The organism is Blautia sp. AM47-4, from assembly GCF_003479865.1.
Lineage (GTDB): Bacteria > Bacillota > Clostridia > Lachnospirales > Lachnospiraceae > Fusicatenibacter > Fusicatenibacter saccharivorans.
Window position 1 is genome coordinate 1 of sequence record NZ_QUHY01000020.1, and the last position, 57,671, is coordinate 57,671.

Consider the following 57,671-nt stretch of genomic DNA (forward strand, 5'->3'; position numbering starts at 1 on the left):
GCTTCGCTCGACTTGCATGTGTTAAGCACGCCGCCAGCGTTCATCCTGAGCCAGGATCAAACTCTCTGATAAAATGTTTGTTCCAAGTTCAAAATCAACATACTAGCTAATTTATCCCTTTTACTGTTTTAAAGGATCTTTCGATCGTTTTGAATTACTTATTCAGAACTTTCGAGGATGTGTTTCATTGTTTAATTATCAAGGATCTTTGCTGTTCCGACTCGGATCAGCTCGTTTATTTTACCACAGAGCTTTTCGTTTGTCAAGAACTTTTTTGATTTATTTTTTGAAGTTTTTTTAACTTCTTCGCTGTTCTTTCGATCAGCAACTCGTTTATTTTATCAAACTCATTCGCTTTTGTCAAGAACTTTTTTGATTTATTTTTTGGATTAGTTTTTTCAAACCTATCACCAACTCTGCTATCTTATCAGATGTGAAACTGTCTGTCAAGAACTTTTTCCACAAAAATATCATTTTGTTTTTGGCTTTTAAACGGAGAAGGAGGGATTTGAACCCTCGCGCCGGTTACCCGACCTACACCCTTAGCAGGGGCGCCTCTTCAGCCACTTGAGTACTTCTCCAAATGCCTAAATATAAAATGATATGTGCAGTCACTCATTCGTGACGCATGGTTTATTATACAAAAACCTTACGTTCTTGTCAACCCGTTTTTTCGAATTTTTTGTTTTTTTCTTACTATTATAGAAAATATGCCTTACAGAACCCAAATCAGCCCCCAGAATAGCAGAAAAGAGCGCATATCACGCTCTTTTCTGAAACCGCTACGCGGTTACGACGGCTTCAATTCTCTTCTTTACCATCTCGGCAATCTCTGTTGTCTTCATTCCCTGGTATTCCTCGTATGGGATCGGGTCGAGAAAATGGACTTCTACCGTTACGGGACGGACGGTATTGGAGTCAAACGGAACAAAACAGTTTTTTAACGCAACCGGCACGATCGGGCATTTTGCTTTTACTGCGATCTTGAAGCTGCCGCTTTTAAACTCCAGCAGCTGGTTTCCCTTTCTGCTCCTCGTTCCTTCCGGAAACAGAATGACGTTTTTGCCTTCTTTTACGACATCGGCCGCCTCATTGATAACCTGCATTGACTGCCGCAGATTTTCCCGGTCCATAAACAGCGCGTGGATGCACGCAAAGACCTGTTTTAAAAACGGAATATGCTCTACCTCTTTTTTGGCAACAACTGTAAAGGTACGCGAGCACGCTCCTGCGATCGCCAGCACATCGTACAGTCCCTGGTGATTCGGATACATCACAAAACCGTCCTGCTCCGGAAGATTTTCTGCTCCATAGGATTCCACAATGACGTTTCCGCCTTTGTTCGCCCGCTGTACAATAAAGCGCAGCATTTTAAAGTGCTCTTCCAGACTGTACTTGTCCGGATGCGCTGCATGGTAACAGAGCCGGCACCACATCCACGGAACCAGAAGCAGATTCCGCAGCACCATCAGTAAAATTCGTTTCATATTTTTCTCCCCTTCCCCAAACGAGAAAAACGTGCCTGAGCTTTTTTCTCTCAGACACGTTTTGCGACGCTGTATTATTCCTTCGTTTCCTCAGAAGCACTTTCGGTCTCTTCCACCGAAACCGGAGTCTCCTCGGATGCCTCTTTGTCTCTTACCTTTGCAATGCTGGCAACCTTGATTTCACCGTCCACATCCATCAGCTTGACACCGGACGTGATCCGTCCCATAACAGAAATGCCGGAGCATGGTGTACGGATAATGATTCCCTCTGTGGTAATCATCATAATCTCATTATCCTCATTGACTGCCTTGGAACCGATCAGGTTTCCGGTCTTTTCGGTAATCTTATAGCATTTGACACCCTTGCCGCCGCGGAGCTGTACGGTAAACTCTGCCATCGGCGTCCGTTTGCCCATGCCGTTTTCGGATACGACAAGGAGATAGTCTCCCTGCGTGCAGATCTGCATGCCGACTACTTCATCGCCGTCCAGAAGGTTGATGCCGCGTACACCCATGGAAACACGGCCTGTCGTACGCACATCGTTTTCCTTGAAGCGGATACACTGGCCGAATTTCGTTACCAGAATAATCTCTTTCTCGTTATCAGTTGTCTTAACTTCAATCAGTTCATCATCATCGCGGAGCGCAATGGCAGCAAGACCCGTTTTTCTGACGTTCTCGTACTCTTCGAGCGGCGTCTTCTTCACCAGTCCCTTTTTCGTTGCCATAAACAGATAATGGCCCTTCTCATATTTGCGCATTGGAATAACAGCGGTAATCTTCTCTCCCGGCTGCAGCTGGAGAAGGTTGACAATCGCCGTTCCTCTTGCGGTTCTGGACGCCTCCGGAATCTCGTATGCTTTCAGACGGTAGACTCTTCCCGTATTCGTAAAGAACATGAGGTAATGATGGGTCGTCGTCATCAGAAGCTCCTCGATGTAGTCGTCCTCGATGGTCTGCATGCCCTTGATTCCCTTGCCGCCACGGTTCTGGCTGCGGAAGTTGTCAACGGTCATACGTTTGATATAGCCCAGTTTCGTCATGGTGATGACGGTATTCTCGCGCGGAATCAGATCCTCCATGGAGAGATCGTACTCATCAAAGCCGATGGAAGTTCTTCTGTCATCGCCGTATTTTTCGGATACGGTCAGAATCTCCCTGCGGATAACGCCAAGAAGCACCTTGCGGTCTGCGAGGATGGCTTTTAACTGCTCGATGCGCGCCATCAGCTCTTTGTACTCGTTCTCGAGCTTCTCCCGTTCCAGACCGGTCAGAGCGCGCAGACGCATATCTACGATTGCCTGGGCCTGGGCATCACTCAGATCGAAGCGTTCCATCAGGTTCTTCTTCGCCTCTGCCGCATTCGCGGATGCACGGATGATATGGATCACTTCGTCAATATGGTCAAGCGCTTTTAAGAGTCCTTCCAGAATATGGCTTCTCTCCTGCGCTTTGTTCAGGTCGTATTTCGTTCTTCTCGTCACAACCTCTTCCTGGTGCTGCAGATAATACGTCAGCATCTCCAGAAGGTTCATGACTTTCGGCTGATTGTTTACCAGTGCAAGCATGATCACACCAAAGGTATCCTGCATCTGGGTATGTTTGTACAGCTGGTTTAAGATGACGTTTGCATTGGCGTCGCGGCGCAGTTCGATACAGATGCGCATACCCTCACGGTTGGAGTGGTCCGCAATGCCGGTGATGCCGTCGATCTTTTTATCTCTTACCAGCGCGGCGATGTTCTCGATCAGGCGCGCCTTGTTTACCATGTACGGGATCTCGGTTACGATGATCTCGCTCTTTCCGTTCGGCAGTGTCTCGATGTTTGATACCGCACGAACACGGATTTTACCGCGGCCGGTACGGTAAGCCTCGTCGATGCCGCGGGTGCCGAGGATTTCTGCTCCGGTCGGGAAGTCAGGGCCTTTTACAATGCCGAGAATCTCCTCGAGATCTGTCGTACGGTCCTCCTCGATGATATTATCAATAATTTTTACAATGGCACTTACCACCTCGCGCAGATTGTGCGGCGGGATGTTCGTTGCCATACCGACTGCGATACCGGAAGTACCGTTTACCAGAAGGTTCGGGTAGCGGGCCGGCATAACAACAGGCTCTTTTTCGGTTTCATCAAAGTTCGGGGCGAAGTCTACGGTGTCTTTGTTGATATCCGCCAGCATCTCCATCGAGATTTTGCTTAAACGTGCCTCGGTGTATCGCATAGCCGCAGCGCCGTCGCCGTCGACGGAACCGAAGTTCCATGGCCGTCCACCATCGGATAACGGGTTGCCCAGTCTTGTGCCATGTTGACGAGTGCTCCGTAGATAGAGCTGTCGCCGTGCGGGTGATATTTACCCATCGTATCACCGACGATACGCGCGCACTTACGGTGCGGCTTATCCGGCGTATTGTTCAGTTCACTCATGGAGTACAGAATACGTCTCTGTACCGGCTTTAAGCCATCGCGGACGTCTGGAAGTGCACGGGATGCAATTACGCTCATCGCATAGTTGATGTAGGATTCCTCCATCGTGTCTTTCAGATCGACCTCGTGAATTTTATCAAAAACATTATCTTCCATCTTTTCCTCCACTTCAGTTCACAGGACTTTTTAGATATCCAGGTTGTTTGCGTATTTTGCTCTCTCTTCGATAAAGTCACGGCGCGGTTCTACCTTGTCGCCCATGAGCGTATTGAAGGTAAGATCAATTTCAGAAGAATACTCTTCATCGAACACAACGCGGCGCAGAACACGGCGTTCTGGGTCCATGGTGGTCTCCCAGAGCTGCTCCGCATCCATCTCTCCCAGTCCTTTGTAACGCTGGATCTTATTATCTCCGCGTCCGATCTCATTGAGGATCTGATTCATCTGATCGTCGTCGTATGCGTACCATACTTTTTTGTTTTTCTCAATCTTGAACAGCGGCGGCTGTGCCAGGTAAACGTGGCCCTGTTTGATCAGCTCCGGCATGAAGCGGTACAGGAACGTCAGCATCAGTGTGTCGATGTGCGCGCCGTCGACATCGGCATCGGTCATGATGATGATCTTGTCGTAGCGCAGTTTGGTGATATCGAAATCGTCGTGGATTCCGGTTCCGAATGCCGTAATCATCGCTTTGATCTCGGCATTGGCATAAATTTTATCGAGACGTGCTTTCTCTACATTCAGGATTTTTCCACGCAGAGGCAGGATCGCCTGCGTTGCACGGCTTCTCGCGGATTTTGCGGAACCGCCCGCGGAATCTCCCTCGACCAGGAAGATCTCACAGTTTTTCGGATCCTTGTCGGTACAGTCTGCCAGTTTTCCAGGCAGGGACATACCGTCCAGTGCGGATTTTCTTCTCGTCAGGTCACGCGCTTTTCTTGCAGCCTCTCTCGCACGCTGGGAAAGCAGGGACTTTTCAACGATCGTTTTTGCGACAGCCGGGTTCTGCTCCAGGAACAGCTCGAGCTGAGTGCTCACGATATTGTCGACTGCTCCTCTCGCCTCGCTGTTTCCAAGTTTCTGCTTTGTCTGGCCCTCGAACTGCGGCTCCTCGATTTTGATGCTGACAATCGCCGTCATACCCTCGCGGATATCCTCTCCGGTCAGGTTCGGTTCGCTGTCTTTTAACAGTTTATTTGCTCTTGCATATTCATTAAAGGTTTTCGTCAGCGCATTCCGGAAGCCCACGATATGGGTACCGCCCTCCGGCGTCGTAATGTTGTTGACGAAACCGTACGTATTTTCCTGATAGGAATCGTTGTGCTGCATCGCAACCTCAACGAGAACGCCGTCTCTTTCTCCCTCGCAGTAGATGATGTCCGGGTAGAGCGCCGTTTTGCTCTTGTTCAGGTAGCTGACAAACTCTTTGATACCGCCCTCGTAGTGGAATGCTTTTTCCACTACCGGATCCGTGCGCAGATCGCGCAGAACAATGCGCAGTCCCTTGGTCAGAAATGCGGTCTCGCGGAGTCTTGTTTTTAAAACGTCGTAATCATAAACCGTCTCCTCGAACATCGTGTCATCCGGCAGGAAACGGACCTCGGTACCTGTTTTTTCGATCGGACAGGTATCGATGACCTCCAGCTTATTCATGGTTTTTCCGCGCTCATACCGCTGGAAGTAAACCTTTCCATCGTGATAAACGCGCACCTCAAGCCAGTTGGACAGCGCATTTACAACGGATGCACCAACGCCGTGCAGACCGCCGGATACCTTGTACCCTCCGCCGCCGAACTTTCCGCCTGCGTGCAGCACCGTAAAGACAACCTCAACGGCCGGAAGGCCCGACTTATGATTGATGCCGACCGGAATACCACGGCCGTCGTCGATGACGGTGATGGAGTTGTCCGGGTTAATCGTAACGTCAATATTTTTGCAGTATCCTGCCAGTGCCTCGTCTACCGAGTTGTCGACAATCTCATAGACCAGATGGTGAAGTCCCCGTGCGGAGGTACTGCCGATATACATACCTGGGCGCTTCCGTACGGCTTCCAGACCCTCCAGAATCTGAATCTGGTCTGCACCATACTCTGTCTTTTCCATGTTCTCTGTACTCATTTAGATTCCTCCTGTTTCTTTGTGAAACACAGATCCCTCGACCACCTGGAATACGCTGTTTGCCTCAAAATGATTTTCGACAAACTCGTCCAGTCCGGTACAGGTAATCAGTGTCTGTATGCTGTGAATGCTCTGCAGAAGATAATTCTGCCGGCTGCCGTCCAGCTCCGACAAAACATCATCCAGCAGTAAAACCGGTGTATCGTGAATTTCCTCCTCGACCAGACGGATCTCCGCCAGTTTCAGCGAAAGCGCCGCCGTCCTCTGCTGCCCCTGGGAACCGTATTTACGGATATCAATGTCGTTGACCCGCACACAGAAATCGTCCCGGTGCGGCCCGGTGTAGGACTGTCCGAAACGCAGATCACGCTCTCTTCCGGCTTTTAACTCTTCGGAAAACGCTTCCTCGGACACATTCGGTTCATAGGTAATCAGAATCTGCTCCTTTCCTCCGGTCAGATTCTGATGGATCTCGGATAAAATATCATTCAGGCGGCTGATAAACTTTTTCCGCTCGGAAATAATGCTTTTTCCATAGCGGACCATCTGCTCATCCCAGATCTCGAGCGTATCCGCCATTCTGCCGGAAAACGAAATCTCTTTGAGCAGCTTGTTTCTCTGTGCCACCACTTTATTATAATTGGCAAGCTCGATCATGTATAGTCTTGACAATTGACAAATTTCGCTATCGAGGAAACGCCGGCGCTCCGCAGGACCGTTTTTGATGATATTCAGGTCCTCCGGAGAGAAAAACACAATATTTACAATGCCAAAAAGTTCCGACGCTTTGCGGATCGGAACTCCATCGATGGCGATTCCCTTGGATTTATTTTTTTTCAGATGCATATCGATTTTATGCGTGCTGCCGTTCCGTTCCACCATCATCCGGATATGGGCTTCTTCCCGGTCAAACTGGATGATTTCGCGGTCCTTGCTGCCGCGGTGCGATTTCGTCGTACCCGCCAGATATAAAGCCTCGAGAATATTCGTCTTTCCCTGGCATTGTCGCCGTAGAGAATATTCGTTCCGGGGCTGATATTTATGCATAAGTTTTCATAATTCCGATAGTTCTTCAGTTCTAAAGATTTGATATACATGAGCACTCGTCCGTGAAAAATCAGCTTAAGTTTTTAAGCCTTATTTTTTAATTTGTATCTCATTTCCATTGTAGCAGACAATATCTCCGTCATAGAGCTTGCGGCCGCGGCGGGTATCTACTTCACCGTTTACGGTCACTTCGCCGTCCTTGATGACGAGCTTTGCTTCCACGCCGTCTTCTACCAGAGCCGCAGCTTTTAATGCCTGGCCCAGTTTGATGTAATCTTCACGCAGCGTAATAATTTCCATTTTTTCCTCCTGCACTGCCGTGCCTTTTCCTCACGTAAGTTCGCAGTTTTCAACCTGTGTGGCTGTAAAACCGCTGAAAGTTCTTTCAGAAAAGGTTCCGGCAGATTTCAAACTTATGTGACTTATCTCACGGAATTGAAGTTTACCGGCAGAATCAGATAGATATAGCTCTCTTCTTCGTTCCGGATAAAACATGGAGCCTTCGGGTTGACCAGATAAATCGAAATTTCCTCGTCGTCAATAACACGAAGTGCATCGATCAGGAATTTCGGGTTAAAACCGATCATAATATCCTTGCCTTCTTTGTTGATATCGATCTCTTCTTTCATGGAACCCATCGCGGAGTTGATCTGCAGTTCCATCGCTCCATCCTGGATGTCGATGATGATCGGTTTTTTGTCGCCTTCTTTGACAAGAAGTGTCGCACGGTCGATACAGCTTAAGAATTCTTTTTTGTTGATCGTCACTTTTGTCTCGTAATCACTCGAAAGCATCTGGTCGATGCGGAAATATTCACCGTCGATCAGTCTGGAAACGACCGTTGTATCATCGAACTTGAACATAATGTGGTTTTCCGAGAAGTAAATATCAATCTGATCATCCATCTCGCCGGACAGAATTTTGCTGATTTCGTTCAGGGTTTTTCCCGGAACAACGACTTTTCGGTCCGGATACGAATCTTTCAGCTCAATTCTGCGGATCGCAATACGGTGTCCGTCCAGAGATACGACGCGAAGTGTGTTATCTTTGATTTCAAAAAGCTCACCGGTCATCAGTTTGTTGTTCTCATTGGCTGCAATGGAGAAAATGGTCTGACGGATCAGTTCTTTTAAGGTGAATTGGGAAATGGAAACACAGTCAGAAGTTTCCAGAATCGGCAGATAGGAAAAATCTTCTCCTGACTGTCCCGGAATATTGAATTTTGCTTTTTCGCAGGTAATTGTTGTTACCAGGTTTTCATCTGTCTCTATTGTAACCTGATTATCCGGAAGTTTTCTTACAATCTCAGAAAAAATCTTTGCATCCAGAGCAACAACACCGCGTTCCAGAATCATACCTGTGACAAGGGTCTCAATTCCGAGTTCCATATCGTTGGAGGTAAACTTGATCTGGCTGGAAGATGCATCAATCAGGATACACTGCAGAATTGGCATCGTAGTTTTACCGGAAACAGCTTTCATCGCAATGGCAACGCTTTTTACAAGGTCTGCTTTGTCAAACACTAATTTCATAATTGTGGATAACTCTCCTTTCCTCACTGCTTGGTGAGTCTGCTTATAAAGAAAAAATATAGTAAAAATCCGTAGTCTTAGTCGTAGGGGCTGTGGATATGTGGAAAACCCCGTCAAGAATGCGGAAATACTGGAAAAATCGATCTGTATAACTCTGTGAATAATCGAACGTGAACCTGTGTATGAAATGTTGATAACTTCAGGCCCCAAATTTGTCCACAATTCATCCACAGGCTTTCCACATCGGTTTGTGTATAAATAAGGGCCTGTCAACCGATGAGTTTCTTCTTATATAAATGTAAATCGTTTTTAACCGTTTTGACAGAGTTACAAAGGCTCCGCCTATTTCGACGGGTTGATCTTCTTCTTTAAGATGTCTACCGTGTTGCGGACACTGTCTTTAGCACTCATTTCCTTTTCGATCTTCTCAATGCCGTGCATGACAGTGGTATGATCGCGGTCGCCCATCATTTTTCCGATTCCGGTCAGCGGGGCATCGAGCATTTCGCGGCACAGATACATTGCGATCTGGCGCGGGAATACGATTTTGCTGCTCCGCTTGCTGCCGACAATGTCGGACGGCGTAATATCGAAGTGATCTGCAACGGTGTCGATGATAAATTCCGGCGTGATGACCTTCTTCTCGTTCGGGGAGATGATGTCGCGCAGCACCTGCTCTGCAAGATCAATGTTGATTTCACGTTTTTCAAGGTTTGCGTATGCAATGATTTTGTTGAGAGCGCCTTCCAACTCACGGATGTTCGATTTAATATTGGAAGCGATGTATTCGATCACATCGTCGCTGACGGAATAGCCATCTAATTCCTGTTTCTTTCGGAGAATGGCGATTCGCGTCTCATAATCCGGGCTCTGGATATCGGCAAGGAGTCCCCATTCGAAACGGGAACGGATGCGGTCTTCCAGGATATCCATGTCTTTCGGGGGACGATCCGAAGAAAGGATGATCTGTTTGTTGGCGCCGTGCAGCGTATTGAAGGTATGGAAAAACTCTTCCTGCGTGGATTCCTTTCCTATAATAAACTGCACATCATCGATGAGAAGTACGTCGATATTGCGGTATTTCTCACGGAATTTGGTCATTGCGGTGTTGTTGCTGTTTCGGATAGCCTCGATGACTTCATTGGTAAATTCTTCACTCGTTACGTAGAGAATCCGCGAAGACGGGTTCTTCTGAAGAATAAAATGTGCGATCGAGTGCATCAGATGGGTTTTGCCCAGTCCAACACCACCGTATAAAAACAGCGGATTGTAGATTTCTCCCGGGGATTCGGCCACGGCGAGAGAAGCTGCATGGGCAAATTTGTTATTGCTGCCGACCACGAAGGTATCAAAGGTATACTTTGGATTCAGGTTCGGCACATAGAGATTTTTCTGGACGGGAGCAGGCGCTTTTTCCTGTTTCACTTCTTCCGGAAGAATAAAGCGGATCTCATAGTTGACACCTGTGATTTCCGCGATTGCCACTTTAATAGGAAGAGTATATTTTTTGCTCACGTAATCGAGACCCATTTTTTCGGATGGAACCAGGATTGTGATCAGATTGTCCTCAACCGAATGGATCGTAAGTGGTTCAATCCATGTAGTAAAGGAGATCTCAGATAATTCGTGCTCGTCCCGCACTCTCTGCAGTATTTCTTTCCATTTATCTTGTACGATTTCCATGCTTTTTCTGTCGCTCCGCTTCTATAATCATTGCTTTTTGGGGATAACTTCTGTCTGGAAAACGAAATTTTCCCCGAATAGTCGCATTTTTACTTCTATATGATATAATAAAATGCCGTTTTATTCAACCCAAAAATGTGGATAATTATTTTTTTATCCACAGAATGTGTAAAAAATTTTCCTGTTGATGAAATGGAGGATAGTTTGTGGATAACAGGGAATCTTATGTTGATAAAATTGTGGATAGAGGGCTGGAAAAACCGAAATGTGTAAAGTCTGGAAAACTTATATACACATTATACATGGCGTAAATACTGGAAAAATTGGAAATGCCCACAGGTTGTACACAGCAAAACCGAAAGTTATCCACAAGGTTATCCACAGATTGTGGATAATGTTGATTACGGTTACAAGATATCGTGTGGAAAGCACAAAAATCGAACTGATATTTGTACGCGTGCGGCGGACAGTGTGGATAAGTTGTGGATAAACCGAAAATCAGCACACGGAAGGCACGGGCAGCGGCAGACCGGAAAACCGCGTCAGAGCGGCATTTTTCCCGAAAAAACTGCGAAAATTATTGATTTTAGGGTTGACGAAATGGGGGTTTATGAATATAATTGAAATGATGTTTTCTGTCATACATGTAGTGAAATACTGCCTTGCAGGCAGTTATTGATTAGAATTTAAAGGAGGTGCCTTATCTTATGAAAATGACATTTCAGCCGAAAAAAAGATCCAGAGCTAAAGTTCACGGATTCAGAGCAAGAATGAGCACAAAAGGTGGAAGAAAAGTTTTAGCTGCAAGAAGATTAAAAGGAAGAAAAAAATTATCAGCATAAAACCAAAGGCCGCATAAAATTTATGTGGTCTTTTCTTCTATCTAAAGCTATTCAAGGAAAAGAAAATTTAGACAAATCATGAAGGAAAGAATGGATTCATGAAATATTCGGAAAGCCTGAAAAAAAACAGAGATTTTCAGCTGGTTTATAAGCAGGGAACATCGTTTGCAAACCGATTTCTGGTCATGTATGTGAAGAAAAATCAGCTGGGACGGAACCGGATTGGAATTTCAGTAAGTAAAAAGGTTGGAAACAGCGTTGTGCGCCACCATCTGGCGAGACTGATCCGGGAGAGTTATCGTCTGCATGAAGAGGAATTTCAGTGTGGAATGGATGTAGTTGTGATCGCAAGAGTTAATGCAAAAAACTGTACGTATTTCGAGATAGAGGGAGCACTTTTGCATCTGGGAAAACTGCATCATATATTAAAGGAAACAGAAAAATGAAGACGGTATTGATAAAAGGTATCCGGTTTTATCAGAAGTACCTGTCTCCTCTGAAGAGGGTGCACTGCCCTTATACGCCGACCTGCTCGCAGTACGGGCTGGAAGCGATTCAGAAATATGGTGCTTTCAAAGGAAGTCTGCTGGCATTATGGAGAATACTGAGATGTAACCCGTTTTCACACGGAGGTTACGACCCTGTGCCGTAGATAAATAAGGAGGAAAAGACGTTTTGGATATCGTACTGAGTAAATCAACGTGGCCGATTATCGGGTGGGTATGCCAGATCCTCGGCTGGCTGATCAATGGAATTTATTTTTGTCTGGAAAAAATTGGAATTCCGAATATCGGTATTGCGATTATTCTGTATACGATTATCATTTATCTCGTTCTGACGCCGCTTCAGATCAAGCAGCAGAAGATGTCGAAGATGATGAGCGTAATGCAGCCGGATCTGCAGAGAATTGAAAAGAAATATCAGAACAAAAAAGACCAGGCTTCTCAGATGAAAAAATCTGAAGAAACCATGGCAGTTTATCAGAAATACGGTGTCTCCCCGACAGGAAGCTGCAGTACACTGCTGATTCAGATGCCGATTCTGCTTGCACTGTACCAGGTTATCTATCATATTCCGGGATATATCGGAAGTGTCCGCAATGTATTCCAGGGACTGACAACACAGATGATGGGTGTATCAGGATATTCTGACATCCTGACACAGTTTATCACAGATAACCGTGTTACCATGTACAGTAAAGTAAGTGAAACATTAACCGAAAATAACCTTCTGGACATGTTTTATGTGCTGAAACCGTCCCAGTGGACGAAGCTGGCTGACATCAGCGAGTTCTCCGGTATTGCGGATACCATTACAAAAACCGCCGCGGAGTCCAAGCATATCAACATGTTCCTTGGATTTAATATCACACAGTCTCCGATGGATGTCATCCGCGAGGGTATGGCAAACGGATCTGCGCTTCTGATTGCAGGAGCAATTCTGGTGCCGATTCTGGCATGGTTTACCCAGTGGCTGAACTACAAGCTGATGCCGCAGGCACCATCTTCCAACAACGGAAATAAGACAGCAAACTCCATGGAAAATTCCATGAAGACCATGAACACGGTAATGCCTGTTTTCTCCGCATTTATGTGTTTATCATTCTCCATCGGTATTGGTATTTACTGGATCGCCGGTGCGCTCGTTCGAAGTGTACAGCAGGTTATCATCAACCGCCATATGTCCTCGATCGACATGGATGAGGTGATCCGCAAAAACCAGGAAAAAGCTGCAAAGAAGAGAGAAAAAGCCGGCCTTCCGCCGCAGAAAATCACACAGGCTGCAACGCAGAGTGTGCGTAATATTCAGGTACAGGAGAACGAAGAGCCGTCTGCTGAGGAAAAAGAGGCAGCAAGAAAGGCTTCGACTGAGTATTACAACAGCAATCAGGAATACCGCGCCGGAAGCATCGCTGCGAAAGCAAACATGGTAAAACAGTTTGATGAAAAGAACAGCAAAAAGAAAAAATAGGGGGTAAATCTTTATGGAGTTTATCGAAGTATCCGCAAAAACCGTGGACGACGCCATTACAAAAGCCTGCATCGAGCTTCAGGCTGCCAGCGATAAACTGGAGATCCAGGTCATCAGCGAAGGCAGTTCCGGATTCTTTGGAATCGGAAGTAAACCGGCTGTGATCCGTGCCGCTGTAAAAGCCGCACCGGAAAAAGAACCGGAAACACCCCAGAAACCAGAGAAAAAAGAGGCAGCTCCTGCACCGGTAAAAGAAGCGCCGAAAAAAGAAGCTGTAAAGAAAGAAACGGAAAGAAAATCTGCTCCGCGTCAGGCAGAAACTGCAAGACGCTCCGAGCCAAGAGAAGAGCGTGAAGTAGTTCAGAGAACAGACGAGGAAATCGCCCAGATCAAGGCAACGGCACTTGAGTTCTTAAGCGGCGTGTTCAAAGCCATGGAGCTCCCGGTTGAGATCCAGATGGAGTACAATGCCGAGAATGGTTCTCTTGAAGTTGATTTTGCCGGTGAGGATATGGGCATCCTGATCGGAAAAAGAGGACAGACGCTGGATTCCCTTCAGTATCTGACCAGCCTTGTAGTCAATAAAGAGCAGAAGGATTACGTTCGTGTCAAACTTGATACGGAAAATTACCGCAAGCGCAGAAAAGAAACACTGGAAAACCTGGCAAGAAACATCGCTTACAAAGTGAAAAAGACCAGAAGACCGGTTTCTTTGGAGCCGATGAATCCTTACGAGAGAAGAATCATCCACTCTGCATTGCAGGGAAATAAATTTGTGGAGACCTACAGCGAGGGCAGCGAGCCATATCGTCACGTTGTTGTAGCGCCGAAACGATAAGAAAGCGTAAAAAATATGCAAAAAGACGGTACCTGTGTAAAATACGGGGTACCGTCTTTTCTGGTTTTCTGATAAAATGGAACTATTCAGAGCCATGCGAAAGGAAAGAAAAGATGTGGATCTGAATACTGGGATCCCCAAAAAGAGAGGTTTTAGAAAGGACTGGAAACAATGGCAGGATTTCATTTGGATGATACAATTGCCGCAGTGTCCACAGCGATGGCGCCGGCGGGAATTGGTATTGTAAGAATCAGCGGAAACGATGCGTTCGAAGTGGCAGACCGCGTATTCCGTGCAAAAAAAGAAGGAAAAAAGCTTTCCGCGGTCAAATCCCATACGATTCATTATGGCTGGATTACCGAAGGGGAGGAAGTGATTGATGAGGTCCTTGTCATGGTGATGAAAGGGCCGAAAACATATACGGGCGAGAATACCGTCGAGATCGACTGTCACGGCGGGGTGCTGGCGGTGAAAAAAGTGCTCGAGGCAGTCTTAAATGCCGGTGCGCGGGCAGCAGATCCGGGCGAGTTTACGAAACGGGCGTTTCTGAACGGAAGGATGGATCTGACGCAGGCCGAGGCGGTCATGGATGTCATTTCGGCGAAAAGTGCCTATGCCTTAAAAAGCTCCGAGAGCCAGCTTCGCGGAACGGTGAAAAAGGCGATCCGGGCAATCCGCGAGAAGCTGATTTACGAGATCGCATTTATCGAGTCAGCGCTCGACGACCCGGAGCACATCAGCCTGGACGGGTATCCAAAGCGGCTGGCCCAGGTTGTTGCGGAGCAGAAAAAGCAGGTGGAAAAGCTGCTTGCATCTGCGGATGAGGGCAAGATGATCCAGGAGGGCATCAAGACGGTGATCCTTGGAAAGCCGAATGCCGGAAATCATCGCTTTTAAATCTGCTGGCAGGCGAGGAAAAAGCGATTGTGACGGATATCGCCGGAACGACACGCGATGTGCTCGAGGAAAATCTGGTTTTAAAGGGCATTTCCCTTCGGATTCTGGATACGGCGGGGATCCGAAAAACGGCGGATATGGTCGAGAAAATCGGTGTGGACCGTGCTTTGGAGCATGCAAAGGACGCGGATCTGATTCTCTACGTGGTGGATGCATCCGTGCCGCTTGATGAGAATGATGCAAAAATCATGGAAATCCTGAAAGGGCGCAAGGCGATTGTGCTGTTGAATAAGTCGGATCTGACTGCTGTGATCGAAAAAGAGGAGATGGAGCAGAAAACAGGCGCTCCGGTCATCAGCATTTCCGCGCGGGAAGAGACAGGAATGGAAGAGCTGGAGGAGCAGATGAAAAAGATGTTTTTCCAGGGCGAAATTTCGTTCAACGATGAGGTTTACATTACGAATGCGCGCCACAAGCAGGCACTCTTTGCAGCAAAAAAGAGTCTGGAACTGACGGCAGAAAGTATCGAAATGGGTATGCCGGAGGATTTCTTTTCCATTGATCTTATGAATGCGTATGAGGAGCTGGGTTCGATCATCGGTGAAGCGGTGGGAGAGGACCTTGTGAATGAGATTTTCAGCAAGTTCTGTACAGGTAAATAAAGGCAGCAAATACAGATTACGAAGATCTGCCGGAATAGAGTTACAAGGAACGACAGCCGGATTTTGACAGAGTAGAAAAAGCTTAAGACAGAATCCAAAGCTGTAGATAGAGAAAGAGGATAAAAGAAAAATGGCAGTTTTAGAAGAAACAATTGATATTGCCGTCATCGGCGCAGGCCATGCGGGATGCGAGGCAGCACTTGCGGCAGCGCGGATGGGGCTGGAAACGGTTGTATTTACGGTAAGTGTCGACAGCATCGCCATGATGCCGTGCAACCCGAACATCGGAGGCACGTCGAAGGGACACCTCGTAAAAGAGATCGATGCGCTCGGCGGCGAGATGGGTAAAAATATTGACAAAACGTTTATTCAGTCGAAAATGCTGAATCAATCGAAGGGACCGGCGGTGCATTCGCTGCGTGCGCAGGCGGATAAGCGGGCGTACAGCCAGTCGATGCGCGAGGTTCTTGAAAATACCGATCATCTGACGATCCGCCAGATGGAGATTGCGGAGCTGATCGTGGAAGACGGTGTTCTGACGGGTGTAAAGGCCGTTTCCGGCGCGGTTTACCACTGTAAGGCTGCCGTCCTCTGTACCGGCGTTTATCTGAATGCACGGTGCATTTACGGCGATGTGAGCACGTATACCGGCCCGAACGGCCTGCAGGCGGCGACGCATCTGACGGATTCCCTGAAAGCGAACGGCGTGGAGATGGTGCGTTTTAAAACAGGAACACCGGCGCGTATTGACAAGCGGAGCATTGACTTTTCGAAAATGGAAGAGCAGTTTGGCGATGAGCGCGTTGTGCCGTTCTCATTCTCGACCGATCCGGAGAGCGTACAGATCGATCAGGAATCCTGCTGGCTGACGTATACGAATGAAGAAACGCACAAAATTATCCGCGAAAACCTCGACCGGTCGCCGCTGTATTCCGGCATGATCGAGGGAACAGGCCCGCGGTACTGTCCATCCATTGAAGATAAAGTTGTAAAATTTGCCGATAAAAACCGCCATCAGGTGTTCCTGGAGCCGGAGGGACGATACACGAACGAGATGTACGTCGGCGGCATGTCAAGCTCGCTGCCGGAGGATGTGCAGATTGCGATGTATCACACCGTGCCGGGTCTGGAGCATGCAAAAATCGTGCGGAATGCGTATGCGATCGAGTACGACTGCATCAACCCGAGACAGCTTCTGCCGTCCCTCGAGTTCAAGGCGATCAAAAATCTGTTTTCCGGCGGCCAGTTTAACGGTAGTTCGGGATATGAAGAGGCTGCGGCACAGGGTCTGATCGCGGGTATCAACGCAGCGCTCCGCGTACAGGGAAAAGAGAAATTGGTGCTCGACCGTTCGGAGTCGTATATCGGCGTTCTGATCGACGACCTTGTGACGAAAGAGAACCATGAGCCGTACCGTATGATGACGAGCCGCGCGGAATACCGTCTGCTGCTCCGTCAGGACAACGCGGATCTGCGTCTGCGCAAATACGGCTACCGCGTGGGTCTGATCAGCGAGGAGCAGTATGAGGCACTGAAAGTAAAAGAACAGCGGATTCAGGAAGAGATTGAGCGCGTGGAGAATACGTATGTGGGAACGAGCTCGAACATCAATGAGCTTTTGGAAGAGTATGGATCAACGCTGCTTTCCGGCGGAAGTTCGCTCGCAGAGCTGATCCGCCGGCCGGAGCTGAATTATAAGATGCTGGCGGAAGTAGATCCGAAAAGACCCAAGCTGCCGGAGGATGTGCAGGAGCAGGTCAACATCAACATCAAGTACGACGGCTATATCAGGCGCCAGATGAAGCAGGTGGAGCAGTTTAAGAAGATGGAAGAGAAGAAGATCCCGGAGAATATCAATTACGACGAGATCCAGAGCCTGCGCATCGAGGCGAAACAGAAGCTGAACCTGTACCGTCCGATCAACATCGGCCAGGCGTCACGTATTTCGGGCGTTTCCCCGGCGGATATTTCGGTTCTGCTGGTGTATCTGGGACATAAATAAAGGACAGATATGCATGCCTGAATTACATTCTTATGCAGCGAAACAGCAAGTGTTTTGATACTGCGTGGACAGGAACAAAAAGTGCAGCGGGCACTTGGAAGAATAGAGTAGAACGGAGAACAACATGAAAGAATACAATCTTGAAGGATTTGAGCGCGGCCTTTTTGAGCTTGGAATCACACTTTCCGAGGAGCAGAAGACGCAGTTTCTGCAGTATTATGAGCTGCTTGTAGAGTGGAATTCGTTTATGAATCTGACGGCGATTACGGAGTTCGATCAGGTGATTACGAAGCATTTTCTCGACAGTCTGTCGCTGGTGAAGGTCTGTGATGTGGCACAGGCGGGACGCATTCTCGATGTGGGAACGGGAGCCGGTTTTCCGGGAATCCCGCTGAAAATCGCGTTTCCGGATGTGGAAGTTGTATTGCTGGATTCACTGAATAAGAGGGTGAAATTCCTGAATGAGGTGATCGGACAGCTTGGCCTTTCGAAAATCACGGCGGTTCACGGAAGAGCTGAGGATTTCGCACGCCAGAAGGATTACCGGGAGCAGTTTGATCTCGTGGTATCGCGGGCAGTGGCGAATTTAAGCTCGCTTTCGGAGTACTGTCTGCCGTATGTGAAGGTGGACGGACGGTTTGTTTCGTATAAATCGGGCAAATTGAATGAGGAGCTTGCCGCAGCTCAAAAAGCGATTCATGTGCTCGGCGGCGAGGCAAAAGAGCCGGTTTACTTCCAGCTTACGGGAACCGAGGATGAGAGATCGTTTGTCTGCATCGAGAAGGTGAAGGCAACGCCGAAGAAGTATCCGAGAAAAGCGGGAACACCGGCGAAGGAGCCGATTCAGTAAAGAATAGTATATTTTGAAAACTGAGAGTCGCATTCTCGTTACTTCAATGATGAGTTAGACGCGCAAAATTTTGAATAAAAAAGCAAGGCAGCATACCACAGAGAAATTTGTGGCATGCTGCCTTGCTTTTTTGTTGGGAGAATAATGGTCAGATAAGTGAACATAATAGACCATCATATAAAAAATATGTGTTCCCAGAGATGCTTTATTATAATGTGTTTGAAAAGAGAAGTTGATGAAATTTTGTGATCACAAGATTCACGTCGAGCATGTAAAATTTTCTGTGATGCAAAATTTTATAAAGAAGGGAACACGCTATGAATATTTATGGTTACATACGAGTAAGTAGCCGAGATCAAAATGAAGATCGGCAGTTATTATCGTTGAAACGAATTGGTGTTTTGGAAAAGAATATTTATCTGGATAAGCAGTCGGGCAGAGATTTTAACCGTCCGCAATATCGTAAAATGATACGAAAATTAAAGAAAGATGATTTGTTGTATATAAAAAGTATTGATCGACTGGGAAGAAATTATGAGGAAATTTTGGAACAATGGCGTGTGCTGACAAAAGAAAAAGGTGTTGATATTGTTGTCCTTGATATGCCATTGCTCGATACTCGAAGGGGAAAAGATCTGATGGGAACCTTTTTGAGCGATATTGTTTTACAGGTGTTGTCTTTTGTGGCAGAAAGTGAAAGCAAAAATATTCGTCAACGGCAGGCAGAAGGAATTGCAGCTGCAAAAGCAAAAGGAGTGAAATTTGGCAGACCGTCGCGGTCGGTACCGGATAATTTTGATGAAGTTCATAGGGAATGGAGAGAAAAAAAGATAACGTTAAAGGAAGCTGCGAAAGCATGTGACATGCCGGTTGGGACGTTTTATGGGAAGATAAGAAAAATGGAAGATGAAAAGCAAATGACAGGAGAGCAGAATTTGTAAATGTGTACTTTTGCAAATTCTGAAAATTCAAGTTACTTTGTTGTATTATACAATATTAGGAAGAAAAAAACAATGTATTTTAGTGAAAATATATAAAGAAATAGAATGTGTTTTCTGATCTGCAAAAGTACACTTTCTGAAAACGGGGGATTAGGTAGGGGGGATGAAAAAGAAAAAATCGAAATCCAAAACCAAAGATATAGAAGCAGGAGGAATGTGTTATGACACGAAAAAAACAGATGTATTTGTTTTTAATGGTCTTAAGCATGATGATGCTAATTGGATGTGGTAAGTCAACATCGGGAACCAAAGAAGTTACAGATGGCAGCATTGTGGTTCAAGTTCCAGAGGGCAGTACTGTAGAGAGTTTATTTGATTTTACATCTACAGAGAATATCAGCTTAAGTGGTGCAGCAAGTGGAATAATTCATGTGGGAAATTTGGCAAACGGCAACTCAGTAGTATGGAAATCAGATTCAGTTTTTCTGTATCTGCAAGGAAAAGCCCAAGATGTAAGTGTGATATATTACTCGAACAGGCTTGATGATGATCCGATTCCCTATAGCGAATTTAAAGAATAATTTATGGTTCATGTTTGAAAAGAAGGAGAAAAATTAAATGACATATATACGTATCGGTGGCAGCAGTTTTTCTGATAAAGATATTTTTGCGTTTGTTATAGTTGTTTTAGTGATAGGAATCGCTTCCTGGATTGGATACTTTATTTTGAAATCAAAGGACAATTCCAAGCCACTGGAAAAATCGAAAGTAAAAATTCTTGAGAAACCAGTACAAAAAGGAAACATTGAATGGTATGTGGTTGAATTTGAAAATGGAGAGCGTAAAAAGCTTAGAAGTTTTCATGCAGACACCATATTTATTGCAGTAGGAGATGAAGGCATCCTGGAATATCGGGGAATTACAATTCAATCGTTTCGGCCATTAACAGCAAAAAAATAGATAAAAAAATAAATTAAGAGAGAAGGAAGGATATGGGAACAGCTACATATGTAAAAATTTGTTGTCCACGGTGTGGAGAAAAAGACTTAAATATTATAGGAGATCGGGATATAGGAGGTGCTGTAGCAAGCGGAATGGGTGTTTCTGTATTTGCTGGTACGAAAGCTGGAGTATTAGCCGGAGCGAGTGGTTTACAACAGAAGACATATTGGATCTGTAAAAAATGTGGAAGAAAATTTAGAAATCCAGATGAACTTACGGCAGAGATAGAAGCATACCAAAAACGGGCTAAAGGATTTAAAATTGTAGGAATAATAATGTCAGTATTGATGCTGGTAGCGGCGGCAGGAATGCTCATTAATGGAATCGGAATCATGGCATTGTTTTTCTTGATTCTGGATGCACCATTTATTTTATGTATGCGGGTATCTGCATACCAAGTTCAGAGCCGAAAACAAGAGCTGAACGAAATTATGGAAGGGATGCAAAGAATGTGGCAATCTGGATCCAAATAAAATAGTGTTCGTGATAAAAATTTCAAAATGTGGAGGGAAATAAATGCTTTGCAAAAAATGCGGAACAGAAAATCCAGATGGGGCAAAATATTGCAGTAAATGTGGAAAAGCGCTAAATGAAAAGTCACCTGCAAAAAAAACAGAGAAAAGGGTATTGTATTAGCAGTGTGTGTGATTGTAGCAGTCGTACTTCTTGTTTATACACTTGGGGGAAGAAGCTACAAAAAGACAATAGATACATTTGTAACGTCGCAGTTTGCGGTAGATGCACAATCTATTGTAGAATTGCTTCCGGAAAAGGTAGTAGATAAAGCATTAGAGGAGACAGGATATAGCAAAACAGAGTTGGTAGATGAGGCGAATGATTCTCTCAAGAAACAAGTGGATTCCTTGGATCAATCGCTGGGAGATGACTGGAAACTGTCTTATAAAATGACAAATGTTGAAGATGTGACAGATGATGACCTGGATGATTTAAAAAGCAATTATGAAGATATAAACGTAAAAGTATCTGCAGCTAAAACTGTAGAGGTTGAGTTTACTTTGAAAGGAGATGAAACAGAAGTAAGCAATTCTCTGGAAATATCTGTAATAAAAGTAGATCGTTCTTGGTATTTAGATCTGTATACAATGGGAAACCTGTTTTAGAAGAAAAATCAGATGAAAAAAGGACTCTGTATGTTTTATACGGGGTCCTTTTTTGAAAGGAGCACAAATGGAAAAGAAAATGAGGAATATTTTGATCGCGTTGATAATAGGGTTTCAAGTATTTCCGATTACGGTATATGGAAAAGGGAAAGATGCTTTTCTGGCATATCAGGAAGCAATGCAGAAAACAGTCGTGTCAGGAAACTGGAAAGAAGAACTGGATATGGATGCAGATATGACAATTATCCAGGGAAAAGCAAAAACGAAAACGAAAGTTACATTGGATGCAGTTACAGAGGTATCTGGTTATGATGAGAATGACAGTTCTGCAGTTCAAATGACAGGCTCTGCCAGTATGGCTGTACTTGGACAAAAATATATATGGAATATGACGTATCGAGATGGGACGGCTCATTATGAATATAAGGAACCAGTAAGCAAAACGGTAGATGTTGAGATGAATCCAAATTATTTTCAGTTCTCTTCATTAACGCAGAATATGGTGAAAAAGAGTAAAATTTCTGGAAATGAGATTACCTTTACAATTCCGGCAGAGAAAGCGAATGAGATAGGAGTAGCCGCTGCTCAGATGGTAGAGGGAGTAGAAAATTTAAAATACAGCGATGTAGAAACAAAAATAACCATAGATAAAACAACAGGAAAGATTGATGAAATTCTTATGGACTTTCAGGCATCTATGCAGTATCAGGGATATGATGCGGATATGCAGTATACAGTAAAATATAAATTTTTAAGTCTCGATCAGGGTGGAGCAGAGGAAACGGAACAGCAGAAGAATGAGGAGGAAAGCACACCAGAAGATGGATTAGCGGTTTATTCAGATTATACCAGTCTGAGTATTTGTAAAGATAATATCATTACGTTAAGTGCTGGAATTTTCAACAATGGAGAACTGATGGATGATGTTTCAGGAATTACATTTTGGGTAGATGATTCATCAGTTCTTGAACTAAAAAAAACAGGTGTGGCAGATAAACGACGTTATACAGAATGGAAAGGAATTCAGACGGGAACGGCACATGTGTTTTTTCAAGACACAAATACAGGGTATATGAGTGAGATTCCAGTTACAGTGTATAAAGACCATGAGTATTCCTATACGGTAAATGCTGTGCCTGTACAATATATTGAAAAAGAATATGCTACCAATATTTATAATATGAATGGTTTATATATTGACAATTATGCATATGAAATAAATAAAGATAATAGGACAGCAAGTGTATCGTTTGATGTATACAACAGCAGTTACATATATGGAAGTGTAGAGACGTATGATGAAAATGGACGTTTAAAAGATGTGATTTTGATTAAAAAGATGAGTTCCAGTAATACGAGTATGAAAGGTGCATTGTGGGATAACACAAGTGGATTGATTTCTGATTTGAAAGATGGAACAATAGGAAGTTATCGACAGAAAAGTGGATTTTCAAAAAAGACGTCAGTCAAGATAGAAATACCAAAAGATGGGTATATTAAAATCAGCAATGATCCACAGGATTCGGCAGTGGTCAATATTATAAATTCAGCGGATCTCCTGATTGGCATTGGCAAACTGGCAAAGACGATCAAAAATTTTGATGTGGACAGTGAAGTATTTAGCAAAGCATTGACTAAAAAACTGCTGGAAAGTAAAACATTTGTGACTTTAATTGAAGATGGAAGCGAGCTTCCGCAAAATTTATGTAAAGGTGTTTCAGATAAAGTATTTTTTTCGACAGAATCGTTGGGTTCATTTAGCGAAACCATTATAAAAAATTTAAATGAATTTGATTTGATGGAGGTCATTGAGGATACAGCTAAAGATTTCGGTGTGAGTATTGGCGAAAAAATATTTCATTTTGTATCTGGTCCGGCAGGAAAAGCTTTAGATGCAATATTTGTTATGGGAAAAGTTGAAAATGAATTTTTGCAGCATATGAATTTTATCAGGTCGCAGGGCGTGGGTTCTGTTTATATTCAAAATCAAAAAGGATTTCGGGCATCGCAGCAGATCAGGGTGGAGAGCAAAAATGGATTTTCAGATGAAACATCGTTGAGCGTTTTTAAAGTGGAGTTGGATTCTGAAAAATTGGAGGAACTAAAGAAAACAAATTTAGCGGCTTACAATGCGATTAAAGATCGAACATCTTACACATACAATATTTCACTTATGGAAAGCGGAGAAGAAATACAGCCAGAACAAAATGTGCAGGTATATATTCCAATTCCAGAAAAAATGAAGCTTTTTGCCTATCTTGGAAAAACAAAAATTTACAGGGTGGAAGCGGATGGATCCTTAACAGAAATGGATGTGAAAATAAAAAATGGAGAATTTATATTTGAAACATCACATTTTAGCGTTTATACATTGATAGAGGAGAGTCTAAGAAAAGAGATTATGTTAGTAATATTAAGCATTTTAGTTTTTGCTGGAATATTAGTATATTTGAGGAAAAGAAAAAAATAAATTGTAGGGCATTGTGTAACAAAAAAAGAATGTATTAAATCAAGTATAAAAAAGCAAATAAAGGTCATATCCAGTTATGGTGTAGAATTACGAAAACAAAATATTCCGATCAGCCAGACACTGGAGATTTACTGTTCCACAGTTGCTGATTCGTCTTATATCGAAACTGACGATGCACAAGGAGAAACCAATATTGTCCTTGATGTTGCAGATCAGCCGGTGAAACATCAAAATAAGATGTTGGTAATTATTTTAGGAATTGGGATTCTGGCAATTGGTGTTATAGCTATTTTAGCAATTAAAAGGAAACAAAGAAAGTGAAAGGAAAGACCGGATGAAACATATCTAAAAACTAAAAGCTTGTAACGAAGAAACAGGTGCTATCTGAGAAAAAGAGATAGCACCTGTTTCTTCGTTATCCACAGCAGCCCGGAATCAGAAATCCGATGTAGCTGATGAGAAACAGTACAAGCCAGACTGCTCCCGGCAGGAGTGTCAGATGGCAGGAGGCGCGTTTCCACTCAGCGGGAAGTTTTGCAGTGAGTGAAGAATAGCCGTCATCGATCCAGACCATCAGCGGGACAAGCGCCGGCATCAGGTAGCGGCCCTGCGACTGGTAGTCGCTGAAATACGTGTTGTACATGTCCATGAACAGCGTGATCAGGCAGGCGAGGAGCAGCATCACAAAGAGGAGAAGCTGCGGCTTTTTGCGGAGCCAGTGCGGGATCATGGCAAGAAACAGAAACAGCAGGAATCCGAACGCCATCAGCGCACCGTACAGCAGGTAAAGCACCATCGGAAGATGGACGGTCATGTAGGAGAACGAGCCGATGAAGCTGCTGACGGTGGAGAACAGCCAGTTGGAGGTGCGTCCCTCCGGGGTCTGTAAATACGTCTGCTTAAAGCTCCAGCCTTCGGATGCCGGTGTCTGGCGGTTTTTCGGTTTGTACTCCTCAGTGGCATACAGCGATGCGGATTCATTTGTGGTGCGCATGCCGAGCAGGTCTCCGTCGTGGATGACGGCATTGCGGATGAAGAACCAGCCGCCGATCAGGAAGGCGATGGCAAAGACCAGAAGAGCTTTGGCGAAGATCTCCTTTGCTGGTTTCCTGAAATGTATCATCAGCGCGAAGAATAGAAGAATGCTGCAGAGCAGATACGCGTAGGCGTTGTAGTACGACAGCGCGCAGAGTCCGCAGCCTGCTCCAAGGCCGATACAGTCTTTTTTGCAGAATGCGCTTTTCATGCCGCGAATCCAGAAATAGATGATCAGTGCGACCGTGAAAACGGCGAACGAGTCGTTGTTCACATAGCAGGAGAGGAACACAAACTGCGGCAGAAAACCGACGAAAATACCGCCGAGCAGTGCGGATTCGCGGCGTTCAAAGAGCTCTTCGCCGATCAGAAACACAACGATCAGTGTGCCGGTGCCGGAAAGGACGCTGGTGAGGCGGGCGGCAGTTAAAAGAGCCGCTGCACTTTTCGTAAACAGCGATGTAATGGCCATAAACACGGAGCTGATGATCGCGGTCAGATACGGATACAGCGCATAGGAGAATCCCCACAGCGGATGGCGCACCGATTCTTCCATGCCGTTCGGCAGTGTGTGGTGTGAGACGATGTATTCCGGAATCAGCATCCGCATCGCCTCATCGGGGGCGTGTTCGGTTTTCAGGAAAATCGAGGTGCCAAAAGAGATGCAGAAAAAGCCGAAAATCAGCATATACTTGGCCCAGTAGTAGTCTTTTTTATTCATAGAGTCTCCTAAAATCTCCAGTCCCGGACGGGAAAAAGTCCGGCGTAATGTTTCGCGGAGGAACAAAAATGGAAAAGCGTCCGTCCGCGGATACGTTATAGTATACATGATTCTTATGGTAAAAGAAATTGATTTTTCGTCGAAAAACAAACAAACTGCTCCATGGCTTCACTGTTTTTTCACAAATTTTCCAGCAAATTATCACATTTTCAGAATAAGATAAAGTGTCTTTAGAAAATGAGAGCATCTCCGGCTCTTTCACCCCCAAGGGCGGGCTGGGACTGCTTTAAGAAACAAGGAGGAAGGAACATTGATAGAGGTTAAAAACCTGGTGAAACGCTATGGCGACCACGTAGCTGTCAAAAACCTGAGTTTTACCGTAGAAGAAGGCCAAATCTATGGTTTCCTTGGCCCAAACGGTGCCGGAAAATCAACGACCATGAACATCATCACCGGCTATCTGGCATCTACGGAGGGCGAAGTGCTGATCAACGGCCACAATATCCTGGAGGAGCCGGAGGAGGCAAAGAAATGCATCGGCTATCTGCCGGAGCTGCCGCCGGTCTACACGGACATGACCGTTCTGGAATATCTGAAATTCGTGGCGGAATTAAAGAAAATTCCAAAGGATCAGAGAAAGAAACAGATTCTTGAGGTCATGAATCTGGTGAAGATCACCGATATGCAGAACCGTCTGATCAAGAACCTGTCGAAAGGATACCGACAGAGGGTCGGACTGGCACAGGCAGTGCTCGGTTATCCGCCGATCATCATCCTCGATGAGCCGACGGTAGGCCTGGATCCCAAGCAGATCATTGAGATCCGCGACCTGATCAAATCACTGGGTAAAAAACATACCGTTATCTTAAGTTCCCACATCCTCTCCGAGGTCAGCGCTGTCTGCGATTACGTCATGATTATTGCAAAGGGACAGCTTGTTGCGAGCGACACCCCGGAAAACTTAAGTAAACTGATGCTTGGATCAAACACGGTTACATGTACCGTTCACGGAACGAGGAAGCAGCTGGTTCCGGCGCTTAATGCGCTCGATGCAAAAGAGATCCAATATGAAAATACGCCGAATGAGGAGCAGATTAAGGTAAAAATTACCACGGAAAAGGATAGGGATATCCGCGAGGAGCTGTTCTATGCACTGGCAAAGGCCAACTGTCCGATCCTCGAGCTGACTTCCTCCTCGATGTCTCTGGAAGACGTCTTCCTGGAGCTGACCGATGATTCCGGAAAGGCTGCAAGAAAGCTGAAAAAAGCAGAGAAAGAACAGCTGAAACAAAAAGAATGTGAAAAAGAATGTGAACCAGAAGCAGACAAAACGGCTGTCGGGGAAACGTCTGAAGAAAAAAGCACAGATGCAGCGGAATCAGCCGCTGAAACAAAACAGGAGGAGGGAGACGCACAATGACGGCGATTTATAAAAAAGAGTTAAAAAGCTATCTGACAAGCATGATCGGATATCTGTTTATGGCGTTTACTCTGGCGCTGTTCGGCCTGTATTTTACGGCCATCAACCTGCAGCAGGGTTACCCGGAGATCGGATACGCGCTGCAGAATTCCGCATTTATTCTGCTGATCGCAGTACCGGTTCTGACAATGCGTGTCCTGTCGGAGGAGCAGAAAAATAAGACGGATCAGCTGCTCCTTACCGCACCGGTAAAAATTTCCGATATTATCCTTGGAAAATATCTGGCACTTCTCACCATTTATGTGATTCCAGTGCTGATTATGTGCCTGTATCCGCTGCTTCTTGGAACCCACGGAACAGTTTCCTACGCTGTATCCTACACTTCGATCCTTGGCTATTTCCTGCTGGGAGCAGCCTATATTTCGGTCGGTGTGTTCGTTTCCTCCATCACCGAGAGCCAGGTCATCGCAGCCGTTGTCGGCTTTGTGATCCTGTTCCTGTGCTACGTGGAGAGCGGTATCGCAAACTTCTTCCCGGAAGGAGCCGGAAGCTCTTTCTTTGCTTTCTTTATCATCATTGCACTGGTATGCCTCTGGATCGGCAGTATGATTAAAAACCCGATCATTACAGGTGTGATTGCCGTGATCGGCGAAGGCGCGCTGACGGCAGTTTACTTTACAAAATCCACCCTTCTCGAGGGCAAAATCCAGGATCTGCTCGGTGTATTCAACATGGCAGGCCATATGGATAACTTTGTGAACGGTATTCTGGACATTGGCGGTGTTGTTTACTACCTGTCCGTCATTGCAATCTGCACTTTCCTTGCAATGCAGTCCCTGCAGAAGAAACGCTGGAATTAGGAGGTGGAGACGATGAGCAGCGAAAAGAAAGAAAAGAAACAGCATAAAATGAATTTTAATATTAAAGAAAAGCTGAAAAAGACGTTCTCCAAAGAACATCTGAAGGAAGTGTTTACCGGCGAGGAGCAGAAAAAGCATCTGAAACAGGGCTCTTATTCTTCGATTATGACGGTGATTGTTCTGGCTGTGATTGTGGTTATTAACCTGATTGTGGCGCAGATTCCGACCAGCAAAACACAGATTGACCTGAGTACGCAGAAAATGTACTCCATTACAGATGAGACGAAAACGGCATTAAAGGATCTCGATCAAGACGTTACCCTGTATTATATTGTGCAGAAGGGCAGTGAGGATGACACCACCGAGAAGCTGCTGGAGCACTACGATGAGCTTTCTGACCATATCAAAGTAGAGACAAAAGACCCGGATCTGTATCCGAAATTTACGAGCCAGTATACCGATCAGACGGTAGCTGCAAACAGTGTGATTGTCGTATGCGGCGATAAGAGCAAGGTGGTCAGCAACAGTGATATGTGGGAGACTTCCACAAACTATCAGACCTATCAGACACAGACGACCGGCTTTGACGGCGAGGGTCAGATTACCAGCGCCATCACGTATGTGACGAGTGAAAACAACCCGAAGGTTTACTGGGTAACCGGCCACGGCGAGGCTTCCGAGAGTGATCTCTCTACGAACTTCAGCGATGCCATTAACAAAAACAATGTGGAAATCAGTGATCTTGCCCTGATGACAGACGATATCCCGGAGGATGCCGAGGAGCTTGTAATCATGTCCCCGACCACCGATTTTTCAGAGGATGAGGCAAATAAAGTCATTACCTACCTGGAAAACGGCGGAAAGCTTCTGATGTTCACCAGCTATACCGGAACGGATATGCCGAATCTGGATTCCATACTGGAAAATTACGGTGTGAAACGCTCCAGCGGAATTGTTGTGGAGACCGATTCCCAGCATTATTATCCGCAGATGCCGTATTATCTGCTGCCGAACATTCAGAGTGATGACATTACAACCGAAGTAAAGAGTAATTACATTCTGATGCCGGTTGCACAGGCAATTCAGAAGCTCGATTCTTATCGTGATACCATTACGATCAAGAGCCTTCTGACGACCACCGAGGACGCTTATATTGAAAATGATCCGGAGAACAGCACCTGGTCGAAGAGCGCGGACAGTGAGACGGGCGCATTTGACCTTGGCGTTTCCATCACAGAGACCGTAGATGATAAAGAGACACAGATCATTTATTTCTCGAGTGCATCGATGCTGAGCAGCCAGATTGACCAGGCAATCAGCGGTGCGAACTCAAAGCTGGCAGCGACTGCACTGACCTCCATGTGTGATGTGGAGCAGACCGTTGTTATTCCAAGCAAGAGCACAAGCTATACAAACCTGGTATTTACACAGGGAGCAGTTAACACCTGGTCTATTATTACCATTGCGGGAATTCCGCTGGTACTTGTTGTGATTGGCGTGATGATCTGGATGAAGAGGAGAAAACAGTGATGAAGAAAAAAGGAAAGATGGCGGCCTGCCTGATCCTTTTGGTACTGCTTCTTGCCGTATTGGTGGTGCTGACGAAGAAAAACAGCACCGCCGATGCGGACAGCAGCAGTTCGGATTCTGGTGCAGACGCCGAAAAAGTGGTTGATTTTTCAAAAGATGATGTAACAGCGCTTTCGTTCCGGATCAACGGAGAGACGGTGTCTTTTACGAAAACAGCAGGAGACGATGATACCGATATCTGGACATACGACCAGGAGGATGGATTCCCACTGGATGAGGGCAAGATAACGAGCGTTTTAAGCTCTCTTAGCAGCATGACAGCAGAAAGAGTCATTGAAGGCGATGAAATCGATTCTATGGCCGATTTCGGGCTCGAGACGCCGTCTCAGGAGGTTATAGTGACTGCGGGAGACGAGAAAACGACGATTCATGTCGGAGATAAGAACAGCTCGAGCAGATACTATATTTATCTGAACGATGATACGAGTAAGGTTTATCTGGTAAGCACATCGCTTGGAACGATGTTCCCGTCCGATATGATGGAGTGGGCGACAACGGAATCCATGCCATCTGTGACGGCGGAAAACATTACAAAGCTGCAGGTGGAGGGTGAGAACGGATATACGCTGACAAAAGAAGTAAGCGCTGCTGATTCGGCACTTCAGACGGATGAATGGCAGGTTGTGGACGCAGATGGAGCGGCACATGGCGGTGATGCGGATTCGATCGGCACCATGACAAGTGCAGTGGCATCTCTTAGCTTTGGAGATCTTGTTACGTACAACGCATCGGATCTTTCCCAGTACGGACTGGATCAGCCAAAGACGACGATCCGCGTGCATTACACGGAAGAGCAGGAGGTTGAGGCTGACGATACAACAACGGCAGATACTTCTTCGGATTCCACAACAGATTCTGCATCAAGCGACAGCACTGCAACGAGCTCTTCTTCCGAAACGACAACCGTTACGGTGGAGAAAGATCTGGTATTGTATGTCGGCAATGCAAATGAGGACGGCGGTTCTTATTACGTGAAGCTGGACGGCTCGAATGAAGTTCATCTGATGACGGCTTCGAATGTTGAAACCTTCACCGGAAAGAAGGCATCTGATTTCTGGAACATGTATATCGGCATGGAAAATGTATCGGATCTGACGAGCCTTGATATTACGTATAACGGCGAGACGAAGACGTATGTACGCCATGTGGAAGAGAAAAAGGATGACGACAGCGATTCCACAACACAGGAAATCAGTTACATCTGCGGCGATGAAACGATTGATAAATCAACGTTTACCACGTTCTATTCTTCGCTCATTGGCCTGAAGGCGCAGACGAAGGATGAAAGCCTCGTGCAGGCCAAGGATGCCGAGTTTACCGCAGTCTTCCATATGACAGACGGCGACCTGACATTTGCTTACAGCCCGTATGATTCGAGCTTCTATTACACGGTAGATGAGGACGGAGTGCCGTCTCTTGTGAATAAAAATAACGTGAAGACCATGCTGGAAAATTACGGGAAACTGCTTGCGGCAAAGACGGAAGATGACAGTTCTTCAGACAGCACGTCAGAATCAGCGGAATAAAGAGTCATTAAAATCTGGTTAAAATTGAAAACGGAGGATTTACTGAGAGTGAAAAAATCAGTAAGTCTTCCGCTTTTTTATGGGAAAATGAAAGCGGAAGAAGTATAATGGGAGTATAACAAAGACGGTGGATGGGGGGGGTGAAAGGATGAAAAAGGTTTGTTTGACAGTATTGTGTATTCTGCTGGTGGGCTGCGGTAATGCAGAAACGGCGGAAACAGAGGAGAAAATGCGGTTTGAAAATCTGGATCCGGCAAAGGTAAATATGCAGTACGGAGGGTTGAAGGAGTGGGATCGGTTTTATAATAGCTTTTATGAGCAGAAAGAGGGAAGCGATCTCATTGTTCTAGGAACGGTAGAGGATTATAGCTGTTTTGCCGGGGGAATTGAGATTGCAACCGATATTTCACTGCGGGTGGATGACGTTTTGAAAGGTGATATGGAAGCCGGAGAACATATTACGGTTCGAAAGCCGGGCGGAGCAGTTACGGTGGAAGAGTATCTGCAGTCCATGGAGGATGCGGGAATTACGTACTGGAACGCAGAGGAGCTGAAAGCGGAGTATTCGGAGGAGGAACGGCGGGAGAACTATATACAGATCAGCTTCTGCGACCTTGATCCGGTGATCGGGCAGAAATCCTTGTATTTTCTGGAGAAAGATGCGGAAAAGGAGCTTTATTACCGGCTTTGCGACGGGTTTGGACAGTATGTAGAGACTGCGTTGGGTGAATATGTAAACGCGTATGAGATTGCAGATGAGAAAAGAAATGCGGATGAGCCAATGATGCTTGCACTGGGAGAAACGGTGGAATTTGACCCGGATGCAGCGCCGGAGGAGAGAATTAATATTTATACGATGGATGAAATAAAAGAGGGAATGGAAACGTATACAGCGCCGCCAACGGATTATCCGGGCGCAGAGGAAGATGCGTTGGAAATGGACTGTGAGCCGGGTTAAAAATGGAAAAACGGAGGATTTACTGACATGGAAATATCAGTAAATTCTCCGCTTTTTTTGTCTCATTTTTTTCGCTCGAGGCCGGGAGCAGAAGGGGTGTTATTGTACCGGGGCGAAAAAGATCTGGATCTGCTCTAAGAGGGCCTGTGGGGCCTCCATCTGCGGCATGTGCTTTGTTTTTGGCAGGATCTGGGTTTCGATGGAAGTGTTGAGTGCCGTGTACAGCGCAAAGGTTTCTGCGATGCCCGGTTCCTCCTCACCGCCGATGAGGAACATGCTGTTGTCGATGTGTTTTAAGGCGTGGCCGATGTTGAGGTTCACGTAATTGCCCACGAGGCTTGCGAGAAGGTACTTTCCGGCGCTGTTCTGGAGGTGTGCGGACTCGTAGAAGGCGTCTACGTCCTCCGGTGAGCGGTGGAATGGGTTGTGATAATAGCTCTCAGTGAATAAAAGCTCGATGTTGGAGCGGCCGGTGAGCGTGTGGTACAGCAGCGTGCCGACGAGCGGGAGCTCGATCATGCGTTTCAGGAAGCGGCTGCGTTTATCCGGGATTTTGTTGAGCTTGGCAAGGTCGGTCGGGTTGATCATCATGATTCGGCCGAAGCATTTCGGGGCTGTATTGCAGGCGGTTACGACGAAAGAGCCGGATAAACCGGATGCAATTACGTCGGTTGGACATCCGATGACCTGTTTGATGAAGGTGACGATGAGCTGTACGTATAAAAAGTTCGTGTACGTGATCGCCGGCTTGTCGGAACGGCCGCAGCCGAGGAGATCGAGTGTGTAGACGGTGTGATCCTGAGCGAGAGCATCCTCAATATACTGCCATTCGCGGCCGCTGGAGGCACAATGTAAGTCATGAAGTAAGAGCATCGGGGTTCCGGTGCCTTTTTTTGTGTAAAAAATATCGCCGAACTGCCAGGAAAAGCTCTCTTTTTCAGCCGATGCGAGCAGGTTTTTCCGTACGGCGGCGGTATCGAGCGTTTTATTCAGAAAGTAAATCGCTGCGCCGGACATCGTGGTGAGGACACTCAAGGTGACCAGTTTTTTGCTGTGTTTCATATGATAAAACTCCTTTCAGGGGTCTCCCGGAGGGGAGGAATCGGTTCGAAACGTTGTGTTGAGCTTATTATAAGCGAAAAAAGGGAAAGATACAATGCAAAAATTAAGGGAAAAATGAGAAAAAGAGACGAAAACAAGGCGCAATTTAACAAAAAGCGTAGACAATTCCAGGAGAACTACGTTATGTCAACTACTGGCGAATGGCATATTTAAATGGTTTACATAACTGCAAAAAAAACAGAGAAAAAATGATGCAATAATACACATAAAAGCATGAAAACGGCACTATGGGATAAAATCCTTCCAGATTGGTAAAAATCCATGAAAAAATGGTCCCAAAATGCGTTTAGTAAATGGTTTGGAAAATCCGAAAAAACGAATGTAAAAGTTCAATTCATACGAAAATATAAAAATATAATTAAATAATTTAATAAAAGAGAGAAAACAGAGACGAAAAACTACGTGAAACACGCGAAAATGCAGGAAAAATGTAGAAAAGACGGAGAAAATCAAAAATAGAATAGAAAATACGATTATTTTAAAAATAAGAGAGGTGAAAAATGAGAGTGATTTTCGGAAAGCCGGAAAGCAAATCGCTTCTCACTGATCGCCGAAGACCGAAAATCGTAAAAACGATGTTTCACGTGAAACATTTTGAGAGACGTGAAACGTGAAAAATGAGACAGGGAAAGTGACATAAGTAGAAACGAAAAAATGAAGGACGATCTAAAAAAATGGCAAAAAGAGGGTGTAAAACGATGGAAGAGGCGGAAAAAGCAAAAAAGATAAAAATGAGTTGAGAAAAGGCAAAAAACGACTGAAAAGGGGAAAATGTAGTATAGACATGGGCGAAAAGAATAAAAACGGAGAGAAGGAATAAAAATGTTGATAAAAGAGAAAAAGTGAGATTGTTTACAAAAAAAGAGAAAGGTAAGCCAGAAAGATGGAAAAGAGGATAAAAGACGTGGCAGCGAGAGAAAAATATTAAAACCATAAAAACAGAAAAATTATAGTGAAATCAAATAAATCGATAAAAAACAGAAAATGTGCAGCCTGGCCTGTAAAATAAAAAAATCAAAGAAAAACCGCCCGAAAAGAGAAAAACTGGAGAAAAAATGAAAAAGAGGATGTCTCACGGATTATGCCTCTTACTGATGAAAATAAAGAGAAAAATGCTGAAAATTTGAAAAAAGCGAGGAAGAACGATGAAAAAACAGAGCCCTAGTGAATAAAAATACATTTTATATACAAAAGAGACATTTACGATCACCGAACAACCATAAACAGTTTTGATTTCTGATCTATGTATCAATAATATCCTGATAAGTTGATTTTTTCTTCCTAATCACCTGAGATTTCCTTGAAAAAGAGCATCACACGATTAAAATAACGTTTCCAGTATATTTATACCTCAAAAACGTCAAAAATTAAAATGTTTCACGTGAAACATTTTATAAAAACTGTGTGAAACAGAAAAAAATGTTCTGACATTGCAGAATTACTTGGAAACCATCAAAAAATGCAAAATCATCGCTGAAAAAATTCCAAAAAGCCTTTAAACAGCGTAAAAACCGAGAAAAATTATTGTAAAACAGTGCTTTTCAAAATGTTTCACGTGAAACATCGCCAAAAATCTCCAATTTTCTTATGTTTCACACCGCCTAATCATGCAAAAATGCAGAAAATGTTTCACGTGAAACATTTCCAGTAGTAAAATCCGGCGTAGTATGATAAAATATCTTTGTCCCAAATTGGGGCAATTTTGAGATAGAATCTGAAGAATTCCTCAGATAGACTGGCATAGAAAAGGAGATTTTTCCTATCTATATGCCAAAACACCTGCCGCATGAATCAGTTTTTTGAAAGAAGTGCCGGCAGGTCATTTCCTGTAAAAAGGAAAAACTGCAAATGGAAAACAAAAAGATGAAAGGAGGCAATACATATTTTGGGAAGAACAATTGCAATTGCAAACCAGAAAGGCGGCGTAGGTAAATCTACCACCGCAATTAACCTTTCTTCCTGTTTAGGAGAAATGGGACAAAAAGTTCTGACCATTGATATGGACCCGCAGGGAAATACCACCAGCGGAATGGGAGTAGAGAAAAATGAAGTGGAAAATACCATCTATGAACTGCTTCTTGGAGAGTCAAAACTGGAGGACTGCATCATTCCTCTGAATTTTGACAATCTTTCCCTTATCCCTTCCAATGTCAATCTGGCCGGAGCGGAGATCGAGCTGATCGGGGTGGAAGACAAAGAATTCATCCTGAAAAACGCAATTGATCAGGTTCGCGATCAGTACGACTTCATTATTATTGACTGTCCGCCATCCTTAAATATGCTGACAATCAACGCGATGACCACCGCGGACACCGTTCTGGTGCCGATTCAGTGTGAATATTACGCACTGGAGGGCTTATCCCAGCTTATGCACACGATTGAGCTGGTGCAGGAGCGTCTGAATCCAGAACTGGAGATGGAAGGCGTTGTCTTTACCATGTACGATGCGAGAACGAATCTTTCTCTGCAGGTAGTAGAAAACGTAAAAGACAGCCTGGATCAGAATATCTACAAAACCATTATTCCGAGAAATGTCCGCCTTGCGGAGGCACCGAGCTACGGTATGCCGATCAACTATTACGACAAGCGGTCCACCGGTGCAGAGAGCTACCGTCTCCTGGCAGACGAAGTGATTCACAGGGGGGATGAAGAGTAATGGCAGCGAGAAGAGGAGGATTAGGCAAGGGCCTGGATTCCCTGATTTCACCGGGACATTCGGCCAAAGCAGAAGCAAAAGAGAAACCGGCAAAACCGGAGGTCAAAGTAGTCGAGAAGGTTGTTGAAAAAGTTGTCGAAAAACCAGTCGAGATGAAACTGAAAATCTCCGAAATTGAACCGAACCGCGAACAGCCGCGAAAATCCTTTGACGAGGACGGCCTGATCGAACTTTCGGAATCCATCAAACAGTTCGGAGTTCTGCAGCCGATTCTGGTGCAGAAAAAAGATGATTATTATGAGATCATCGCAGGGGAACGGAGATGGAGGCTGCAAAGCTTGCCGGAATCAAAGAAGTACCGGTCATCATTAAAGATTTTACCGAGCAGGAAGTTGTCGAGATTTCCCTGATTGAAAATATTCAGAGAGAATCTCTGAACCCGATTGAGGAGGCACACGCATACAAACGCCTGATGGAAGAGTTCCATCTCCGCCAGGATGAAATCGCAGAGCGCGTTTCCAAGAGCAGAACGGCGGTTACAAACTCGATGCGTCTCCTGAAACTGGATGACAGGGTACAGCAGATGGTTGTCGATGAAATGCTGACAACCGGTCATGTGCGTACGCTGCTGGCGCTGGAGAATAAAGAGCTCCAGTACAATACGGCAATGAAAATCTTCGATGAAAAGCTCAGTGTCCGTGAGACCGAGCGCCTGGTCAAAGAGATCCTGAATCCGAAGGTGAAGAAAGAAAAGAAAGTCAATCTGGAAGAGGAAGCCATCTACGAAGGTCTGGAAGAGAAAATCAAGAGCATCATTGGTACGAAGGTTTCCATTCACCGCGGGGCAAAGCACAAAGGAAAGATCGAGATCGAGTATTATTCCCAGGAAGAGCTCGAGAGAATCATGGATCTGTTTGAATCAATACAGTAAGAGGTAGAATAATGAGCGATTTATTTAGTAAGGTAGGAATTGACCTTGGCGTTGTTGTACTTCTTCTGATTGTACTGATTATCGTGATGATGATTATGACGGTCAGCATGTCGCTGCGTCTGAGCAGACTGAACCAGAAGTACAGAAGCTTTATGAAGGGAAAAGACGCCCAGTCACTCGAAAAGCTGTTTCATCAGCGGTTCAAGGAAATTGACAAACTGAACAAGCAGAATGAGCTGACGAAAAAAAATCTTGCGGATCTGAAAAAGATCCAGGGCATGACGCTGAACAAATACGGAATCGTAAAATATGATGCGTTTGACGATGTGGGCGGAAAGATGAGTTTTGCGCTGGCAATGCTCGACAAAGAAAACACAGGTTTTATCCTGAATGCAATCCACAGCCGTGACAACTGCTTTTTATATCTGAAAGAGATCGTAAAAGGCGAGTCCTATATCATGCTGAGCACCGAGGAAATCGACGCGCTGCGCCAGGCAATTACGATGAATTCGATCGATCTGATGTAAAAGCGGACCGCAGAAAAACAGCATGAAAGAACGCTTGAAAAAATGCATATACTGTTATATGATGGTACTGGAACGCGCCAAACCCGCATAAATGCTGGAAAAACGGCAGTGGTTCCGGGCTGGAAAGAACAAAAAGAATCCCGCCAAAATGAGGGGATAAGATCTACTAGGAGGAAATTATGTTAGACATTAAGTTTTTAAGAGAAAACCCGGAAGTTGTAAAACAGAATATCCGAAATAAATTCCAGGATCAGAAACTGGAGCTGGTTGATAAAGTCATCGAGCTGGACAAAGAAAACCGTGACATCAAACAGGAAGTAGAAGCACTTCGTGCAAAAAGAAACAAAATCTCCAAACAGATCGGCGCACTGATGGGCCAGGGCAAGAGAGAAGAGGCTGAGGAAGTAAAGAAACAGGTAGCTGTTGACGGTTCCCGCATCGAGGCTCTTTCTGCAAGAGAAAAAGAAGTAGAAGAGGAAATCAAGAAGATCATGATGGTGATCCCGAACATCATCGATCCTTCCGTACCGATCGGAAAAGATGACAGCGAGAACGTAGAAGCAGAGCGCTTCGGCGAGCCGGTTGTACCGGATTTTGAAATCCCGTATCACACCGACATTATGGAGTCCTTCGACGGAATCGATCTGGATGCAGCAAGAGAAGTTGCAGGAAACGGATTCTATTATCTGATGGGCGACATTGCACGCCTCCACTCTGCCATCCTTTCTTATGCAAGAGATTTCATGATCGACCGCGGATTTACCTACTGCGTACCGCCTTTCATGATCCACGGCAACGTCGTAAACGGTGTTATGAGCTTCGCTGAGATGGAGTCCATGATGTACAAAATCGAGGGCGAGGATCTGTACCTGATCGGAACCAGCGAGCACTCCATGATCGGTAAATTCATCGACAGCATCATCCCGGAGGAGAAACTGCCTCTGACCCTGACCAGCTACTCTCCGTGCTCCGTAAAGAAAAAGGAGCACACGGCATCGAGGAGCGTGGTGTTTATCGTATCCATCAGTTCGAGAAACAGGAGATGGTTGTTGTCTGCAAACCGGAAGACAGCATGATGTGGTATGACAAACTGTGGAAGAACACCGTAGACCTGTTCCGTTCCATGGATATCCCGGTTCGTACTCTGGAGTGCTGCTCCGGTGACCTGGCTGACCTGAAAGTAAAATCTGTCGATGTTGAGGCATGGTCTCCGCGTCAGAAGAAATACTTCGAGGTAGGAGCTGCTCCAACCTTGGTGATGCACAGGCAAGACGTCTGAAAATCCGTGTCAACGGCGAGGACGGAAAGAAATACCTGGCACATACCCTGAACAACACCGTAGTTGCTCCGCCGCGTATGCTGATCGCATTCCTGGAGAACAACCTGAATGCAGACGGAACCGTAAGCATTCCGGAAGTTCTTCGTATGTACATGGGCGGAAAAGAGAAACTGGTTCCGAAACACTAATCGCATAAGAAATACAAAGGAATGAGAGGAGGTGTTCTTATGCACGCTTACCTGAAAACCATTGGATTTTCAAAGATCAAGACGACGAAGGAACTCCAGGAGATTCTTCGTGATGTAGTAGAAAACTACGACCGTAAAAAGATTGTGGAAACAGAAGAACACCACCTTTTTGCTGAATTTTCGAAAGAATATGCATATGACTGTGGTATCACGGTCTGTGGGGAAATTGATGAGAACAACCGTTTCCAGATGGAATATTATTATCCCTATTTCGAGGGCGGGCAGATCAGCTCCTACGAGGAGGTATCGGTGGAGCGCCACGTCGATAAGGAATCGTTTGCAGGCGCCTGCGACGATATGCGGCTTGGCATCACGATGATCTTTTATCTGACGCATGCAGCGGAATATCTTGAGATGAAACAGAAAAATGCGCTGCAGCCGCTTCCGCTCCCGCTTTCTGTCTCCGGTCTTGCAGCGGAAGGAACAATTCTGCTTCCGATCCAGAAAGACCCGGAACAGGTCGAGAAGGAGCGCCGCAGCACGCAGCAGAAGAATTCACTGATCTCGGCTGCCAGAAACGGGGATGAGGATGCGATGGAAAGTCTCACCATGGATGATATTGACACATATGCCATGATTTCCCAGCGTCTGACGAAGGAAGATGTCTTTTCTATTGTAGATAGCTTTTTCATGCCGAGCGGTCTCGAATGTGACCAGTACAGCGTGATGGGTGAAATTACGGAGATGAATACAACGAAGAACGCGGTAACGGGCGAGCAGGTGTATGAGCTCGGCCTCGTCTGCAACGATGTGCCGATAGACATCTGTATCAACGAAAAGGATTTATTTGGAGTACCGGAAGTGGGAAGACGTTTCAAAGGCCAGATCTGGCTGCAGGGAATGCTGGAACATCTGTAAGGGAAAAATAAAAAGAGCGAGGACGGAAAAAGAGAAAATTCAGTCCTCGTTCTTTTTTTTGCAGATTTTTATAGCGATAAACGGATGTTTACTGGTTCTGCACCAGATTCAGATGCTTACGCACCCGCTCGATCAGCATTTCAAGCGCAACGGTGTTCTGTCCGCCTCCGGGATGATCACGTCGGCACGGCGCTTGCTCGGCTCTACGAACTGCTCGTGCATCGGTTTTACGGTCGTCAGGTACTGCGTCACAACGCTGTCCAGGGAACGGCCGCGCTCTTTTACATCGCGCAGGATCCGGCGGAGAATCCGCACGTCCGCATCGGTATCGACAAAGACTTTGATGTCCATCAGATCGCAGAGATCCTTCTCAACGAAGAGGAGAATGCCCTCGAGCACGATAACCGGGGAGGATGGACCAGAATCGTTTTATCCGAGCGGTTATGCATGGCATAATCGTAAACCGGCATCTCGATGGATTTTCCGGCTTTCAGCTCGAGAATGTGCTGGCATAACAGGTCGGTATCAAAGGCATCGGGATGATCGTAATTTAATTTGGCACGCTCCTCAAAAGGAATATCGTCATGGCGTTTGTAATAGTTGTCATGGCGCAGAATGTTCACTTCATCGCGTCCAAAACTTTCTACCAGCTTATCTGCCAGTGTCGTTTTTCCACTGCCGGTTCCTCCGGCAATTCCTATCAGTATCGTATCCATAAGAAACTCCTTTTTATCCGATGATAGCCAGTGTTGCGCTTGTTCCGAGACGGCTTGCGCCGGCATCTACCATAGCCTGTGCCTCGTCTGCGTTGTGGATTCCGCCGGAAGCTTTTACGCCCATATCCGGGCCTACGGTCTTTCTCATCAGGGCAACATCAGCCGCTTTTGCACCGCCGGTAGAAAATCCGGTGGAGGTTTTTACGAAGTCAGCGCCGGCTTCTTTTGCGAGCTCGCACGCTTTTACTTTCTCTTCATCGGTTAAAAGGCAGGTCTCGATGATGACTTTCAGAACGATGTCCTTGCCGCATACTTCTTTTAAGGTCTGGATATCGGAGCGTACGAAGTCGTATTTGCCGTCTTTGAGGGCTCCGACGTTGATGACCATATCAACCTCCTGTGCACCGTCTTCGATGGCCGCACGGGTCTCAAACGCTTTTACACGGGTATCGGACATGCCCAGAGGGAAGCCGACAACGGTGCAGACTTTGACGTCAGATCCTTTGAGCTTTTCAGCAACGAATTTGGTGTAGTACTGGTTGACGCAGACAGAAGCAAAATCATGTGCAAGTGCCTCGTCGCAGATCTTTGCAACCTGTGCTTCGGTTGCGTCTGCTTTTAAGATAGTGTGGTCAAATAATTTGGTGTTCAGCATAATTTTTTCCTTTCTTTGATGAAAAATAAATCAGAATGATAGAGAAAAGGCAGAGCCGAAAAAACACAGTTCGGATTTAACGGCTCTGCCTTTAAAAATTGTAACTATTCAGAGCCACATCTCGATTCCGCTGCGCTGCATCTCGATGTGGCTGCTCGCCATATGAAATTCCAGAAAAAACCGCTCATTCATGCAAGCATGATTCGCAATTTTTTCTTCCATTTCACATGGCTCTGAATAGTTACATATTATCTTGCGCCCTTATCGTATGGAATACCTTCGGCTTTCGGAGCCTGGGAATTCTTGGATGTGAAGGCGAGAATAATCATGGATGCGATAAACGGCATCATGTTGTAAATGTTCTTGGACAGTCCCAGATGGGAGAGGACGGTGGAGTCCGCAATGTTTGCCAGGGAACGGAATACCGCAAAGAATACGGCTGCTCCGGCAATGTGGAACGGTTTCCACTGACCGAAGATCATAACAGCGAGGGCAAGGAATCCGGCACCGGCTACGCCGACTTCGAAGTTCCAGGTGGTAACGGACGGAACGATGTAGGCAAATCCGCCGATACCGCCGAGTGCACCGGAGATGATAACACCGGTGTATCTCCACTGGTATACGTTGATACCAACAGAGTCGGCTGCCTGTGGATGCTCACCGCAGGCACGCAGGCGCAGTCCCCATTTCGTTTTGAAGAGGAACACGTAGCTGCAGATCAGAAGGATGATGCCGATGAACAGGAAGATGTTCACGGTAAATGGTCCGATCTTGTAAATGAAAGCGGCGTTGGTGTAGTTCAGCTTTGCGGAAGCTGCACCGTTTCCGGCATCCGAGCCGTTGTTGAATGCTTTTACCAGGACGATGGCAATGGCAGTAGCCAGCATGTTCAGCGCGGTTCCGCCGATCGTCTGGTCTGCTTTCAGTGTGATGGCGGAGAAGCCAAGCAGCAGAGAGTAGATCATACCGGATACGGCGCTCGCCAGAATGGAAAGTGCCACAAGTGCAGGAGCCGGGAGGTCCGGGAACAGAACCAGGACGAAGACACCGGCAAGGCCGCCGATCGCCATGATTCCTTCCAGCGCGATGTTGATGACACCGCTTCGCTCGGAGAACATACCGCCCATCGCAACGAGCATCAGAACAACGGCGTACAGTAAGGTAAATTTAATTAAAAGGAACATTATTTCTTCTCCTCCTTTCCGTTGTCTGCATTGGCATTTGCTTTCTGCTCTTTTTTGCTCTTGAACAGGTTTGCAACGATGCCCTTGAACAGGGTAACGAATGCGCAAAGGTAAATGATAACGGCAACGATCAGGTCCGCGATCTCCGGCTGATAATATTTCGTAGGCAGGTAAGCACCGCCGACCGAAATATGAGCAACGAAGAGAGCAGCGAAGATAACGCCGATCGGGTTGCTAAGTGCAAGAAGCGCAACCGGGATACCATTAAATCCGATGGCCGGGAGTGCTGTCGATACCTGCGGGTTCCACTCGGATGCACCGGAGAGGAAGTAGAGGCCTGCACCGATTCCGGCAAGCGCACCTGCGATGGTCATGGAGAGAACAACGTTTCTCTTCTCGTTGATGCCGGCGTATTTGGCAGCATCCTTATTGAATCCGCAGGCTTTCAGCTCATAGCCGAAGGTTGTTTTGTTCAGAACGATGTAGATGATGACCGCAATGGCAATCGCAATGAAAATCGCAATCGTTGTGGAACTGGTACGGAAAATGGAGTTCATGCCGCAGTCCGGAATCAGGGATTTTGGAGAAGCGGAGCTTAATTTGTAAGTACGTGTGGTCTTCTGATCATACATGCCCGGGATGGTGTTGTACATCAGATCATTGACAAGATAAAGACCAATCCAGTTGAACATGATGGAAGTAATAACTTCATTTACGTTGAAGTATGCTTTGAAGATACCAGGAACTGCTCCCCAGATGGCTCCGCAGACCATAGCAGCCAGAAGGCATACATACCATGGCATGTGGAGGATGATGGCAAAATACAGGGCGCCGAAGACACCGATGGTGTACTGTCCGGCAGCACCGATGTTGAACAGACCTGTTTTAAAAGCAAATGCAACCGAAAGTCCGGTCATAATCAGGGGAGCGGACTGAGCGATTTCACTTCCGATTCCTTTCGGCTTTAAGTAAAAGCCGCCTTTGATGATTCGTGTAAATCCATCCACTGCGTTCTCCGCGTTGATGCAGTATAAAATGATAAATCCCACAAGAAGACCGATCACAATACATACAAGAGAAGCGACAATGGATAGAAGAGCGTTTTTCATTTTTTCGTTCATGCTTTTCTTACCTCTCTTTTATACTTCTTCGGGAACCGGATCCCGTTTTGCACCTGCCATGTAGAGACCGAGTTCTTCGACAGAAACGGTTTTCGGATCCAGCTGGCCGACCAGCTCTCCTTCGTACATAACAAGAATACGGTCGGAAACATCCATAACCTCATCCAGTTCCAGAGAAACCAGAAGAACGGCTTTTCCCTTGTCGCGCTGTGCAACGAGCTGGCTGTGAATGTATTCGATGGCTCCGACATCAAGACCACGGGTAGGCTGTACCGCAACGAGAAGATCAGGATCTTTGTCGATCTCACGCGCGATGATCGCTTTCTGCTGGTTTCCGCCGGACATGCTGCGGGTGATGGTCACAGGACCCTGGCCGCTGCGGACATCGTACTGCTCGATCAGGCGCTCGGCATATTCGCGCACGGCTTTTGATTTGATAAAGCCGAAGGATTCAAATTCCGGCTGCCAGTAACGCTGCAGCACCATGTTCTGCTCGATGGAGTAATCCAGCACGAGGCCGTGTTTATGGCGGTCCTCCGGGATGTGGCTCATGCCCATCTTGGAGCGGTCGCGGATGGAAGCTTTCGTGATGTCCTGTCCGTTGAACAGAATTTTACCACCGGATACTTTTTCCAGTCCCGTGAGGCCCTGAACGAACTCGGACTGGCCGTTTCCATCGATACCTGCGATGCAGACAATCTCGCCTTTTCTTACATTAAAGGAAACATCTTTGACGGCGTTGTTTCCGTGCACCTTGCTCGGTACGGTCATGTGCTCTACTTTCAGAACGGTGTCGCCCGGTTTTGACGGCTTTTTGTTGACGGAGAAGCTGACGTTTCTTCCGACCATCATGCGGGAGAGCTCTTCTTTGGAAGTTTCGCTGATGTTGACGGTTCCGATGTATTTTCCTTTGCGGAGAATCGTACAGCGGTCGGCAACTTCCATGATCTCGTTGAGTTTATGGGTGATGAAGAGGATGGATTTTCCTTCTTTTGCGAGGTTCTTCATGATCTTCATCAGCTCGTCGATTTCCTGCGGCGTCAGAACCGCGGTCGGCTCGTCGAAGATCAGGACTTCGTTGTCACGGTAGAGCATTTTCAGAATTTCGGTACGCTGCTGCATGCCGACGGTGATATCCGAGATCAGAGCGTCCGGATCGACCATCAGACCGTATTTCTCGCTCAGTTCCATGACTTTTGCACGGGCATTCTTTTTCTCGAGGAAAAGGCCTTTGGTCGGCTCTACGCCGAGGATGATGTTGTCGAGAACCGAGAAACATTCGACCAGCTTAAAGTGCTGGTGCACCATACCGATGTTGAGATCATTGGCGTCGTTCGGCGTGTTGATATGGACTTCCTGCCCATTCTTCTTGATGATTCCGGAGGTAGGCTGATACAGACCAAAAAGAATACTCATCAGGGTTGATTTTCCTGCACCGTTTTCTCCAAGCAGAGCATGGATTTCTCCTTTTTTGAGCTGTAATGTAATGTTGTCGTTCGCCTTGATACCCGGGAATTCTTTGGTGATGTTCAACATCTCAATAATGTACTCATTTTCCATATACATATTCCCTTTCAAGCATGGTTTTGCAGGACTGCCGAAGATATGGAAAACAGGGCAGAACTGCGGGCTTTCATTATGTCTAGTATAGCATTTTGCATGGCAGAAAAAAAGGGGAAGAGAAATAATATTCTCTTCCCCAAAAGGCATATTGTTACAGAAACAGTATGCACATTAGCTGATGTAATCAACGGTTACGTGAGAACCTACTTCCGGCTGATTTTCTGTATCGCTGGAGATTTCGATGGAACCATCGCGGATACCAGCCAGTACAGTTTCATACTGATCCTGTGTGAAGGTTGTGAATCCCCAGGATTCGGAATCGGTAGGAAGGCCGATGTAATCTCCGTCTTTCAGTCCAAGCTGCTGAGCAGTTCCGCCAAGTTCAGAGAAGTTTCCGCTGAAGTAGGAATCCAGAGCGTTGTTGATGGCGCTTGGAAGACCTTTCATAGCGGAAGTCAGGCAGCGCTCGCCGATTTTGGAACGCTGGTCAACGTCTACACCAATAACTTTTCCGTCGTGTGTCTCAGCTGCATCCAGAGCAGATGTCCAGATACCGCCGCCGCAGGCGAATACAACCTGTGTTCCGTCTGCATACCAGCCCTCCATACGGGCGGTGATGGAGTCATCGCCGTAGAACTGGCCGCCATAGTAATATTTTACGTTTACATCTACGCCGTCTTCTTCAGCAGCAGCGTTGATACCCTGTACATAACCGTAACCGAAACGGATAACGGCCGGAACAGCGATACCGCCGAGGAAACCAAGGCTTGTGTAGCCGTCTTTTACTGCAGCGTATCCAGCCAGGTAGCCGGCCTGCTCTTCTTCGAAGGAGCAGATGTACACGTTCTTTCCGAGATCAACAGCTTTGCCGTTTTTTACAATATCACCTTCGGTAACATCGACTGCGATGAAGGTTACATCCGGATAGGTGTCCTGCTCTTCAGCGATGGCAGGTCCGAACAGGTAACCTGGCATTACAACAACGGTAGCACCCTCGGAAACAGCAAGATCGATGGAGTTGATACGCTCTTCATCGGTATCCTCTGCCGGTTTGTAGTACTCGTACTCTACGCCGTTTGCATCGCCGTAGGCGCATACAGTTTCCCAGGTGATCTGGTTGAAGGATTCGTCGGTGATATCTCCGGAGTCTGTGATCATGGCAATTTTCTCACCTGCGGCGTCTTTTTTTTCTCCATCTGTGGAAGCAGAAGCGGAAGTTGCGCTGGTGGAATCGGCGCCTGTGGATGCGTCGGAGGAAGAGGAGCCGTTGGAGGAACCGCATCCTGCGAGTGCAGCAGTTGTCATGGCGGCTGCAAGCAGTAAGCTAACTACTTTCTTTTTCATAATAGTATTCTCCTTTCAAGAGGTACAGCGTTTTTGCGTGTATGGCTACATTATAATATAAAAGAAAAAAGTATGTCAAGCAAAGGAAAAACTGCGTGAAATCCACTAATTATCTGCATGCGAGCCGGAAATTCTTCGGATAATGGCGTTGGATCTTGCATAAATTTCTTCCGGGTCAAAGCCGATATGGAATTCGCCGTTTTCGTAGAGGATTTGACCGTTTACCATGGTAAGCTTTACGTTCTGTTTGCTGCCGCTGTAAACGAGGTTTTTGATCAGATTATTCTCCGGCTGCATGTTCGGCTGATGGAGGTCAATCATGACGAGATCGGCCTTTTTGCCGGCAGCGAGACGGTCGCAGTCAGTAAGCTGCATGGCGTGCGCGCCGCCTGCGGTTGCCATGTAGAGAATGGCGTCGGCCGGGATTCCTGCGGCATCCATCTCGCGGACTTTGGAAAGGCCGGTGGTCAGGAACATTTCGCGGAACATATCGAGGCAGTTGTTACTGGCCGGCCCGTCGGTGCCGATGGCGAGGTTGATGCCGTTATCGTAAAAACGCTTCAGCGGGCAGATGCCGGAGGCGAGCTTCAGGTTTGAGGAGGGATTGGTAACGGCCGTCAGTTTCCGGTCACGGAAGATCTCAAAATCGCGGTCCTCCATCCAGATGCAGTGGTAGCCGCCGCCTCCGTACTGGAACATGCCTAAGCGTTCCATCAGCTGTGTCGGGGTGAGTCCCCAGCGCTCTTTACAGCCCTCGACTTCGCTTTTTGTTTCGGCGTTGTGTGTCCAGACAGGGGAATGGTATTTTTCGGCGAGTTTGGCAACGGCTTCAAGAAGCGGGCCGCCGGTCGTATATTCGGCGTGGAAACCGAGCAGATACGAGGTGCGGTCGGAGAGTTCGTTGACATAGTTATACATCTCTTCGAGAATTTCCGGGCTGTCGACGAAGTTGTTGAGACCGCTGGTAAGAACGGTGCGGAATCCGGTGTCGACCGTGGCAGCGATGCTGTTTTTCTGCTGGATGTACATGTCGAAATTGGAGGTGATGCCGCTCGTCAGATATTCCATGATGCCGAGGATATTGAGCCAGTAACGTCGTCCCCGGCGAGCTTTGCCTCGTTCGGGAAGACCTGGCGCTCGAGCCATTCGTGGAGCGGGAGATCGTCCGCGTAGGAGCGGAGGAAGGTCATCGGGGTGTGTGTGTGTGCGTTTTTAAAGCCCGGGATCAGGAGATTGCCGCGGGCGTCAATTTCGCGGTCGAAGACAGGGGTCTCTGCGGCATCTGGATCTGCTTTTCTACCAGGTCCGATATAGGTGATGGTGTCGCCGGTGACATGAAGTTCGTCTTCGGCGATGGAAAAATGGTTTTCAGCGTCGAGTACGAGAATTTTGGCGTTGTAAAAACGTGTATTCAAAAAAGATCTCTCCTTTATTTTACGTGCTGTTTACAGTGTCTTTGCGATGCCCTGAATCGTTGCGGCAACGAGTTTTTTGAACTGCGGTGCAACCATGTCAGCTGCCTCCTGAACTTCCGCATGGCACAGAGGCTGCGGGGAGATGCCGGCGGCAAGATTGGTAATGCAGGAAATACCGATGACGCGCATGCCCATATGGCGTGCAGCGATGGCTTCGCAGGCGGTGCTCATGCCGACCGCGTCTGCGCCGAGGGTGCGGCACATGGCGATTTCCTGCGGGGACTCGTACTGCGGGCCGGTGAGCTGCAGATAAACGCCTTCCATCAGGTCGATATCAAGGCTGGCTGCGGCTTTCCGTGCGATTTTCTGGAATTCAAGGTCGTAGATCTGGCTCATATCCGGGAAACGGGTGCCGAGCTCGTCGATGTTCGGCCCGATAAGCGGAGATGGAACGAAGCAGGCGATCTGGCCGTTTAACAGCATCAGAGAGCCTGGTTTTGTGCCCTGTTTGATGCCGCCGGCGGCGTTGGTTAAGAACAGTGCTTTTGCGCCCATCAGCTTCATGAGGCGGGTCGGGAGAACGACGTCGGTCATCGGATAGCCTTCATAATAATGAACGCGGCCCTGCATGCAGACAACCGGCACATCGCCGACGTAGCCGAAGATAAAACGGCCCGCGTGGCCCGGAACAGTGGAAACCGGGAAGCCTTCGATATCGTGGTAATCGAGGGTTGCGGTAACGCGGATATCATTCGCAAAATCACCGAGGCCGGAACCGAGAATCAGTGCGACTTCCGGCTGGAAATCGATCTGGGAGCGGAAGCTCTCGTAGCATTTCATCAGTTTTTCGTAAACAGGGTTTGGGGTGTTGCTCATAGGAAAAACCTCCTTAATATAAATGATTTTCTGCTTTTTGAGTCTTTTTTCGGCTATTTTTAGGGAAGAAAAGCCTGCCACAGAGATGTGAGTCCCGGAGGCAGGCTTTTCTTTTAGAAAAAAGATCATCTGGTAGTTCTATTGTAGTATAGAAAGCGCGGAAAAGCAATGATTTCAGTCATCAAAAATATTCAGATGCTGTTTCATGATATTTCCCAGCCATTCAATGACCGGACCGAGGGTAATAACCATCAGCACGGTAACAATGCCGAGTTTTCCGCCGAGCAGAACGGCGATCGCGGTGACAACGAAGTCGTAGACGATGCGGATCACACGGAACGAAACGTTCGGCAGGTGGGTGGAGATAATGAAGGATACTGCGTCGTACGGTGCAGTTCCCATATCAACATCCATATAGAAGGATGCGGCAAGGATAAACAGGACCAGCGCCGGGATCAGCACGGCGATTCGCACACCCATCGAGGTGAAGAGGTCTGCCGGAAGGACTTTCGCCCAGATCCAGGAGAAAAAGTCGATGGAATATCCCACGAGAAACATGTTTGCGAGGGTTCCGAAGCCTAAGTTTCTGCCGCCGAAAATGATAACGAAGATGAGCAGGACGGTATTGAAGAGCGCCTGCCAGTTTCCGATGCTGATGCCGAGGCGGGTGGAGATGGTCTGGTTTAACAAGGTACATGGATCGGTGCCGAGATCGACGAGAAGCAGCCATGAGAGCGCAAAGCCCATCAGGATGACGGCAGCGATGACCAGAATCAGGCGGGTCCAGAAATGTTTCTTCTGGTAGAAGCCCTGGATGATTTCTTTCATAGTATGAGTTCCTCCCTGTGATTTATGCTTGGTTTTTCACCTTTTCGGGCGGATTTTCTACGCATTTTCTTCGAAATTTTTCGATCGTCTTTCCAACACGTTTTTCGCCCTTCTTTCCAGAAAAATCTCCGCCGTTTTTTGGCGGAGATTTGACCGTTTCTGTTATTTTAGTATATTTTTTCCAAAATGTAAACTATTTTCTTTTGATGATGTCAACTTAATGTTCACAAAATGATGAATAATAAATAAACATAAATTAACACAAAACATAAAATTGAAAAAACACGTTCATTAATAAATTAACGAAATGAACATATGAGATGAATGGAATTTGTGCATTTTACAATGTGTCCACGCGAGACGGACAGAGTCTTGAAAAGAACTACAATATACGGATATACGAATTAACGCCATAAACAGAAACCAAAGTTATAGAACCAGCTCCACGTTTTTACAGAAGACTTCGCGGTATAACTGTTCGTGTTCCACGGTGATCAGCCGCCCGGCTTCCTGCTGGAGCTGTTCACTGTCGAAGAGCTGTACGAGATCCGGATTGAACATGCGGCCTGCGTTGCAGTGAAGATCCGCAAGCATATCGGCAAAGTTCTTGCAGGAGCTGTAGGCACGTCCGACGGAATCGGTTGCCGCATCGAGACAATCGGCGCAGGTGAGGATCTGGTAGAGAATGGCGTTGTCGTTGCCTTTATAGGTATACTCGCGCGGATAGCCGCCTTTTTCGTCGTACCAGAGATGGTGGTAGAGCGCCGCCTCGGCGTATGGTCTTGTGGAATCCCATTTGCTGAGGAGCTCATAGCCCATCTGTGGGTGGAGACGGATCAGATCAAAGAGAAAAAGTACATTGCATCATTGGAACCGTATATTGGAGATATTCTACTGGTTGGAATTAATTATGATAAAAAGACCAAAAAGAATGAATGCCTGATAGAAAAGGCGTAAATGAATAAAAAGGCAAGGCAGCATATCACAGGAAATCCTGAGGCATGCTGCCTTATTTTGCCAGGCATATCAATAATTGGTTCAAAAAGGATACGTTAGAATACCACTACCAGAAGCATCTTATACTGCTCTTTGCCATACACTGCATGCGGATGTTTTGCCGGCATGACGATGGATTCGCCTTCGTGGAGTTCGTATTTTACGCCGTCGATGGTGATTTCACCGGTTCCGTCGAGGCAGGTGACGAAGGCGTCGCCGCCGGACTCGTGGGTGCTGATTTCTTCGCCCTTGTCGAAGGCAAATAAGGTGATGCTGACGGATTCATTCTGTACCAGTGTTTTGCTGACGATCTGGCCTTCCTGGTAGGAAACCTGATCTTTTAAGACCATAACCTTGGCTTTATTGATATTTTTCATGATGCTCATAGTTCATAAATCTCCGTGATAGAATGAGAACGTGTCTGAAAAAATTCCCAGGCACGTTCTAAAAATGTGTGATTAAGATGAGATGACTCATCAGTGTCGGGCGTGTATAGAAATGGAATCTGAGGTCCGTTTTCTGATATGCCCAAATTCAAAGATATTTTTGTCTGAACATATACAGTATACGTGGAAAAATGAAAGAAAGCAAGGGGTTTTCTTTATTTCCCGAAAAACAATTCCATATCGTTTTCAACGGTATCGATTCCGGCGATGCCGAAGTTTTCAACGAGAAGAGCTGCAACATTCGGGCTTAAAAATGCCGGGAGTGTCGGGCCGAGGTGGATGTTCTTGACACCGAGAGACAGCAGTGCCAGAAGAACAATCACAGCTTTCTGCTCGTACCAGGAAATATTGTAGATGATCGGCAGATCGTTGATATCGTCGAGGCCGAAGACCTCCTTTAATTTCAGTGCAATCACGGCAAGAGAGTAGGAATCATTGCACTGGCCGGCATCGAGGACGCGCGGAATGCCGTTGATGTCGCCGAGGTTCAGCTTGTTGTATTTGTATTTTGCGCAGCCGGCGGTCAGAATCACGGTGTCTTTCGGCAGTGCCTGTGCAAAATCAGAGTAATAGCTGCGGCTCTTTGCACGGCCGTCACATCCAGCCATGACAACGAATTTTTTGATCGCGCCGGATTTCACGGCATCGACGATCTGGTCTGCCAGGGCGAGTACCTGTGCATGGGCGAAGCTCCGACAATGGTTCCCTGCTCGAGTTCCGTCGGCGGTGCGCAGTGCTTTGCCTGTTCGATGAGCAGAGAGAAATCTTTTGTCTCACCGATGACGCCGTCGATGTGCGGGCATCCCGGATAACGAACCGCTCCGGTTGTGTAAATACGGTTTTTGTAGCTGTCCTTCGGCGGCACGATACAGTTCGTCGTCATCAGAATCGGGCCGTTGAAGGCTTCAAATTCTTCTTTCTGCTTCCACCAGGCGTTACCATAATTTCCCTTAAAATGTTCATATTTTTTGAACGCCGGATAGTAGTGTGCAGGCAGCATTTCGGAGTGAGTGTAAATATCGATGCCGGTGTTCACGGTCTGCTCGAGCAGCATCTCGAGGTCGCGCAGATCATGACCGGAGACGAGAATACCCGGCGGGTGCCGACACTGAGATCGACGGTGGTGATCTCCGGATTGCCGTAAGCGGAAGTATTGGCCTCATCGAGCAGTGCCATTCCCTGCACGCCGTAGGAGCCGGTCTCGAGTGCGAGAGCCGTCAGTTCCTCTGCGGAGAGGGAATCGTCGAGCGTTGCGGCGAGAGCACGCTGCAGGAAGGCATCGATTTCCTCGTTTTCTTTTAAGAGAACATTGGCATGGCTGGTGTACGCGGCAAGTCCTTTCAGACCGTAGGTGATGAGCTCGCGTAAAGAGCGGATGTCCTCATTTTCCGTGGAAAGTACGCCGACGGTTACTGCTTTTGCGGCAAACTCATCGGTTGTGCCGTTCCAGAGGGCGGCCTCCGGCAGAGCGGAGCAGTCGGCAAGCTGAGCGAGAAGCGCTTTGGTCTCAAGCGTTGCCTCAATTCGTGCGCGGATCGTATCATCATCAAAGTTCACGTTTGTGATGGTCGTAAACAGGTTTTCGGTGATGAGATGATTGACGCTGGCATCGACGGTTTTTCCTTCGCGGCGGAGCTGTGTCGTCACGGCGGAAAGTCCTTTCGTCGTCCAGATCAGCAGATCCTGCAGCGCCGCTGTCTCCGGGCGCTTTCCACAGACACCGGATTTTGTACAGCCGGAGCAGCCGGCAGTTTCCTGACACTGGTAGCAAAACATATTCTGTTCCATAAAAATAGTTCCTCCTGTAGGGTATTTCCGAGGGGTTAAGCGCAGAGGGAAAAACAGATCTGCGCGGAGTTTCATAATTTACACGTACAGAATATCGGATATAACAGGAAAAGTATGTGGTTATAACCACGGAAAAATACTTTTTGTGTATATTCGTTTATGAAAAATAAGCATTTGAAACGATGAAACGGTAAAAAATTTACGCTGCGGTACCGCCTAGAGAGACGGATGACGCAGCGTAAATTTGTTTTTATGAAATTCGAGGATTCCCTCTTTCTGCATTTTTCCGAGTTCTTTGGAGAGGGCGCTCCGGTCGAGGTTCAGGTAGTCGGCGAGGCCCTGGCGGTCGAAGGGGATCGTAAAGGTGTCGGCGCTGGTTTTGGCAGACTGCGCGGCGAGGTAGACCAGCACGCGCTCGCGGATCGTCTTTGGTGTAGTGCAGAAAATGCGGTTGGAGAGGGTAAGATTTTTCTGCATGGAGATGCGGAGCATGTTACTGCGAAGCTGGGACAGCCATGCATCATCACCATCGGCGGTCTGGTCGAGGTTTCGAAGATTGAAAAAGAGAACCGTCGAGGCTTCGGCTGCCGTGACATTCACCATCATCGGCTCCCGACAGAAGGCATACGTTTCGGCAAATACCTGGCCGGGGGTGATCTTGCTTAAGATACTGCGGTTGCCCCAGAGATCCGTATTCTCCACGAAAACGCTGCCGGACAGCACAATCCCCAGTTCGGACACGCGGTCACCCATGTGATAAATGGTCTGGTTTTTCTCAAACGAACACGTCCGCAGCCACCCGCTCGAAACAAGAGCCGTCCGCCCGGTTTCCGAGATGCCATGAAAGAGCGGGAGAGAAAACACCTCGGCCGGAAAAACAGCATCAGCCAATGATTTCATACTGCAGCATCTCGTATTTCAAAATACTGCCCTCCATAATTTCCGGCGGCAGCAGTGCGCGGGCAACCAGTTTCATTTCATTGTCCTCCGGTTCGATGTCATTGCGGCGTAAATGCGCGTAATCACCATCGATGGCGACTACTTCGTAGGTGCAGGATAACATAAGAAAACAACCTCCTTTTTCTTTACATGATACCTATTATACCGTGTGCAGAAACGGATGTCGATGGAATTTTTAATGTCGGAAACAAAAGTCTATGCTATACTTACAGCAGGGTATGACAGAAAAGAAAGGATGGAAGGTAGGATCCTGGGGGAAGAACTTGGACTGGAAGTCTGCTCGGTGCTGAGAAAAATCCGGGAAGATATGTAGCTCATTATCATCAGCGGCTATGCGGAATTTTCTTATATAATAGGAAAGTTCGACATCTGCTCAGAGAAATCCCTAAACATGTGGAGGATAAAAAAACTGATTTTCTAACAGAGCTTCTGCCATGGTCCAAGTCTTTACCAGAACATATCGGGAAGCTCAGACAGCAATAAGATTTCACCAGCTAACAGAGGATTTTTCTTTATACAATAACTCCATATAATTACCGGAATCAGACAAAGCCGAAAAAAAGAAAGAAGATTAGGAACCGTAATAATTCTATTCAAATTTTCTTCCTGATTCACTTCACTCTGCATGTACGGTCACCTTACTTTCCTTTTTTTAGACATAAACCAATAAAATATAACACAAAATGCTAAAGCAAACACAACACCAAAAACATTTTGAATCACTCTAAGACTAACCGCTCCTTGTAGTCCATAAGTCTCTGCTGCAATGGCTAAAGCACCAAATGTGTTAAATACTGCCTGCCAGCCATATTGTGCTGAAAATCCTACACCGATTCCACCAAGAATTCCTATATATGCATAGATTGACGAAGGAAGCAGAAAATATAATACTGTAAAACATATAACACCTGCAATATTTCCGACAATCCTTTTACGGACTCTGTAGTGCATATCTTCCATAAACGGCAAAATCGTGGACATGGCCGCAATACCAGCCCACATTGCACGTGGCATATTACAAAGTTCTGCAATGCAAAGGACAATCGGTACGCATAAAATCTGACATATCTGCCATTTTGTTCTGGAAGAAGTGATATCAAATTCTTGTATCAGATCTTTCAGATTTCTTTTATAGGTTCTGTTTTTATGATTTCGATAAAATACGAAGCAGGTAAGTGCTGCACCTAAAGCCATTCCGACTAATCGCATCTGATAGCTTTTTCCCGTAACATCATAACCATATAGCAGTAGATACCCAAGAACCAATGTAGATTGATTAAACATGAATGGATTATGGCATCCGAACAGAATCAACACAGCCAGTGCCGCAATATTTAACAGCATTCCCAATACCGGTGAAAACTGATTTGCTAAATGCGGACATACAGTCATAATTACAAAGAACAAAGCCAAAAGCATCGTAGATTGTCCGGTGTGGATCCCCAGATCCGCATTTCTAAACACCATGAGACATAATAAGACTACTACACCTACAATGCTGTTCTCATTTCCAAATAGGATACTGAAAATGCTAACAAAGCAAAAACAAAATGCCATTGTAGCAGCTATCTTCACCAGATATACCCACATATGATATGATTTTTCTTTTAGTGTTTCACTCTTTTTCAACAGGTTTTTAGAACCTGCCTGATTTAACTGCAACTCCTGATAAAATGTCATGTAATTCCTCCTCTATCTGTTTTTCTTAAACTTATATGGCCTTATCTTTCTGTATTGGAAGCTCTACAACAAATCTGCATCCACCATATTCACGGTTTTCTGCTTTGATTGTTCCTCCGGCACTATCTACAATCCGTTTTACAAGTGCAAGACCTAGGCCATTTCCTTCTGCTTTATGAGAGCCATCTACCTGATAGAACTTGTCAAATATTCTGGATTTTACATCATCCTCTATTCCTGGTCCTTCATCTTCCAGAATGAACTTAACAGAATCCTGTTCTTGTTTCAGAAACATCGTAATTGTCCCCTTTGAAGGCTGAACTTAATCGCATTATCCAAAAGATTTATCCAGATATGCATAAAAAGTCCTTCATTCCCAGTATATTTAACTTCCTCCAATTCTACCTGAAAACCAATTTCTTTTTCTGTCCATTTTGTTTCCAATGAAAGAAATGCCTGGCGGATCTGTTCATCCAGACGATATTCTGTTTTTTTCATTGGTATATTCTGATTCTCTAACTTGGATAACAGCAAAATATTACCAACCAATCCGGAAAGTCTTTGGGTGTTAAATAAGATTTTTTCTACATATTCCTCTTGATCCGGAGACAGTTCTTCTCCCTGAAGCAGCATTGTATATCCTTCAATGGCATTAATCGGGGTCTTAAACTCATGAGAAACATCAGATACAAAATCCATCTGCAGCACCTCTGTTGCACGAAGTTCTTTTGTCATAACGTTAAAACTTTGATAAGATTCTCCAACTTCTGCTATACGGCTGTTCGTTTCCAAATGCTGTTCAAAATCTCCCTGAGAAACTTCCTTCATTGCTTTACTAAGTCTGGTAATTGGTTCCAGTAACTTTGCATTGATAAAGGAAGTGATCAGCCCTGCAATCAATGTATTGAAAATCAAAAGCCAGCCAAGCAAAGGTATGCTGCCCGGCAGATTAAAAAAATGATTCAAAAAAGCAAATAATAAAGCAGATATGACTGTTGAAAATACAAGTGCCAGCCAGATTGCACCAGTCAGACAGGATCGGATCCGCAATCCTTTTTCTTTCTTTTGTTCCATTATTTTTTCACCACCTTGTATCCAATTCCACGCATTGTTACGATTTCAAAATCAGGGTTATCTTTAAAACGCTCTCTGATTCTTCCTATATGTACCTCTATCGTATGTGGGTCTGCCTCCGTCTCGTATCCCCATACTTCATCCATCAACTGTTGTTTTGTAAATGTTCTGCCTGGCGAAGCTGCAAGCTTATATAAAAGCAGGAATTCTTTTTTAGGCAAAACAAGACTTTCCTTATCAGTTGTAACCGTCATTGCATCATAATCAAACTCTGTTGAACCGATCACAATTTTGTGTTCATTCAGTATCTGTGCACGGCGAAGCAGTGCTCCAACTCTTAAAACCATTTCATTCACATTTACCGGTTTTACCATATAATCGTCACTTCCCGAAAGAAATCCCTGGCGCATATCATCAAAGGAACCTTTCGCAGTGATCATAAGTACCGGTATCTGATATCCTGCTGAACGGAGTTCCGACACCAGTTCATAACCATCCATAACCGGCATCATAATATCGGAAATGATCAGATCAATATACTCTTTATCCAATATTTCTAATGCCAGTGCTCCATCCGATGCACTTTTGACCTGATATCCATTCTTCTCAAGCACTTTTTGGAATAGCTGGCTTAATTCTTTATCATCTTCTACAATCAATATTTGAAACACGTTTTCCTTCCTCCTTATTAAAACAGATACCTTGCCCATCCAAGCAGATGCTGTACCAAAAATATTTTTCTCTGACGCTTCTTTGTCAATTCAATTGGCTCTACATGATACGGATCACGATAGGTTCCATCTTCCAATACCTGTCGGGACACTCTTTCATATTCCATCATGCCTTCTTCCAACTGTTTATTAATCTCTTTGCTACGTATTACAAGCATCAGTTCCGTATCCAGATACGTGCTTCTCATATCCATGTTAAAGGAACCGATTACGGATAGATCATCATCAATCAGGATGCTTTTTCCGTGGTAAGAATAGCCGCCTTCATACTCCCAGATATCAATTCCTGTATTTAAAATTCTGTTTCTGTTTCTCGCATAATCAGCAGAACCAAACGGATTTCCATTGTTGGCAACCGAATTGGTCATGATAGAAAAATCCGGAACTCTCTCCGCAATCTCTTTCCATGTATTATACATCATATCATTGCAAATAATATATGGTGTATGAATTTTCACGCGCTCTTTTGCATTTTTCATTAGTTCTCCCAGTTGATACCAGACTACTGGTTCCTTGGAACCTGTGTGGATAGGATTTGACACTAATGCAATCTTTTCTGTCTCAAAAGTTTCGTCCGTGTAATCGGTATCGCAGATTCTTTCCTTATTCTCTTCAAAATATTTCTGATAGCCGTTCTGCAGTTCTAAAACTGCGTTCTTTACAGATTTTCTATTT

Annotated in this window: 42 protein-coding genes, 1 tRNA gene, 1 rRNA gene and 11 pseudogenes (1 of these 55 running past the window's edge); 25 read left to right on the forward strand and 30 right to left on the reverse strand. The window is 46.1% G+C overall.

Annotation, left to right across the window (positions count from 1 at the left end):
• The 9 genes and pseudogenes from DW965_RS12975 to dnaA all read right to left on the reverse strand — a co-directional run.
• Nucleotides 1–72: ribosomal RNA gene (locus DW965_RS12975) — 16S ribosomal RNA — on the reverse strand; the annotation flags it as partial.
• A 421-nt stretch (nt 73–493) separates the two neighbouring features.
• Nucleotides 494–581: transfer RNA gene (locus tag DW965_RS12980), tRNA-Ser, on the reverse strand.
• 201 nt (nt 582–782) lie between these two features.
• A complete protein-coding gene (locus DW965_RS12985) occupies nt 783–1,487 on the reverse strand; it encodes a lysophospholipid acyltransferase family protein (RefSeq protein ID WP_117802689.1) in 705 nt (234 codons plus the stop codon).
• 74 nt (nt 1,488–1,561) lie between these two features.
• Nucleotides 1,562–4,068, reverse strand: a pseudogene (gene gyrA, locus DW965_RS12990) (DNA gyrase subunit A).
• A gap of 30 nt (nt 4,069–4,098) precedes the next feature.
• Nucleotides 4,099–6,030 carry a DNA topoisomerase (ATP-hydrolyzing) subunit B gene (gene gyrB / locus DW965_RS12995; RefSeq protein ID WP_022462277.1) on the reverse strand — a complete coding sequence of 644 codons (1,932 nt, stop codon included), beginning with the start codon at nt 6,028–6,030 and terminating at the stop codon, nt 4,099–4,101.
• A pseudogene (gene recF / locus DW965_RS13000) lies at nt 6,031–7,127 on the reverse strand (DNA replication/repair protein RecF).
• 40 nt (nt 7,128–7,167) lie between these two features.
• Nucleotides 7,168–7,377, reverse strand: a complete 210-nt coding sequence (locus tag DW965_RS13005; RefSeq protein ID WP_117802687.1) for an RNA-binding S4 domain-containing protein — start codon at nt 7,375–7,377, stop codon at nt 7,168–7,170.
• Between the two features lie 122 nt (nt 7,378–7,499).
• Nucleotides 7,500–8,609: a DNA polymerase III subunit beta gene (dnaN, locus tag DW965_RS13010; protein ID WP_117762031.1), complete on the reverse strand. Its 1,110-nt coding sequence runs from the start codon at nt 8,607–8,609 to the stop codon at nt 7,500–7,502.
• A gap of 342 nt (nt 8,610–8,951) precedes the next feature.
• Nucleotides 8,952–10,292 carry a chromosomal replication initiator protein DnaA gene (dnaA, locus tag DW965_RS13015; RefSeq protein ID WP_022462273.1) on the reverse strand — a complete coding sequence of 447 codons (1,341 nt, stop codon included), beginning with the start codon at nt 10,290–10,292 and terminating at the stop codon, nt 8,952–8,954.
• A 707-nt stretch (nt 10,293–10,999) separates the two neighbouring features.
• Between dnaA and rpmH the strand changes: the two genes are divergently transcribed.
• The 15 genes and pseudogenes from rpmH (at nt 11,000) to DW965_RS13090 (ending at nt 23,888) form a co-directional block, all read left to right on the forward strand.
• A complete protein-coding gene (gene rpmH / locus DW965_RS13020; protein WP_005952426.1) occupies nt 11,000–11,134 on the forward strand; it encodes a 50S ribosomal protein L34 in 135 nt (44 codons plus the stop codon).
• Between the two features lie 98 nt (nt 11,135–11,232).
• Entirely contained in the window at nt 11,233–11,580 is a 348-nt protein-coding gene (rnpA, locus tag DW965_RS13025; RefSeq protein ID WP_022462272.1) for a ribonuclease P protein component, read from the forward strand.
• Nucleotides 11,577–11,786, forward strand: coding sequence for a membrane protein insertion efficiency factor YidD (gene yidD / locus DW965_RS13030; RefSeq protein WP_022462271.1), 210 nt, complete (start codon nt 11,577–11,579; stop codon nt 11,784–11,786). Before rnpA ends, yidD begins: the two co-directional genes overlap by 4 nt.
• Before the next feature lie 23 nt (nt 11,787–11,809).
• Nucleotides 11,810–13,105, forward strand: coding sequence for a YidC/Oxa1 family membrane protein insertase (yidC, locus tag DW965_RS13035; protein WP_117802685.1), 1,296 nt, complete (start codon nt 11,810–11,812; stop codon nt 13,103–13,105).
• Nucleotides 13,106–13,118: 13 nt separating this feature from the next.
• Nucleotides 13,119–13,943 (forward strand): RNA-binding cell elongation regulator Jag/EloR, encoded by an 825-nt coding sequence (jag, locus tag DW965_RS13040; RefSeq protein WP_118697736.1) that lies wholly within the window; start codon nt 13,119–13,121, stop codon nt 13,941–13,943.
• Nucleotides 13,944–14,114: 171 nt separating this feature from the next.
• A pseudogene (mnmE, locus tag DW965_RS22190) lies at nt 14,115–15,502 on the forward strand (tRNA uridine-5-carboxymethylaminomethyl(34) synthesis GTPase MnmE).
• Between the two features lie 130 nt (nt 15,503–15,632).
• On the forward strand, nt 15,633–17,504 hold the full coding sequence (gene mnmG / locus DW965_RS13050; protein WP_118697734.1) for a tRNA uridine-5-carboxymethylaminomethyl(34) synthesis enzyme MnmG: 1,872 nt from the start codon (nt 15,633–15,635) through the stop codon (nt 17,502–17,504).
• 124 nt (nt 17,505–17,628) lie between these two features.
• A complete protein-coding gene (rsmG, locus tag DW965_RS13055) occupies nt 17,629–18,354 on the forward strand; it encodes a 16S rRNA (guanine(527)-N(7))-methyltransferase RsmG (protein WP_119198460.1) in 726 nt (241 codons plus the stop codon).
• A gap of 317 nt (nt 18,355–18,671) precedes the next feature.
• A complete protein-coding gene (locus DW965_RS13060) occupies nt 18,672–19,295 on the forward strand; it encodes a recombinase family protein (protein ID WP_117805249.1) in 624 nt (207 codons plus the stop codon).
• 221 nt (nt 19,296–19,516) lie between these two features.
• Complete coding sequence (locus DW965_RS13065; RefSeq protein WP_117805248.1) at nt 19,517–19,876, forward strand: hypothetical protein; 360 nt, start codon at nt 19,517–19,519, stop codon at nt 19,874–19,876.
• A 37-nt stretch (nt 19,877–19,913) separates the two neighbouring features.
• Nucleotides 19,914–20,255 carry a hypothetical protein gene (locus tag DW965_RS13070; RefSeq protein ID WP_117805247.1) on the forward strand — a complete coding sequence of 114 codons (342 nt, stop codon included), beginning with the start codon at nt 19,914–19,916 and terminating at the stop codon, nt 20,253–20,255.
• A 32-nt stretch (nt 20,256–20,287) separates the two neighbouring features.
• A complete protein-coding gene (locus tag DW965_RS13075) occupies nt 20,288–20,770 on the forward strand; it encodes a hypothetical protein (protein ID WP_117814435.1) in 483 nt (160 codons plus the stop codon).
• A 43-nt stretch (nt 20,771–20,813) separates the two neighbouring features.
• Complete coding sequence (locus DW965_RS22605) at nt 20,814–20,933, forward strand: zinc-ribbon domain-containing protein (RefSeq protein ID WP_119198461.1); 120 nt, start codon at nt 20,814–20,816, stop codon at nt 20,931–20,933.
• Nucleotides 20,934–20,941: 8 nt separating this feature from the next.
• Nucleotides 20,942–21,418: a hypothetical protein gene (locus DW965_RS13085; RefSeq protein ID WP_147398794.1), complete on the forward strand. Its 477-nt coding sequence runs from the start codon at nt 20,942–20,944 to the stop codon at nt 21,416–21,418.
• 67 nt (nt 21,419–21,485) lie between these two features.
• Nucleotides 21,486–23,888 (forward strand): hypothetical protein, encoded by a 2,403-nt coding sequence (locus DW965_RS13090; RefSeq protein WP_118697732.1) that lies wholly within the window; start codon nt 21,486–21,488, stop codon nt 23,886–23,888.
• Between the two features lie 415 nt (nt 23,889–24,303).
• Here the strand turns inward: DW965_RS13090 and DW965_RS13100 are convergent, their stop codons facing one another.
• Nucleotides 24,304–25,644, reverse strand: coding sequence for an ArnT family glycosyltransferase (locus tag DW965_RS13100; RefSeq protein ID WP_158581114.1), 1,341 nt, complete (start codon nt 25,642–25,644; stop codon nt 24,304–24,306).
• Between the two features lie 310 nt (nt 25,645–25,954).
• Here DW965_RS13100 and DW965_RS13105 point away from each other — a divergent pair, with 310 nt between their 5' ends.
• From DW965_RS13105 to DW965_RS13125, 5 genes are all read left to right on the forward strand, one after another.
• Complete coding sequence (locus DW965_RS13105; protein ID WP_118697730.1) at nt 25,955–27,064, forward strand: ABC transporter ATP-binding protein; 1,110 nt, start codon at nt 25,955–25,957, stop codon at nt 27,062–27,064.
• Entirely contained in the window at nt 27,061–27,924 is an 864-nt protein-coding gene (locus DW965_RS13110) for an ABC transporter permease subunit (protein ID WP_022462025.1), read from the forward strand. Before DW965_RS13105 ends, DW965_RS13110 begins: the two co-directional genes overlap by 4 nt.
• A gap of 12 nt (nt 27,925–27,936) precedes the next feature.
• Complete coding sequence (locus DW965_RS13115) at nt 27,937–29,454, forward strand: GldG family protein (protein ID WP_243004592.1); 1,518 nt, start codon at nt 27,937–27,939, stop codon at nt 29,452–29,454.
• Nucleotides 29,454–31,040: a DUF4340 domain-containing protein gene (locus tag DW965_RS13120; protein WP_117762023.1), complete on the forward strand. Its 1,587-nt coding sequence runs from the start codon at nt 29,454–29,456 to the stop codon at nt 31,038–31,040. Before DW965_RS13115 ends, DW965_RS13120 begins: the two co-directional genes overlap by 1 nt.
• 148 nt (nt 31,041–31,188) lie before the next feature.
• Nucleotides 31,189–31,998 (forward strand): hypothetical protein, encoded by an 810-nt coding sequence (locus DW965_RS13125; RefSeq protein ID WP_117762022.1) that lies wholly within the window; start codon nt 31,189–31,191, stop codon nt 31,996–31,998.
• 99 nt (nt 31,999–32,097) lie between these two features.
• Here DW965_RS13125 and DW965_RS13130 read toward each other — a convergent pair whose 3' ends face one another.
• Nucleotides 32,098–33,060, reverse strand: a complete 963-nt coding sequence (locus DW965_RS13130) for an alpha/beta fold hydrolase (RefSeq protein ID WP_117762021.1) — start codon at nt 33,058–33,060, stop codon at nt 32,098–32,100.
• A gap of 1,945 nt (nt 33,061–35,005) precedes the next feature.
• Here DW965_RS13130 and DW965_RS13140 point away from each other — a divergent pair.
• From DW965_RS13140 to DW965_RS13160, 5 genes and pseudogenes are all read left to right on the forward strand, one after another.
• Complete coding sequence (locus DW965_RS13140; protein ID WP_022461756.1) at nt 35,006–35,776, forward strand: ParA family protein; 771 nt, start codon at nt 35,006–35,008, stop codon at nt 35,774–35,776.
• Nucleotides 35,776–36,707: pseudogene (locus tag DW965_RS22195) on the forward strand (ParB/RepB/Spo0J family partition protein). Before DW965_RS13140 ends, DW965_RS22195 begins: the two are co-directional and overlap by 1 nt.
• Nucleotides 36,708–36,718: 11 nt before the next feature.
• Nucleotides 36,719–37,234, forward strand: a complete 516-nt coding sequence (locus DW965_RS13150) for a DUF4446 family protein (protein ID WP_055225938.1) — start codon at nt 36,719–36,721, stop codon at nt 37,232–37,234.
• Between the two features lie 179 nt (nt 37,235–37,413).
• Nucleotides 37,414–38,701, forward strand: a pseudogene (gene serS, locus DW965_RS13155) (serine--tRNA ligase).
• A 39-nt stretch (nt 38,702–38,740) separates the two neighbouring features.
• A complete protein-coding gene (locus DW965_RS13160; RefSeq protein ID WP_055225936.1) occupies nt 38,741–39,619 on the forward strand; it encodes a DUF3881 family protein in 879 nt (292 codons plus the stop codon).
• Nucleotides 39,620–39,707: 88 nt separating this feature from the next.
• Here the strand turns inward: DW965_RS13160 and udk are convergent.
• The 19 genes and pseudogenes from udk to DW965_RS13255 all read right to left on the reverse strand — a co-directional run.
• Nucleotides 39,708–40,335: pseudogene (gene udk, locus DW965_RS22200) on the reverse strand (uridine kinase).
• A 13-nt stretch (nt 40,336–40,348) separates the two neighbouring features.
• Nucleotides 40,349–40,990: a deoxyribose-phosphate aldolase gene (gene deoC / locus DW965_RS13170; protein ID WP_022461750.1), complete on the reverse strand. Its 642-nt coding sequence runs from the start codon at nt 40,988–40,990 to the stop codon at nt 40,349–40,351.
• A gap of 248 nt (nt 40,991–41,238) precedes the next feature.
• The gene (locus tag DW965_RS13175; RefSeq protein WP_055225933.1) at nt 41,239–42,174 is read right to left on the reverse strand and encodes an ABC transporter permease; all 936 of its coding nucleotides are present in this window, start codon (nt 42,172–42,174) and stop codon (nt 41,239–41,241) included.
• Nucleotides 42,174–43,295, reverse strand: a complete 1,122-nt coding sequence (locus DW965_RS13180; RefSeq protein ID WP_119198464.1) for an ABC transporter permease — start codon at nt 43,293–43,295, stop codon at nt 42,174–42,176. Before DW965_RS13180 ends, DW965_RS13175 begins: the two co-directional genes overlap by 1 nt.
• 18 nt (nt 43,296–43,313) lie before the next feature.
• Complete coding sequence (locus DW965_RS13185) at nt 43,314–44,861, reverse strand: ABC transporter ATP-binding protein (protein ID WP_373141908.1); 1,548 nt, start codon at nt 44,859–44,861, stop codon at nt 43,314–43,316.
• A gap of 168 nt (nt 44,862–45,029) precedes the next feature.
• Nucleotides 45,030–46,202, reverse strand: coding sequence for a BMP family lipoprotein (locus DW965_RS13190; RefSeq protein ID WP_055225931.1), 1,173 nt, complete (start codon nt 46,200–46,202; stop codon nt 45,030–45,032).
• 105 nt (nt 46,203–46,307) lie between these two features.
• A pseudogene (locus DW965_RS13195) lies at nt 46,308–47,617 on the reverse strand (amidohydrolase family protein).
• Nucleotides 47,618–47,647: 30 nt separating this feature from the next.
• The gene (locus DW965_RS13200) at nt 47,648–48,493 is read right to left on the reverse strand and encodes a purine-nucleoside phosphorylase (RefSeq protein ID WP_022461581.1); all 846 of its coding nucleotides are present in this window, start codon (nt 48,491–48,493) and stop codon (nt 47,648–47,650) included.
• A gap of 174 nt (nt 48,494–48,667) precedes the next feature.
• Nucleotides 48,668–49,321 (reverse strand): YczE/YyaS/YitT family protein, encoded by a 654-nt coding sequence (locus DW965_RS13205; protein WP_118595967.1) that lies wholly within the window; start codon nt 49,319–49,321, stop codon nt 48,668–48,670.
• A gap of 429 nt (nt 49,322–49,750) precedes the next feature.
• Nucleotides 49,751–50,140: a hypothetical protein gene (locus DW965_RS18965; protein WP_147398796.1), complete on the reverse strand. Its 390-nt coding sequence runs from the start codon at nt 50,138–50,140 to the stop codon at nt 49,751–49,753.
• Between the two features lie 233 nt (nt 50,141–50,373).
• Nucleotides 50,374–50,703 carry a cupin domain-containing protein gene (locus DW965_RS13215; RefSeq protein ID WP_022462474.1) on the reverse strand — a complete coding sequence of 110 codons (330 nt, stop codon included), beginning with the start codon at nt 50,701–50,703 and terminating at the stop codon, nt 50,374–50,376.
• Between the two features lie 215 nt (nt 50,704–50,918).
• Nucleotides 50,919–52,551, reverse strand: a pseudogene (gene hcp, locus DW965_RS22205) (hydroxylamine reductase).
• 216 nt (nt 52,552–52,767) lie between these two features.
• Nucleotides 52,768–53,451: a Crp/Fnr family transcriptional regulator gene (locus tag DW965_RS13225; protein ID WP_117802675.1), complete on the reverse strand. Its 684-nt coding sequence runs from the start codon at nt 53,449–53,451 to the stop codon at nt 52,768–52,770.
• A complete protein-coding gene (locus tag DW965_RS13230) occupies nt 53,435–53,614 on the reverse strand; it encodes a hypothetical protein (protein ID WP_055225919.1) in 180 nt (59 codons plus the stop codon). The genes DW965_RS13225 and DW965_RS13230 overlap by 17 nt, the downstream gene beginning before the upstream one ends.
• 353 nt (nt 53,615–53,967) lie before the next feature.
• Nucleotides 53,968–54,138: pseudogene (locus tag DW965_RS13235) on the reverse strand (CDP-alcohol phosphatidyltransferase family protein); the annotation flags it as partial.
• Between the two features lie 6 nt (nt 54,139–54,144).
• Nucleotides 54,145–55,191 carry an FUSC family protein gene (locus DW965_RS13240; protein ID WP_119198466.1) on the reverse strand — a complete coding sequence of 349 codons (1,047 nt, stop codon included), beginning with the start codon at nt 55,189–55,191 and terminating at the stop codon, nt 54,145–54,147.
• Between the two features lie 31 nt (nt 55,192–55,222).
• Nucleotides 55,223–56,265, reverse strand: a pseudogene (locus DW965_RS13245) (ATP-binding protein).
• Nucleotides 56,265–56,975 (reverse strand): response regulator transcription factor, encoded by a 711-nt coding sequence (locus DW965_RS13250; RefSeq protein WP_044024695.1) that lies wholly within the window; start codon nt 56,973–56,975, stop codon nt 56,265–56,267. Before DW965_RS13250 ends, DW965_RS13245 begins: the two are co-directional and overlap by 1 nt.
• Nucleotides 56,954–57,671: pseudogene (locus DW965_RS13255) on the reverse strand (phospholipase D family protein); it runs 715 nt beyond the window's last position. Before DW965_RS13255 ends, DW965_RS13250 begins: the two are co-directional and overlap by 22 nt.

What these genes read in the sequence shown, in the direction of transcription:
- gyrB (WP_022462277.1), bottom strand. Translation starts at nt 6,030, where the DNA reads ATGAGTACAGAGAACATGGAAAAGACAGAGTATGGTGCAGACCAGATT.
- DW965_RS13250 (WP_044024695.1), bottom strand. Translation starts at nt 56,975, where the DNA reads ATGGGCAAGGTATCTGTTTTAATAAGGAGGAAGGAAAACGTGTTTCAA.
- DW965_RS13125 (WP_117762022.1), top strand. Translation starts at nt 31,189, where the DNA reads ATGAAAAAGGTTTGTTTGACAGTATTGTGTATTCTGCTGGTGGGCTGC.
- rsmG (WP_119198460.1), top strand. Translation starts at nt 17,629, where the DNA reads ATGAAAGAATACAATCTTGAAGGATTTGAGCGCGGCCTTTTTGAGCTT.
- DW965_RS13090 (WP_118697732.1), top strand. Translation starts at nt 21,486, where the DNA reads ATGGAAAAGAAAATGAGGAATATTTTGATCGCGTTGATAATAGGGTTT.
- jag (WP_118697736.1), top strand. Translation starts at nt 13,119, where the DNA reads ATGGAGTTTATCGAAGTATCCGCAAAAACCGTGGACGACGCCATTACA.
- DW965_RS13205 (WP_118595967.1), bottom strand. Translation starts at nt 49,321, where the DNA reads ATGAAAGAAATCATCCAGGGCTTCTACCAGAAGAAACATTTCTGGACC.
- DW965_RS12985 (WP_117802689.1), bottom strand. Translation starts at nt 1,487, where the DNA reads ATGAAACGAATTTTACTGATGGTGCTGCGGAATCTGCTTCTGGTTCCG.
- DW965_RS13115 (WP_243004592.1), top strand. Translation starts at nt 27,937, where the DNA reads ATGAGCAGCGAAAAGAAAGAAAAGAAACAGCATAAAATGAATTTTAAT.
- dnaA (WP_022462273.1), bottom strand. Translation starts at nt 10,292, where the DNA reads ATGGAAATCGTACAAGATAAATGGAAAGAAATACTGCAGAGAGTGCGG.
- DW965_RS13180 (WP_119198464.1), bottom strand. Translation starts at nt 43,295, where the DNA reads ATGAACGAAAAAATGAAAAACGCTCTTCTATCCATTGTCGCTTCTCTT.
- DW965_RS13005 (WP_117802687.1), bottom strand. Translation starts at nt 7,377, where the DNA reads ATGGAAATTATTACGCTGCGTGAAGATTACATCAAACTGGGCCAGGCA.
- DW965_RS18965 (WP_147398796.1), bottom strand. Translation starts at nt 50,140, where the DNA reads ATGGGCTATGAGCTCCTCAGCAAATGGGATTCCACAAGACCATACGCC.
- mnmG (WP_118697734.1), top strand. Translation starts at nt 15,633, where the DNA reads ATGGCAGTTTTAGAAGAAACAATTGATATTGCCGTCATCGGCGCAGGC.
- DW965_RS13150 (WP_055225938.1), top strand. Translation starts at nt 36,719, where the DNA reads ATGAGCGATTTATTTAGTAAGGTAGGAATTGACCTTGGCGTTGTTGTA.
- DW965_RS13230 (WP_055225919.1), bottom strand. Translation starts at nt 53,614, where the DNA reads ATGTTATCCTGCACCTACGAAGTAGTCGCCATCGATGGTGATTACGCG.
- rnpA (WP_022462272.1), top strand. Translation starts at nt 11,233, where the DNA reads ATGAAATATTCGGAAAGCCTGAAAAAAAACAGAGATTTTCAGCTGGTT.
- DW965_RS13060 (WP_117805249.1), top strand. Translation starts at nt 18,672, where the DNA reads ATGAATATTTATGGTTACATACGAGTAAGTAGCCGAGATCAAAATGAA.
- DW965_RS13075 (WP_117814435.1), top strand. Translation starts at nt 20,288, where the DNA reads ATGGGAACAGCTACATATGTAAAAATTTGTTGTCCACGGTGTGGAGAA.
- DW965_RS13185 (WP_373141908.1), bottom strand. Translation starts at nt 44,861, where the DNA reads ATGTATATGGAAAATGAGTACATTATTGAGATGTTGAACATCACCAAA.
- DW965_RS13110 (WP_022462025.1), top strand. Translation starts at nt 27,061, where the DNA reads ATGACGGCGATTTATAAAAAAGAGTTAAAAAGCTATCTGACAAGCATG.
- DW965_RS13200 (WP_022461581.1), bottom strand. Translation starts at nt 48,493, where the DNA reads ATGAGCAACACCCCAAACCCTGTTTACGAAAAACTGATGAAATGCTAC.
- DW965_RS13190 (WP_055225931.1), bottom strand. Translation starts at nt 46,202, where the DNA reads ATGAAAAAGAAAGTAGTTAGCTTACTGCTTGCAGCCGCCATGACAACT.
- DW965_RS13175 (WP_055225933.1), bottom strand. Translation starts at nt 42,174, where the DNA reads ATGTTCCTTTTAATTAAATTTACCTTACTGTACGCCGTTGTTCTGATG.
- DW965_RS13225 (WP_117802675.1), bottom strand. Translation starts at nt 53,451, where the DNA reads ATGAAATCATTGGCTGATGCTGTTTTTCCGGCCGAGGTGTTTTCTCTC.
- dnaN (WP_117762031.1), bottom strand. Translation starts at nt 8,609, where the DNA reads ATGAAATTAGTGTTTGACAAAGCAGACCTTGTAAAAAGCGTTGCCATT.
- DW965_RS13160 (WP_055225936.1), top strand. Translation starts at nt 38,741, where the DNA reads ATGCACGCTTACCTGAAAACCATTGGATTTTCAAAGATCAAGACGACG.
- DW965_RS13120 (WP_117762023.1), top strand. Translation starts at nt 29,454, where the DNA reads ATGAAGAAAAAAGGAAAGATGGCGGCCTGCCTGATCCTTTTGGTACTG.
- DW965_RS13070 (WP_117805247.1), top strand. Translation starts at nt 19,914, where the DNA reads ATGACATATATACGTATCGGTGGCAGCAGTTTTTCTGATAAAGATATT.
- yidD (WP_022462271.1), top strand. Translation starts at nt 11,577, where the DNA reads ATGAAGACGGTATTGATAAAAGGTATCCGGTTTTATCAGAAGTACCTG.
- DW965_RS13240 (WP_119198466.1), bottom strand. Translation starts at nt 55,191, where the DNA reads ATGACATTTTATCAGGAGTTGCAGTTAAATCAGGCAGGTTCTAAAAAC.
- deoC (WP_022461750.1), bottom strand. Translation starts at nt 40,990, where the DNA reads ATGCTGAACACCAAATTATTTGACCACACTATCTTAAAAGCAGACGCA.
- DW965_RS13100 (WP_158581114.1), bottom strand. Translation starts at nt 25,644, where the DNA reads ATGAATAAAAAAGACTACTACTGGGCCAAGTATATGCTGATTTTCGGC.
- DW965_RS13130 (WP_117762021.1), bottom strand. Translation starts at nt 33,060, where the DNA reads ATGAAACACAGCAAAAAACTGGTCACCTTGAGTGTCCTCACCACGATG.
- DW965_RS13065 (WP_117805248.1), top strand. Translation starts at nt 19,517, where the DNA reads ATGACACGAAAAAAACAGATGTATTTGTTTTTAATGGTCTTAAGCATG.
- DW965_RS22605 (WP_119198461.1), top strand. Translation starts at nt 20,814, where the DNA reads ATGCTTTGCAAAAAATGCGGAACAGAAAATCCAGATGGGGCAAAATAT.
- rpmH (WP_005952426.1), top strand. Translation starts at nt 11,000, where the DNA reads ATGAAAATGACATTTCAGCCGAAAAAAAGATCCAGAGCTAAAGTTCAC.
- DW965_RS13215 (WP_022462474.1), bottom strand. Translation starts at nt 50,703, where the DNA reads ATGAGCATCATGAAAAATATCAATAAAGCCAAGGTTATGGTCTTAAAA.